We start from the raw sequence: 57,671 nt of genomic DNA on the forward strand, positions 1-57,671 counted from the left end.
ATTCCCCACTGCTGCCTCCCGTAGGAGTCTGGGCCGTGTCTCAGTCCCAGTGTGGCCGTTCGCCCTCTCAGGCCGGCTACCCATCGTCGCCTTGGTGGTCCATTACACCACCAACTAGCTAATGGGACGCGGATCCATCTGATAGTACTAAAGCTTTCCTAATCAGAACATGCGTTCCGATTAGCGTATCCGGTATTAGCAGCCGTTTCCAGCTGTTATCCCGGGCTATCAGGCAGGTTATCCACGCGTTACTCACCCGTCCGCCACTAAGTTTAAGTATCACTAGGTTTCAACTTAATCTCCGTTCGACTTGCATGTGTTAAGCACGCCGCCAGCGTTCGTCCTGAGCCAGGATCAAACTCTCCATTAAATATCTTGCAATATTTAAAGAGTTGATTAGCTCTTCTTTTACTTGTTTAGGAATTACTTGCTAGCGTTTTTATTAACGCTTGACGAGAATTCATTTGTGGTTGTCATAGTCTCGAACTTCCGTCCGACTTACGACTAAACCAAGTTTGCATTCATCATCTTCTGTTTAGTTTTCAAAGACCAGGAATTACATCTTACCATGTCACTCGCTCTGTTTCAAGTGCAAGTTTTTGGTAATTTCCTTTGATTACCTTCAATCAAGTAGTAATTTTTTGTTTAACTGCCTCAGTTTTCTGACTTCAGCGACTTTGTTATATTAACACATTGTGAAATGTTAGTCAAGGTGACTTTGTTAAAGTTTATTACTTATTGTTGTAAGTCCTTTCTTTTCGCAATTATTGTTCCGATAATATAAGGTATTATTCATATTCATTTTAATATTATCCTAATTACCAAAATTATTTTCCTAATACACCGCCAGGCAATGTTACCAATGCAGGTGGAACATCACCAATTATAATGCTTTCTACTAAGGGAACTTTGGTGGAAATATTAAATATTTCATTGTATAAGGGTATGGCAATCTGAAACTCAGAACTAAGATCCAGCCATATCAGATGCCTGGTCTGATTTATCCCAGCCCCTTCAAATCTATCTATGATATCAACCCTTACCGTTCCCACTGGAATCATTCTGACATTTAATTCCGGCCCTCTGGCTGCTATCAAATGAATTCCCAGCAGTTGGCCTAGGGGAATCCCTATACTTTCATTATCCAGGTTTCTTAAGGTTTCTTGAACTTTTAAAGTTATTTCATTAGATATTTTGTTTAGCTTAATTGTGTCAGCTTGCATTAAAACAATTTTACCCTTATCATCCTTATGTATTTGAACAATATCCTGATATTGAACCCTCTGATTAACTAGCTTTTCTTGAACTGTCTGATTCAATATTTCAGTAGCTAAATTTACAGCCTTTACTCTAGCGATGGCAAAAAGAGTAGGTTGTAGAAATTTGTCAATAACCACAAAGGATATGGCTAATCCAACTATCACAATGGCTACAATGGCAATCTTCCCGGGTAGTTGTCTTCTTTTCCTGAACAAAAAATCACCCCCACATACTATCTATATGTGGTGGTGAATAAAAAGGTGATAGCCTGTATATATTTATTATTCTTTCACAGACAACTGTGCAAAGCGTCGCTTACCAGCTCTGATAATCATACCATCCTCAGGTGAAAATCTCAAATTTGGATCAGAGACCTTTTCTCCGTTAATCTTAACTGCTCCTTCCTTAACCAACCTTCTGGCCTCACTGGTACTGGCAGCCAAACCGGCCTGGGTAAGTAGTCTGGGTATAGCAACTAGTCCTTCCTCATAAAGGTCAGAAGTGACTATAAATTGGTCAATTTCATCGGGCAGCTCACGCTTCTGGAAAACCTTTTTAAAATGTTCTTCTGATTGAATGGCCGCCTCAGCACCGTGATAAAAGGCTACAATTTCCCTACCCAATCTCATCTTAACATCCCTTGGATGCAGGGTTCCCTCTGTTAGGCCCTTTTCAATAGATTTAATTTCTTCCATGGGAACTGGTGTTACCAATTCAAAATATCTAATCATAAGTTCATCGGGAATAGACATGGTTTTTCCGTACATATCCTGGGGAGCCTCGTCTATGCCGATATAATTGCCAAGGCTCTTACTCATCTTGTTGACCCCATCAAGACCTTCCAATATTGGCATCATTAAAGCAATTTGTGGTTCTTGTCCAAATTCTTTTTGCAGGGTCCGACCCATAAGCAAATTAAATTTCTGATCAGTCCCACCCAATTCCACATCTGCTTCTAGGGCTACAGAATCATATCCCTGCATTAATGGGTAGAAAAACTCGTGAATGCTAATAGGAAGGTTTTCTTTAAACCTCTTGGTAAAGTCTTCCCTTTCCAACATTCTGGCCACGGTAGTGGTGGCAGCAAGTCTAATTACGTCTTCAAATTTTAATGGTGCTAACCAGCTACTATTAAATCTAACCTTAGTTTTCTCAGGGTCCAGTACTTTAAATATTTGTTTCTCATAGGTTTTGGCATTAGTCAAAACCTGTTCTTCAGTGAGCTGCTTTCTAGTTTCAGATTTTCCGCTGGGGTCACCAATCCTTCCAGTGTAATCACCTAGAATAATAGTAACTTGGTGACCTAATTCCTGAAATTGACGAAGCTTTTGTAAAACCACAGTATGACCAAGATGAATATCCGGTGCAGTTGGGTCAAGACCCAGTTTTATATGTAATGGTTTGTTATTGGCTATGGATTTCTTAAGCTTTAATACTAATTCTTCTTCAGGGACAATTTCAACTACTCCCCTTTTAATTATCTCCAGTTGTTTTGCAAGCTCTAACATAACTGGACTCCTTTCACATTCCTAGAATTTAGTAATATCTTACATGGTTAAAAATCTTAATAATTATACCAAAGCTTGCAGAGGGTGACAAGAAAGCAAAATAATCTACTATGAATTCCTGAACTTATGTTATAATTCTGTTATTATTGCCTTTAATTTTTTCCTAAAAGGAGGTTTTAGACTTTGGCTAAACGTAAAAGCCGAAGGCTCAGACCCGGTCGTCTGATAATTTTAATTACAGCATTATGTGTACTTCTAGGTGGTTTTATATCCGTTGGGTACGTCGCTTATGCCGTGTCGGACATGCCAGCCTGGAATCCTGACGCCTTGGAATCAATGGTTCCCACTACAATCTACGATAAGGATGGAAATTTCGTCACCCGGATAGGCACCGAAAACCGGGAGCCAATAAAGCTCGCTGAAGTTCCTGAAGAGATTAGAGATGCTTTCCTGGCTACGGAAGATGATCGCTTTTATGATCATTACGGAATTAATCTTCGCAGTTTAGGCAGGGCAATCTATAAAAATGTTCTTGCCGGAGGCATTCGTGAAGGTTTTAGTACCATCACCATGCAGCTAGTTAAATTATCTTACCTTTCTCCCGAAAGAACGCCCAAGCGTAAAATTCAAGAGATAATCTTAACCCTGCAAATGGAAAGACATTTTACCAAAGATGAAATCTTTGAGATGTATCTTAATAAGATATATTACGGACAAGGAGCCTATGGCATTCAATCGGCTGCCCAAACCTATCTCGGTAAAGATTTAAAAACTGACACAATTACCCTGGAAGAGGCAGCCTTTTTAGCAGGACTTCCCCAGGCTCCGTCATCTTACTCCAGTTATTTAGATAACGCAGAGTCTACTGACACACAGAAGGAAGCTGATGCTCAGAAAGACGAACTAAAAGAGGCCCAGGAGCAGCAATATCAAAAACAATATGAACGGGCATTAAACAGGCGTAATACAGTCCTGCTTAGAATGAAGGAAGCCGGCAAAATCTCAGAAGAACAGCGTCTGGCTGCAGCAGAAAAGCCTTTACCAAGTGTAGAGAATATGCGAGCCTCTAGCTATCCTTATCCCTTCTTTGTTGATTATGTCACAGAAAAGCTTGTACAAATGTATGGCGCCGATATGGTTTATCAAGGTGGTCTAAAGGTTTATACAACCCTTGATCCAAAAGTACAAAAAACTGCAGAGATAGCAATGGCAAATCCTAAAAACTTTCCTTCAGGGTTTAAGCCCGACAGCAACGGTTTGCCACAGCCCCAGGGTGCCGCAGTATTCATGGAGCCTGGCACAGGTTATTTAAGGGCAATTGTTGGTGGTAGAGAGCATAAGCAGCAGCGTCAATTAAATCGAGCCACTCAATACCAGGTATTGGCAGACGGGCGAAAGATTGGCCGTCAACCAGGTTCATCAATTAAGCCTATTGTTGCATATGCACCGGCCATTGAGCTTTTAGGTAAAAGTCCGGCATCTGTTGTGGATGATATTCCTACCTCATTTGGCAGCTATAGTCCCAAAAATTCCGACGGTAGCTTTAAGGGTCTGATAACCTTGAGAACCGCCCTAACACATTCGGTGAATATTGTTGCCATTAAACTTCTTAACGAAGTAGGACTTGATCAGGCAGTTAAATTTGCCAATGGCTTAGGGATAACCACCCTTGATTCCAAAAATGATGGTTTAGCCATGGCCCTGGGTGGAGTGAGCACCGGTGTTGTTCCCCTTGATATGGTAGGAGCCTACGGTACCTTTGCAAACCGTGGTATTTATGTAAAACCCCATGCCATTACAAAAGTTGAGAGATTTGATGGCACTGTCCTCGATGAATTTAAACCGGAGCAAAGCCAAGCAATGAAGGCTACAACTGCTTATCTGGTTACTGATATGTTAACCTCCGCCGTGCAATCGGGTACAGGTGCTAACGCCAACCTGGGCGCCAGACCGGTAGCAGGAAAAACCGGAACAACTGATTTAGGTAAAGACGTCTGGTTTGTAGGATATACACCGGAACTTGTAGGTGCTGTTTGGATTGGACATGATACTCCTGCCAAGATGGATCGTACCTTTGGTGGTATGTTCCCTGCTGCCATATGGCGGGAAGTAATGAGCAAGTCCCTGGCAGATGTACCGGTTCGCCCGTTCACCAAGCCAGCGGGTATTGTTAATGCTACGGTAGATAACAAATCTGGCCTATTACCTGGCACCTATACCCCTCCGGAGCATATGGTAACGGATTTATTCGCAGAAGGAACAGTTCCCACTGAGACAGATAACTTACACCAGTATATGGATATATGTGCTACTACAGGTGATCTTCCCAACGATTTCTGCACTGATAGGATTACCAAGGTGGTGGTCAAATTACCCTATACTGTTCCGTCAAATGTTGCAGACTTTGCCATAAGGGCCCCGCAAACTACCTGTACCTTGCATAATGCCTATGGAATAGATCCTGAACAAGCAGAAAAATATCAACTAAGTCCTCCGCCAGATGTTGATAATCCGTCTACTCCGACCACAAATCCGGATAATGGCAATGGCTGGTTACCACCAGGTACCACAGGTTTAAATGATGCTAGTGACGATAGAAACACCATCAGAAGATCGGCAAATAATAGAAACAGACAATAAAAAAACTTTAAATAAAAGAACCCGGGCAGTTCAGTTTGAACTGCCCGGGTTCTTTTATGACTCAACAACTGCATTACATTTTATTGTCCTTCTTTTTTCAAGCTTTTGGTCATAAAAGGCACCCGCCACACCTAGTAAAACAAGAGCCGTTCCACCTATTGTCCACACCGTGACACCCTCCTGGAGAATTAACCATCCTAGGAATACCGCCACCACCGGGTTTACATAGGCATAAGTCATCACCACACTGGTGGGCAAAAGCCGCAGAGCAAAAATATATGAGGTAAAGGCCAGGGAACCAAAGATTAATAGGTAACCCCAAGCCCACCAAGCCTCAGCAGTGGGATTGGGTAAAGGTTCCCCAGATAATAATGCAACTAGGGCAAAACCAATCCCTCCAAATAACTGCTGATAACCGGAACTTGCAACAATGCCTACTGAGACTTGATTACGCCTCTGCCACACAGATCCTATGGCCCAGCACATGGGTGCCAATAATAAGGCCGCCATACTCCAAGCATCAGTTATGGTAATGTCGGTAAGAACTGGAACCGAAAGCAATATAAGTCCGACAAAGCCAGTCAATAGGGAACCAGCTAGTAACCAAGAGGGTAATTTCCGATCTAAAATTGCCTCTATCACGGCAACCCACATGGGTGCAGTGGCTACCAATAGGGCAGCGTAGCCTGAATCGGCATGCTGCTCAGCCCACATTACCAAGCCATTACCACCAACCCAAAGAAACACCCCTGAAATAGCCAGAATGCTTAGTTCCTTACGTGATATTTTAAGACATTGCTTTAATAAAGCTGCAGCAATTAATAGAATACAGCCTGCCGCTAACAGCCTGGAGGCTCCCATCATAAATGGAGGAAACCCGGAGCCTTCACGAACCCCAATTCTAATAGCCAGGTAGGTACTACCCCAAACAATATAAACTATCAGCAGGTGAACTAGGCCAACTAATGAAAATGAGCTTACATTACCAGGGCTACCTTGCTCTCCCTTAGACATACTTAATACTTCCTTTCTTATTGGTTATACATAAGAACAATTCTAAACCTCCCATAGCCAACTTGCAATATCATCAATATTCATTTTAAAGTATACATAAATAAAACCCCCACCTTTAGGTGAGGGTTTAACCTTAGACCCTATTAAATTGCGCTTTTTCCCTTCCCATTGCCATCCGATGCAGAATATTTAAGGAAAGGATTAAAATCCCGATACAAATAATCATGGTAAACCCAACGTTTAAGAACATGCTATCTGTCACTCTGGTCATTAGGGCAGAAATAATATACCCCGTAAAGGATACAACTGCCACCAAACTGGCATAGGGCAACTGAGTGGAGACATGATCGATATGGTTGCATGCAGCCCCCGTGGAGGACAGTATGGTTGTATCAGATATGGGTGAGCAGTGATCTCCATATACCGCCCCGGCTAATACGGAGGACATCATAATTATTAGTAGCTGAGGGTCAACCACCAATGCAAGGTCTATGGCTATAGGAATCATTATGGCAAAGGTGCCCCAGGATGTGCCTGTGGAAAAAGCCATTAAGCCGGCCAGCACAAAGGCCACTGCCGGGTATAGCCAGAAGGGCATCTTGTCCCCTAATTGATTAGCAAGGAAAACTCCCGTTTCCATCTCACTGATAACCCCACCAATAGTCCAGGCAAATATCAGAATAAGATTGGCCGGCAGCATTGCCATAAAGCCCTTATAAAAAGCCCTGGGTAATTGTCCCACTGCAATAATCCTTCTGGGCAGGAAGAGCAGCAGGCATAAAGCTAAGGCACCTATTCCCCCATATAATAGGGATGTTGCAGCATCTGTATCCTTAATGGCATCAAGGACTGACATTCCTCCCTCAAAATAGCCCCCTGTATACACCATTGCCATCAGTGAGAATAGAACAAGTCCGGATATTGGCAGTACCAAGTCCCACATGCTGCCTTTTCCTGATGACTCTTGGGATACGTCATTTTCATCGAATGCTAATCCCCCCACATCTCCATCCCTAAGGGCCTTTTCCTCATGAAGCCTCATGGAACCAAAATCAAATTTGTATAGACATAAAATTACCACCATTAACAGGGTAAGCCAGGCGTAATAGTTATAAGGTATTGTCATGAGAAAGGCTGTAAAGGGCTCCATGGCAATGCCTGTGGTTTTAAACTTATCACCCATGGTTGACATTACCGTCACAACCCAACTGGAGACTGGCGCTATGATACATATGGGTGCAGCAGTAGAATCAATGATGTAAGCTAATTTAGCCCGGGAAATCTTAAATTTATCAGTGATGGGCCGCATGACAGTACCAACTGTTAAGCTATTAAAATAATCATCTATAAAGATTACAATTCCTAAGAAAAACACCGATAGCTTGGCGCCGGACCTGGATTTTACTTTAGAGGCTGCCCATTGTCCATAGGCGTATGAACCGCCTGCCATAGTTATTAAATATACTAATATTCCTAAACTAACTAAAAACAAAAGAATTGAATAATTCCAACTGTCTGTAACCTTCTCAAACATAATACCGGCGGCCTTTATAAATGTCCCCGCTATATTATATTCACTAATGATAAAGGCCCCCGATATAATTCCTACAGCAAGGGAAGGTATTACCCTCTTAGTAATCAGAGCCAGTCCAATTGCCACCAAAGGCGGTACAATAGAGAGCCATTGGTAATCCATAGGATAATCTCCTTTCAAATATTCATGCTTACAAAAAGAAAAACAACTGGTTAGCCGGTTGTTTTAAGGCATGTAGCCTCCTTTCCATAATATTAAGTTATTTATCTTTAACAATATATCATACAAACTCTCATGTCAACTAAATTGTATATTTGAATATTTGTACATGCTATAGAATAATTATTATGCATATATCCAACATTATGCATTAATATACATACTATAAATCTTTCCTATTGAAATAGTAAATAGAAAATATGACACAACACACAATGTATAAGCAAGTATATAATAACATGGCATTACTTGGTGGAACTGATACTCCAAAGGGGCCCATATTCAACGTCGCTAATGGGTTCGAATCACTCCCAGTAACAATAACTATAAGCCTCCTAAATAGCGCATCACTTGGCATAATCAAGCTGCTTACAATGCCCGTATTGATTAGTGAAGTATTTGATATGGCAGATCCAACTTGTTCAACAAAGCCACCTATCATACCTATGCCATATAGAATAACCGATATAATGCCAGCAGTTAGTGTCCTAAATAGTGTGCTAAAGACCATTGCCACACCTAGCAGCAAAATTGGTTGCAGCATAAACACAAAGGCACCCATAATAAAGTTACCAGTGTCCAATAGGGTTAGGGCACCCTTATTGTAATAGCCATTTAAGGCTAATATTATTAAATAAAGCAATAACGCATATACAGAAAGCATTATACCATAGCCAATGAACTTACCTAATATAATCTCTCTTCTTCTAATGGGTTTGGATACTATAGAATGAAGCATGCCGTTCTCTAATTCCGAAGCAATGGAGCCAACACTGGCCAACAGGGCCAGCAAAGCCAACAGGAATGAAGAAAAATACAAACCTGCACCCAAGAGTTGGTTACCTACCATCTGCTGAATAACCTGAATTGAGCCCCTCATTGTGTTCATTTTCTGCATTTCCTGGGCTGTAAAATCAAGGGCAATCCCGTAAAGAAGAACAAAAGCCACTGACATCAAAACTGTTATAAGAAATACCTTCTTTTTAAATACCTCTTGAAAGGTTAATCTTGCTATGGTTAACAAAATGACTACCTTCCTTTCGAATTATCCGATACATATTGTAAGAATATATTTTCCAGGGAATCTGTCTCAGGCACAACTTCAAACACCTTCAGTCCTACCTCAATCAGACCTTCTATTAATTCCGGTGTATTGCTTTTTTCCTTACAGGAGATATACACCTCATACATACCTGCTTCATTACTTTCATGGGTTTTAGCTATAATATTGCTTGCAATCACCTGGCATTGCCGAATATCTAACCTTTGTAGCTTGTCCTTCACTTCCTGCCCTGCGAGAATAATCTTGACACGGAAGCTTTGACTTATCTCTCGCCAATCACCCTGAAAGATTAAAGTTCCCCCCCTAATTATTCCAATCTGGTCACAAACCGTCTCCAATTCACTTAGAAGATGGCTGTTCAAAAATACAGTTTTCCCTTGGTTTTTCAGGTCTACAATAATATTGCGCACCATTTTTCTACCGATAGGATCCAAAGCAGAGGTAGGTTCATCTAAAAACAACAAATCTGGCTCGGGGAGAAGGGCACAGGCTAGGCCAATTCGCTGCTGCATACCTTTACTATAGCTTCCCACAGTTTTGTGTGAATCCCCGGATAAGCCTACCATAGCTAAAACTTCCGGTAATCTTTTTTTAATTTCAGTGGTAGTTAATTTATACAGAGACGCATGAAACCGGAGTAAATCCTCTCCGGTTAACCAATCATGATATTTAAAGTTCTCAGGTAGAAAACCAATTTTTTGCCTAATGGTGATATCTGTTAAGGGTTTGCCAAGTAACTCAGCCTCACCTGAAGTGGGATGTAATAGTCCCACCAGCATTTTAACTAAGGTACTTTTACCAGCACCGTTTGGACCCAAGAGACCGAAGATTGTTCCCCGGGGAACCGCCAGGGAGATTCCCCGGCAGCCCCCTTCCCCACTGTAGGTCTTAGTAAGTTGATCAGTTTTTATCGCAAGCATGGTATCTCTCCAAATTTATTATTTTAGATTTTCGGCAATACCAATGGCCTGTTCGCGGTCGAGCCAGCCGCTAAGCTGGTAGATGACTCCATTATCTACCCACATCATGTGGCTATGGCCATTTAAATTAGTTGAGTAGACTGCCTCAAATTCGCCTAGATGAATTGTCTCCATATTTTCCTTACCCATATCAGGAATAATCATGGTATTCTGCCAATCACTGATTCCCGCCAACTGGTTGCGTAAATCCTCTGGTAAAATTGGTAAATCAAGCAAAGCATTTCTTAAGCTTAGAGGATCTACACCGGAGGGAACTACCAGCTCAGGTGTTGAAAACTGAGTCAAGGTAAAGCCGGTATTACCATTGTCATTTAAAAAGTCAGCCCTAATACCTGCCGGTATGTCCAAACTAAAGGCCTTTCCTGCTAAACTATCTGGAATTAAGGTGGTTGCCCCTAAGCTTTGAAGTAGGGTATTGACCTGCTTAACGTCTAGTTCAAAATTTGCCTTGCCAGGCCTATGCAGTGTCACGCTGTCCTGTAGACTATATCCTGAAGGAATTACTTTTGGTTCCTTAACATTAAAGGGTAATTCTTCCTTGGCCTTGGCCAGGGCTACCTTTACTTGTTCAGGCTTAGTTGAAACCTCTACTTTGCCAAATTGCTTAAGGTCAACCTCTCCTACTTTGCTTTCTATTGCCTTGGCCATTTGCTCTAACTCTTGTGGATTAATCTTGACCATTTCAATCTTTTGCACTCTGAATATTGAAAGTAAATCTGCCACTGCCTGTTGAACAGGCGCAAAGGTAATAAGTCCAGTAATTACTATTACTGAGGCGGCTATTGTAAACCACCTGGTAATTTTATTTTTCATAAAATTTCCTCCCTTGGACTGTTTCTTTTGAATAAAACCATATTCTAAGGTCCCTATACTCTTTTCTTGGACAGTATTGTCAACTGCTTCCTGATACATAGCTAAGCTATTGTCAGACCATTTTTCAAGATCCAACAATTCTTTTAAGGTATCTTGACATTGCTGACATTTTTCTGCATGTTTATGATATTTTTCCATATCCTGCTGAGGAATTTCTTTATCTAAGAAAGCCTGCCACACTCCCCTATTTGGGCAATTCATATGTAGCACCTCCCGTTTATTTCATCAGGTATTCATATTCGCGCTTGAACCGCTCTCTAGCCCTGGATAGAATAGTTCCTACAGAGTTCTTGCCAATTTCAGCTGTGACGGCAATTTCATCATAGCTATAGCCAGAGAATTTCATTAACAAAATTATTCTATCCCTTGGTTGCAACTTTTCTAAGGCTGAGCGAACTAGTCTGACTTCCTCCCGATCCAGTACCAGTTCTTCAGCGGCAGGCATTTGACGTGGTTCACCATCAGGTTGAAAAACCCTCTCCTCCCGGCGGCGCCTACTACCCTCAGAGCGCATGTAATCATAACACAGATTATTAGTAACTACTGCTAACCAGGCAACCGGGTGTTCTACATTTTCTATGCCTGTCCGGTGTAATCGCACAAAGGCCTCTTGAACCTGATCCTCGGCAATTACCGAATCTCCTAATAGAAACGCAGCCTGGCGGACCAGTTTATAATAATTTTTTTGGTAAATTACTTTAAATTTTTCTTCCATGTTATCTCCATAACTGCCTTGTGTTTCTAAATAGTAGGTCGGCATATTAATGCTAATAGGTGTACACCCCCCTTGCCATATATGCGTAACAGCTGCTCGCTTTGGTTTTCATAATATAGACAGGGCTAGAAACAAAAAAATGACACCATATAGCTAATTATATAAAAAATATTTTATTATACTAGGGAAAGAATAATGTAAATAATGGAGGGTAAAATATGATTCCAATGGGCAGGTACAGACATTTTAAGGGTAATTACTACGAGGTCCTTTGTTTGGCCAAAAACTCCGAAACAGAGGAGCAAATGGTGGTCTACAAGTGTGAAAAGGATGGAAGTTTGTGGGTTAGACCCATGGACATGTTTGTAGAGAAGGTTCGGGTGGAAGGTTCATTAAAGCCTAGATTTCACTTTATAGGTAATTTGGACTAACATTTAATGGCGTACCAGTTTAAGCCGGTACGCCATTCTAATATTCCCAAGAAATTACTATCTCTGGGCTAATGCGTTCATCCAATAATCCTGAATAATACTTTGTCCATAGGTTAGTCCGGGCACTGCCCAACGGGCATTGAGTCCTTGCCAGGTATTGGCGGAGCCTCGGGAAACCAGTGTATATCTAGGGTCAACTAAAACCTTACCATTAGGAAGCGGATCTTTATTAGCATAGGCGTAGAGGTGTTGTATATGGGCCTCAACACCCACTTCGGGAGTAGCAAAAATAGCTCCGTGAACACCGGGCCCAAAGCTCACCAGGGTCGGGTCTGACCCGTTATGAGACTCAGCTCCGGTGCAGGGACTGCCTGTGGCCCACAACCCGCAATAGTTATTTTGATAGGGCTGAACATCTCCTGTAAACTGCCAAAAATGAGTTTCCTTTGCAGCCTGACAGAATGCCAGATCCCCCCTGATACCATATTCGTTACCTATTCTAATATATAAATCTGCTAAATCTGGTATGGGTATAAAGTCCCGGTTAAGCTGCTCCATTTTTACGCGAAGACGTGGTGTTTCCGCAGCAATCCAGGCACGGAGTTGGTCTGCAGTAGCAATGGAAGGACCGGTTATGGTCAAATCGGCTGTATTTATTGTACTGCCCCCTGGAAGTTTTATTTGGTGTTGGTATTTAGCTAATTGGTTATAAAAGGATTGGAATTGTTCAATTTGAGCGGTGCTAAAGTCAGACTCATTCATATTGAGCAGTTCCTGGGAGTTAATAACCCGGCTATCCACTAGCCTAATATTGGTTCTATAGGCTGCCAAATCAATCAAGAGTTTACTAGGTGCCGGTGTAGGTGCAGGTACCTGTACCACTGGTTCACTAATTATTTCCTCTTCTTTAATGGGTTCTGGTGTTTCTATTAGCCATCCTTGTTTTTTAATATCCACCATTTTAGTATCCTTATCCCAATTAACCTGACAGCCCAGAGCCTCACCAACCGCCCTAAGGGGCACCACTGTTCTTCCCATTGAAGAGACAAAGGGGACTCCATAATCTGGGTGGACATTTAATACCTGCCCGTCCACAACTATTTCTACCTCTTTGAAGCTGCTGCCAACTCGCTCGGGTATGTCTGTAATATTACCATGCAGCGTTTGTATAAGGACTCTTTTGGTATCATTATTCCATTCTATAGAGGCACCAAGGTTTTCGCTGATAACCCGGAGGGGGACATAGGTCCTGCCATTTAATAACATGGCCTGTTGATCCTCTGGTGGGATTATTACTGCTTGATCATTAACTACAATGCCGATATTGTTGGCTACTGCCTGGGAAGGCAGTAGCAGCAGAGCAGAAATACCTGCCATTAATATTACTCTATTACAAAATTTAGTAAAATTAATCTCTCTCACCCTTTCGTTATTCCATATAGCTAAATCACTCAAGCTCATCCATATCCTGGGGTTTAGGAGCAGGCCTCCCTAAGTAATAGCCCTGGGCAAAATCTACATTTAGTTCCTGCAATTTGCTTAATATTTCTTTATTCTCCACAAACTCTGCAACTGTTTTCTTGCCCAAGGTGCGAGCCACAGTATGAATAGCCTGCACCAGGGCAACATTGGTTGGCTCACTATGCATATTGCTAATAAATGATCCATCTATTTTAATGAAATCAGCAGGAATCATACGCAAATAGGTAAAGGACGAAAACCCGATACCAAAATCATCCAGGGCAAATCTGCATCCCAACCTCTTCAGCCTTAAAATCCAATACTCTGCCCGTTTCAAATCCCTTACCGCGGCAGTCTCAGTTATCTCAAAGCCCATTCTAGAAGGTTCAATTCCCCTGGTATTTATAGCTTCCTCAATATATTCCAGAAGCTCCTCATCCCCTAAACTCACCCCTGATATATTAATGAAGAGGTTTAAAGCTGGCTCATCGACTAGCTTTTGAAGGGAGTGTTGAACCACCCACCTGTCGATCTGGGGCATTAAACCAAAACGCTCGGCCACAGGAATAAACTTGCCGGGCGAAACTAAATCACCCTTATCATCCTTCAACCTTAGTAATGCCTCGTAATGAAGTATCTTTTTTTCCTCGACACTTACCACAGGTTGATAGTACAATTCAAAGCGGTTTTCCTTTAGCGCTGCTTTAATAATACTGACTAATTGATTAGTACGTGAAAGATGAATAGACGCATCTTCCCCTGGAGGTACAAACTCCACTCTGTTCCTTCCCCCGTCCTTGGCCCTATAAAGGGCTGTATCGGCCAGAGATAGTACCTTTTGTGAATTTAGCGTACCATCAATAACTACAACACCAATACTGAGACTAAGGTTTACACAATGCCTGTGCATCACCAGACATACTTCACTCTCATCAACAGAAATACGAAGTTTTTCTGCTACATGAAGGGCTTCCTGGAGACTGGAGTCCTCAAGTAGAACGGCGAACTCATCGCCACCCAGCCGAGCTAACATATCAGAAGCTCGCAGATTATTCTTAAGAAGCCTGACAATACTTACAAGTAATTCATCTCCGGCATCATGCCCTAAAGTATCATTTACAAGTTTAAAGTTATCTAAGTCTATAAATAGCAGAGCTCCCTTTTGACCTCTTCTTGCCTTAGCCAATACTCTCTTTAAGGTTTCCTCAAGCATATACCTGTTAGGGATATTGGTCAGTGAATCATGGGTGGCAAGATATTGAAGACGCTTTTCCACCCGCTTGTTATCAGTTATATCCCTAATGGACTCTATGGCACCTACCACCTCACCATGGGTATTAAAAAGGGGCGATGCAGTAAGCCAATAGTATACACCTAGTTCCTCCCCCCCGGTAGGTATAAAGGTTTCTGCAAAAAGCGTTTTATCTTTCCTCTTAACATAATTGTACTTTCTCCTTGCTTCTTGATCATTTAAAAATATTAAATCTATTAGGACAGGCCTTTGCTCACCGTAAAAAGGTACAGAGTATGCATAGTCACCTTTTCCAATAATATCTGTTTTAGCAACTCCTGTCATTTCTTCAATAGCCTTATTCCAGGCAATTACTTTCTTGTCCTTGTTGATAACAAAGGTGGCATCGGGCAAAAATTCAATTATATTAAGCAACTGTTGGTGGGCTGAACGCAAATTTTCTTCAGCCAGATACCTTTCAGTTACATCTTCGCCAATCCTGGCGATACCCAAAACGTTCCCCTTCATATCACGAATCAATCTTTTGTGCCATTGAATTAGACGTCTGTTACCACTTTTTGTTTCAATTTCGTAGGTAGCTATTTCTTCTCCCGTACCTTCAACCATTTGCTTGAAAACTTGTGCCGCCTCTTCCCTCTTATCCTTCGGCACAAAAATGCTTATCCAGTCCTCATTTATGACTTCTTCCAATTCCCATCCCGAAAGCTTAAGCAAATAATCATTACAAAAGGTTATTCTACCTTTATCATCCAAAATAACAGCCAACATATTTATATGTTTTAATAAGTCAACAAATCTTCCTTCAGATTTAGCAAGGAGCTGATTAGCCTTGCGTAAATCGCTATACTGTTGACTTAACTCACTTCGCATTTTCTCAAAGGAATTCGCTAAAAAACCAATTTCATCCCGGGTCTTAACTGTTATCTTTGTATCCAGGTCACCCCTGGCCAAACGATTTGCCGCTGCAACAAGTTCTTTAACCGGCCTGTCCAATGATTTGGTAAATAGCCAGATAATACTCACAATCATTAGCATGACTAGAACAAAGCTGGATATTATTCCCCACCAAGAACTCTCTACAAACTCATTTATTGAAGTTTTGCTGAAACCTACATACCATATACCAATTATATTCCCATGTACATCAGTTACAGGCTGGTAAGCTCCTTGATATTTAACTCCGAGCACGTCGGCTTCTCCAAAATATTCAACCCCATCCTCAAGTACAATCCTGGAAACCTCATCAGAAACATTAGTACCAACAATACGTTGACCATTCCTTGTTATATTTGTAGCCACCCTGGTTGCCCCTTGATAGATTGTACAAGCACCACCTGTAATGGCACCAATTTCATCTATAATACCATAATTACCATTCATAACTGTATTGCCCTTATAGATTTGGCCATTTACAATTGCCCAATCTCCCGGAAATTTACAGTCCAGGTATACGCCCCCTAAACGCATCTCACTTTTTGCTTTCTCTCGGGCCGCTACCTTAGCCTCTTCATGCATATATCTGGTTGTAACAAGCACAGTTGTTATTAAACCAATTACTACCACCATAATTATTAGGGAAATCTTGAAGCGAATGGAGTGAACTGCTGCTGGCACTTTAGGTTTTCCCATTCCTGTAACCCCCGTAAATACGACAGATTACAGATTATATTCCATTATAAACCATATAATTCCTCCAGAAAAATGGATAAATTTACATAAAACAATGTTGTTCTTTGTAAAACTCTCCATGAGAACTAAATGGTATTACATAGGGTAATTCTACCCGGGCCAATTCCTCAAAGGATGCAGCATCCAGAAGTAGAAGAAAGGATTTTTCCCTTTCCGTATTAAGTACCAGGGAGATAATTACTCCCTCATCCTCTGTCACAGCATCAGGTACAGCAATAAAAACCGGCTCCGAAGGGTAGCAGGAATTTTCAACCCATCCCATTGAGTCCTTAGCTTTGATATTTAACTTTACCAATTTATTTAAAAATCCACCGGACCTAAAGGAATTTAGACCATAAATATAACTATAGTCCCTGGCATTGCATTTACTATAATTGATCCGTGGAAACTCGGCAAAATCCCAGAAGGGTGTGGAATATTTAACTTTACCACTTGTCAAGCTAATTCTATAGCGTCGTATTTCAGGAGTAGGCGAAATGGTATCATCTTTTCTTATTTTCGATAAATACATTGTCTCTATAATTGTTGGATCACCATAGGCAAGTAGATCCAGAATAATATCACCCTTTTCCTCAAAGGCATTTATATGGTGGAAAGCAAAGAAGGCCTCTGTAGCAAATCTACCCAGAATATTTCCGTTATGCCGATTAACCACCAAAAATTTAGTGCCCTTCCAGGGCTTCCAAAAGAGGTTTTTGATCAAAGGCTCCCCTTTTATAAAGAGTTTACCTTTATTTATCAGCAGCGGATACTCTGCCAGTATCACATAATTTTGAGTTATGGAAAAGCTGTGCATATAGGATGGTTCCTTAATTTGTATAGAACTTATAATTTCCCTTTTATCTGAACCATTTTTTATCCGGTAGATATGGTAATAACTACCAAGGGATAAAAAGCTGGTAATATAATTTATATATTCGTCCTTCTCGAAGTCATAATGGGGATGAGCGGTTGTTATGTGACCTAGGATATTGTCCTTATATTTATAAGGACCGATGGTTTCCAGGGAGGATGGATCAAACTCTAGCCTTTGTGGTGTCTCGGTCATGGCAATAAAATGATTCCCCGTTTTCATTATGTTAACACTGGTATTGTCGGTAAATTGATGTGCAATATTAAGGGCTACTCTGTGAGACCAAGCCGTTCCTGGCCTGGTAGCAAATTCCTGGTACACTATTCGCCCCTTCTCCTTAGATTGCAGATATGTTTTTCCCTTAATAAATTTGTTGCTGAAATAAACACTGCCGCTTCGGAAATTAAACCCGTAGAGCATAGCTAAACCATCAAACCAATGGCGGTAACCTTCATTTTCCACCTCAAATTTTGCTGCACCTACCCTTATCAGTGTTCCTGATAACCAATCCGGAATAGAACCAGCTACCTTTAGCTTTAATTGATGGCTTTCCTGATTCAAACTGGTGAAACCAAGACCAATATTTATTTTTTTCATTTCCTTCCCCCCTTCTTTCTTATTTTCACCCAAAAAATCAAAATCAATAAAGGGTTCAAAAAAAGAACCGCATGATATAAACGGTTCTTTTTTAATGCTGTTCTATTTACTTGTATTTCATTTGGCATGCTGTTTCGTCTTCATTAGGCTGACACACATAAATTACTCCGGAAGCATCAGCTGCTACCATTTTGCCAGGGAACCGCTGCTTCACCTGATTGATGGCCTGGTCCATGTTATCGGCCTGGATTTCATTACAGGCCTGTTCTGGACCCCTTACAATAAAACGATCCATTTTCAAATCACCTCCGTTAGTATTATTAACGGAAATTTTTAGGAATATAACAAAACCTATTACCGCACACAGGGCCAAAATCGAGCTGCCAAAGTATAAGGTTTTTGGCCCATATAAATCCATAACCAGGCCGCCTGCCAAAGCACCTGTAATTCCTGCAATTCCCCCGCCAAAGGTGGCTAATAGTCCCTGTCCACTGGCACGTAATCCTGGCGGGACAATTTTACCAATATAAGATACACCCGCCATATAAAATAGTCCAAAGGAAAGGCCGTGTAGGAGCTGGATAATGATTATTAGATCAGGATTGTTTATAATAGCAAATAGAAACCACCTCACGGCATAAACCAGTGCCCCCAGGGCGAGGATCATCTCTTCCTTTCCCCGGGCTAGGAAAAAACCAAACAAGGCGAAGACTGGCACCTCACTTAAGGGGGCCACTGTCCAGGCCTGTCCTACCGTAGCTTCACTACCCCCTAGGAATTCAATCAGCAGGCTCATAAAGTTGTCATTAGCCCTATTTGTGGAATTAATGATGGCAATGAAAATAAATATTCCGATGATTTGCCTATTGGTAAGGAGTTTTTTTAATTGTCCGGGGTTAAAGGCCCGGCCTGACGGGGGGGTGTCCAGGACTGGGATTGACAGCAACAGGGATATTATCAAAAGTCCCTGGTAGATCAGCCCTACCCTATCAATACCTATGACCGCTAGCAGCGCTCCCACAGATAGAGCAGTAACTGCAAAGCCAACTGATCCCCAGAGTCGATAACTGCCAAAGCTTTCTCCCGTTTCCTTAATCCGTGCAAGTATAAGACAATCAATTAAGGGAAAGGTGGGGAGAAAGAAGGCATAAAAAACAAATGCCGTAGGAACTAATAAGTAAAAGGAATGTAAATTAAATAACAGCAGACTAAGGACTAGGGTTGCTGTCATTTGAATCATAATTATCTTTTTTACTGTCTGTAGTCGGTCACTAAGAAGTCCCCAGGGGGATTGTACTAATATCGAGACAAAGGGTCCCAGGGCTAAAAGTATACCGATTTGACCTGCTGAAAGTCCCCTATTATTTAAAAGTAATGGGAGAAAAGGAATAAGCACACCAACGGTGGAAAAGTAAAAAAAGATTAGTACCCTTATTTTCCATTTCAAAAGCTACTACCCCCGGACTTAACATGGGCCTAAATTAACCAACATTTAATTATGTATTATAAAGGAGTAAATCACATGCAGCACTGGCTATTAAAAACTGAACCAGCTAGTTATAGCTATACAAAGCTAGAGATGTTGGGCAGAGATACCTGGGAGGGCGTTAGAAACTTTGCTGCCCTCAAGCATCTTCGCCAAATGAAACCGGGAGATCTTGCCTTTATCTATCATACAGGAAAAGAAAAGGCGGTTGTGGGGGTAGCAGAAATAGTGTCTGATCCTTATCCAGATCCTGGAGAACAAGATGCCCGTTTAATTATTGTAGACGTGATCCCACGCTATCCTATAAATAGGCCTGTGACCCTTAGAGAGATAAAGGAAAATCCTCTGTTCCAAGAATGGCTGCTGGTACACAGGCCGCGCCTTTCTGTAATGCCGGTTTCAGAAGACCATTGGAAATTGATTCATAAACTAGGTGAAACATCCTTGCTTTAGTAATTTCCCACAAAGAGTTTACATTAATCTTAACCTAGGAACTTCTAAGGGAAGGAAGGAGTTAACTCTGTTTGACTAGAAATTTGGCCTCCTGGAAGATTTCTGATAGATGCTTTAAGGGAGTGTTGGCTACTTGGCCAAACTCCCTTAAAGCATAAAGGTGAGTTGCATTGGGAAACTCCTTTTTTAACTGTCTGCGGAGTTTTTCCCCTGATTCGTCTGCATCAGTAAGAATATAAACATCCGCATCTTGAAGCTTATCTATGAGTTCATTTAACCTTTGATAACCAAGGGTGCCATAGGTCACCACTATGTCTACCTGTTCGGCCAGTACTTGCCGAAGTCGTTCTCCGTCGGTTTTTCCTTCGACAATAATTACCTTACCCATAAAGGCCTCCTTAAATAGCTATTTGAGACTTACCACAGTTGCCCCCGAGCCACCCTCTCCCATTTCCCCCAGGCGAAAGCCCTTGATCCTGGGATTGTTCTTTAATTCCCGGTGAACAGCTGCCCGCAGGGCCCCGGTCCCTTTGCCATGAATCAGGATTACACTGCTTAAGCCCGCTAGGAAAGCATCATCCAGATATTTTTCAATTTCTAACAGTGCTTCATCCCCGGTCATTCCCCTTAAGTCAAGGCTGGTACCAATACTTGCTGCTTTATCCTTATATACCTGACCCACCTGGGCTTGACCAATGGCGATCTTTTCCTCAGTGGTTCTGAGCTCCTTCAGGGGTACGGACATTTTCATGATACCCACCTGAACCTGTACATTATTTCCTGATGCACTGATAACGTACGCCTTTTGGTTATACTTAGGTAAAAAGACCTGTTCTCCCGGCTTAACGCTTTTGGGAATTTCGCCACCCAACTTTTTCTCTGGCTGGCTGGCAGCTACCTTATTTGTTACTCTTTGCAGTTTACTCCGGGCCTCCTGGATGGCCTCCTCTTTGCCCCTGGCACTTTCCTCCGCCAGCTTGGTCCGAAGCTCTTTAATGGCCTCCTCGGCCTCCAGTCTGGCTTTTCTCACCAAACTGCCTGCCTCCTGGTGGGCTTTTTCTAAAATTGCTTCCTTTTTGGCCTGGAGCTGCTCCTCAAGTTTACTATATCTTTCCTTTAGTTTCTCGCTGTCCCGCCTCATGCTTTCCGCCTCTTGCCGATCCTTTTCAGCGGACTGTTGGGTTTTTTCCAACTTGTTTATTAAATCCGCCACCTGTACTTGCTCAGTGGTTAAGAACTGTCTGGCCTTAGCTACAATTTCTGCTTGCAGTCCCAGTCTAAGGGATATTTCAAAGGCATTACTACGCCCTGGCCTTCCTATTAAAAGGCGATAGGTGGGGCGTAATGTTTCTATGTCAAATTCCACGCTGGCATTTTCCACGCCAGGAGTGGTATAGGCGTAATTCTTCAATTCACTATAGTGGGTGGTGGCTAGTGTGCATACTCCCCTGCGGTGCAGTTCTTCCAATATGGCCCTGGCTAGGGCTGCCCCCTCGGTGGGGTCTGTACCTGCCCCCAGCTCATCCAATAAAACCAGGGCGTCATTTCTGGCATTGGCAAGTATCCCAACTATATTGGTCATATGGGAGGAAAAGGTGCTCAGGGATTGCTCTATACTCTGCTCATCCCCGATATCCGCAAAAACCTGGGTAAAAATACCCATCTGGGAACCCGCTTCAGCGGGAATATGTAATCCGGCCTGGGTCATCAGTGTAAAAAGCCCCACTGTCTTAAGTGTAACAGTCTTACCCCCTGTATTTGGTCCGGTAATTACCAGCGTGTTAAAATCCTTACCCAGGGATATGGTGGCCGGCACCGCATCTCCAGGCAGCAAAGGATGACGCCCCTTCTTTATGTCCAATTTAGCACCACTGACAATAGTTGGTGCCCAGGCATTTATTTTATTGCTATATCTGGCCTTAGCCATGACAAAATCCAATTGGCCAAGGGACTCCAGGGTTATCTTTAATTCTTCGGCCACCTGGCTGACTCCCCCCGAGAGTTCTGCCAGGATCTTTATTATCTCTTGTTTTTCAGCAGCAGACAGTCTGCGCACCTCGTTGTTAGCTTCCACAACTGCCGTGGGTTCCACAAACAGGGTGGCCCCGCTGGCTGATTGGTCATGGATAATTCCAGGAATTTGACCACGGTGCTCCTGCTTAACGGGTACTACAAAACGATCATTGCGGATGGTGATAATGGGCTCCTGCAGGTATTTTTGGTTTTCCGAAGACCGGACGATACTTTCCATTCTCTCCCTTACCCGGTTCTGGGCCCTGTTCATACTCCTTCGAATTTGTAAGAGTTCCGGTGAGGCATCGTCGGCAATTTCTCCACCAGGTAAAATAGCCTTTAAGATATTTCTTTCTAACTGGGCCTGGTTTGTTAGTCCTTCTGATGTTTCGGAGAGCAGTGGATATCTGTCTGACCTCTCCTCAAAAAACTTTTTTATTTGACGGGATGCAGACAGGGTTTCTCCCACGGCAAGAAGTTCTTCCGCTGAAAGAACCGCAAAGCGGGAAGCCCTTTTAACCGCTCCCCTTATGTCGTGCCAGCCGCCAAGCTCGGCCAAAGGCTCGAGCCGCAGCATTTCCCTTCCTTCACTGGTTTCTGCCTGCCACCTTTTGACTATTTCAGCATCGGTTATGGGAATAAGGGCCATGACCTTTTCCTTCCCCAGCTCTGAGTAGGCTAGTTCCCCTAGCCTAGCCAATACTTTATCAAATTCCAATCGTCTAATGGTTCGTTCCATATATCTTGATATCTCCTTAAACAACTCCTCGGAAAAAATGACCCTTAGTCAAGCCAGAGTTACTAAGCTCTTCCAGGTCCTCCTTAGCCTCACGGTCCTTATAATCATCCTTATGGCCATACTTGAACCTGGCTAGGGCTTGACGGTAATGGTTTACTGCTTTAGCTACATAACCGTGGTCCTCTTTCTTGGCTTCTATTCTTAACACCCCGCTAACCTGGGCCAGGGTGAAAACATCTTCTATCATACACAGGTCCTTGGCATTGAATAAATGCATATGACAATTCTGGTCAACCTCAAGGGGAAATACCAGCCCCATTCTGTCTTTTAAACCACACTTTTGCTTGTGGCAGGGACCTCCGCACTTTTTACCTGGAGCTAAACCTCCCAGGATGCTGCCAACGGGACAATATTTACTGGTCATCATTGGCACCGCTCCTTGCACCAACACCTCCAGGGGCAGGGGACTGGTCCGGGCAAGCTCTTGAACCTGCTTCATGGTCAGTTCCGGAGACAAGGTGGCTCTGGAAACCCCTAGCGCCTTCAGGTAGTGAAGGGTAGCCGAGTTAAAGACGTTAAGGGAAAAGTCTGCTACCACAGGCTTATCAGTAAAATCCCTAAGGATTTTTAATAGCCCCAAATTTCCAACCAGAACCCCGGCCAAGGGAAAATCTCTGACTTGATTAAGCAAACCTATGAATTTACTTAACTGCTGGTCATTCATAATCCTTGAAGAGCTTAATACCAGGGAAGCTCCGTTCTTTTGGCAGAACTCCGCACCGGCCTTGATATCCTGCTCAGTAATTAGCCCCTTGGAGCGGTAGCTTTCCCCGCCAAAATACACCATATCAGCGCCATAACTTACCGCCGCTTCTAAAGAAGTAAGGTCGGTGACATTAACAGACAGAAGAGGTTCGGAGTAATTGCTAGCCCTATCCATTTCAAGTTCTTTGAGGGCACCCCTAATTCTACGCTCCGCCAGGTGCTGAGCAACACCAGGTTTTTTCCGGCCCCGGAGTCTCTTTTGTTCCAGTTCAGCCAGAACCTTGCGCCTGAGCTCGTTTATCTCTCTCATGGGAACCATAACCTTACCTTCCAGGTCAGCCTTAAGCCCCCCTAGACTAAAGGGAGTATTACCAAGCCTATCTAGCTGTTCCCTTAAAAACTCCTCGGTTATGGGACGCTTCTGGGCCTCTTGCCCCACTTCCTCAGAATAGCCCTCTACAGTTAGGCCTGTGTCATCAGCCACCTTCATATATAGAGGTTCACCAACCCTAGCCCTAATATGGAAGTGTAAAGGTAATTTTTTGGTTTCCCTGGCTGAGCTATAGGTTTCTCTAGCCAGTTCCATTAAACTGGCATCATTGGTCTTAAAAACCCTGTCCCCAGGCTTAATTTTACCAGGTATGGCCAACCCAACCAGGGAACCGGCCGGGGCAAAGTCAATTTGCTTGCCCTTTAGTAATATACTATTAACTTCAATGCCGCTGCGGCCACCCTCGGTAACCCACACCTCAATGCCATCCCCTATCCTCAGGGGTTCTTCCAGCATTACTTCCACCAGCTTGGTTTGCCTGTTATAACCTTTGACCCGACCCAACCTGATACCCCGATTATTGGGCCTTTTAAAGCTCATCAATTCCTTACCTGGATTACCTAAAAAGTAACCTGGGCTAAAATCCCGATTAAATATTTGTGCCAAATCCCTGGCTTCATCTTCCTGGACTTTGAAGGACTGTCCTTCTGCTAGTGCTCGGTCAATTAGATTTCTGTAGGTCCTAATTACTGTGGCCACATATTCCGGCCTTTTCATACGACCTTCAATTTTAAAGGAATTAATGCCCGCGGCAACTAATTTATTGATATGTGCACTGGTATTGATATCCCTGGGACTCAAAAGATATTCACCTATATCTGCAGGCACCAGGGTCTTACCCCTTTGATCCACTAGCTGGTACTGTAAACGGCAGGGCTGGGCGCATTTACCCCTATTGCCACTGCGGCCGCCAATCATGCTGGACATCAGGCACTGACCGGAATAGCAAATGCAGAGAGCCCCATGAACAAAGGCCTCCAAATCTGCGCCTGTTTCTCCCTTGATGATGGCAATCTCCTCAAGCTCCATTTCCCTGGCCAGTACTATCCGGTCAAAGCCTGTCTCCTGCATAAGCTGAACACCGGGCAAATTATGTACCGTCATTTGGGTGCTGGAATGAATGGATAATTCCGGAATTACTTCCCTGGCCAACTTAGCCAAACCCAGGTCTTGAAGTATAGCTGCGTCTACTCCAATATTATGGAGGAAATGGAGAAAGCCCATGGCCTCCTCCAATTCGTGATTTGCCAGTAATATATTTACGGTAACATAAATCTTTACCCCACGGATGTGTGCATATTCCACCGCCCTGGCCAACTCCTCCTGATCAAAATTGCTGGCCGATTGCCTGGCATTAAACATTTTTCCGCCAAGGTATACTGCATCTGCTCCGTTTTGCACTGCAGCCACCAGGGCCTCCCAACTTCCTGCCGGGGCGAGCAGTTCAGGTTGATGATTCATGGGGTTTCCTCCTAAAAATATGTTATCTTTCCACCCTTATTAGTCCCGAACAAGGAACTATCTCGATACCATGTTTTACTAAATGGTCAACAATCAGGTTCATACCCAGGGAATCACTGGCCAGATGTCCGGCAATAATGACATTGATGTGGTTTTTCTCTGCTTCTTTGCGATGCTTCTCACCGATATGCATGACGATGAGGGTTCCTACACCAGCTGCAGAAAGCTTGGCATAGGCATCTTCCGAACCGCTGGTTCCCCCGGTCATATCAACAAAGATTTTACCGGCCCGGCGTTCCTTTGAACCTACCACGATGGTCGGCCCAGCACCGATCTTTACAGCCCCAGCATACTCAGGAATGGTCTTCAAAGCCTTAACTATATCATTCAAGGTCTCGCAATTCTTCTCATCAATATATTTTTGCAAATACTCTGCTACCATATTATCTGCAGGGGTATGGCAGCACATAAGGGGTATATCCATGAGTCTGGCGGCATCTACGGCTCTGTTGTGATTCATGGGCATCAGGCCCCTGCGGACTTCGCCAATCCTAGAGGCCATGATACTTTCCGCCACGTTAATAGGTACCCCCAACTGGGCCATGAGGTCTTCCTGCATGTGCATTACATCATATAAATTGGCTATGGCCTTTCCCTCCGGATGGTGGGCCATAATCAGGTCTATTTTTTGTCCCTTCTCACCTAAGCGGTCTGCCAGTACAACTTCTCCCACTTCCATATCAATACCCACTAGAATTCTTTTCACCTGGTGTTCAGGCTCTCCATATAATACCCTGGTATCAGAATATGGGTTAAACAGCTTGTCTTGATCCATTTCATTCTTTTCTTCTTCCTTTAGGTCCTCATACTTCTTCTTTTCCTTTTCCAACTGCTTTAGGACGGCATCCTTGCCTCTGGGATCATGTTCAATGCCTAGGCCAACTATTAATTGATATATTTCTTGTAGTTTCATATATTAACGCTCCTTCTTATTATTATATTACTTCTTTGAGATAAATTTATTTCCTTTAATGTAATATCTTAGGGGCAAGTCTGCACCCTCTTTTATTCCTATTCTTGTTGTGGTGATAATTTCCTGTGGTTCTTCAAAGGACTGTGCCACCCAAAGGCCACCCTTTGTTAAATCTGCCCGATTGTGCTCCTTGGTAATATTAAAGGCCTGTACCAGCTTAGCCGGACCAGAACACAGCTCGTGCACCCTTTCCCGTCCCCGCCTTTGTCTCATTAAATCCAGGCCCACCAAGGGCTCCACTGCCCTGATCAAAACTGCCTCCCCAATACCTTCTCCCTCAGTAACCACATTAAAGCAGTAATGCATGCCATAGGTAAAATATACATAGGCCCTGCCAGGGGGGCCAAACATCACACTATTGCGGGGTGTCATTCCTCTGGCTGCATGACAGGCGGGATCACCCTGGAGGTAGGCCTCTGTTTCGACAATTCTACCCACAGTCATACCTTCATCATGGGCATGAACCAATAATTTGCCTAAAATCTCCCGGGCCACCAGGGTTGTTGGGCGGTCATAAAAGCTTATCGGCAATTGCTGCATATTTTAGCTAAGCACCTCACGCAAATCATTTATCTCAAGGGTATTGATTACATCCCCGGGGGCTAACCAGGCCCTCCGGGCAACAGAAAGGCCATAGACCATTTCATCCAGGCGCCTGACATCATGGGCATCGGTATTGATTGCTAGTTTTGCTCCTGCTTCCTTGGCCATGCGCGTATGTTCCTCATTTAAGTCCAGGCGATCTGGAGATGCGTTGATTTCTAATACCGTATCGGTTTTAGCAGCCATTTCAATGAGGGCCTCAACATCAAGCTCGTAGGATTCCCGCCGTCCAAGTACACGTCCTGTCATATGGGCTATAATATCAACATTTGGGTTTTCCATAGCCCTAGTAAAACGTTTAGTCAAATCCTGTTTACTTTGTCTAAAGCCTGTATGTACAGAGGCAATAACTACATCGGTTTGTTCTAAAAGTTCATCAGGAAAATCCATGGAACCATCGGGAAGAATATCCATTTCTACCCCGGTCAGAAGGGTAAAGTCCTTTAGACTTGTGTTCATTTGCCGGATCAGTTGATGTTGCTCCAGCACCCGCTCCAGTTCTAAACCATTAGCAACTTTTAGGGATCTTGAGTGGTCTGTAATGGCAGCATAGGAATACCCTTTTTCCAGGCATTTATTAACCACATCCTTAATTTCCATGGCAGAGTCACTCCAGGTTGTATGGATGTGCAAATCTCCCTTAATGTCTTCTCCACTGATAATCTTTGGCAAGCCTTGACCAGTTGCCGCCTCAATTTCACCACGGTTTTCCCTAAGCTCCGGTGGTATATACTCCATGCCCAGGGACCGATAGATGTCTGCCTCACTGGTCAAATCAACTACCTTTCCCTCTTGTGTCTCTATTCCCCTGTGGTTTAGCTTTAATCCTTTATACTTGGCGATTTCCTGAAGTATCAAGTAATGGGTTTTCGACCCTGTAGCCCTGTGCCAGGCCGGGATAAATTCTGCCGGTGTTACCACAGACAGATCAACTGCTATGCCCCACCAGGTCATTACCTCAATGCGATTATCCCCTTTATTTATTACCTCTTTAACCCTGGGATGGCTAGCCAAAGCGGCTAGAAGTATCTCTGGATTCTCAGCCCCTGCAATGATATCCAGATCACCCACAGTTTCCTTCCACCTGCGGGTGCTGCCGGCTGTCTCTACAGCCTTAACCCCAGGCAGCAGGCTAATAAAGCTGGTCAATTCCTCGGCCATTTCCCTGGCCACCGAAAGGCGGGTTCTTCCCTGGCGATTGCGTACCATTTCGATGCCATTTAAAATATCCCATTCTAATTTGGCACTAAATCCCTTTAGCTTACGAACCCTTCGGTCCTTTACAGCATCTTCCAAATCCTGCAGGTTTGTAACACCCAGCTCCTGCATTAGTGCCCTGGCTCTTTTGGGACCAATACTTGGCAGCTGCTTTATTTCCAGTACTCCTGGAGGTATCTCCCGAAGCAGTTCCTGATGTTTCTTAAGGGTTCCAGTTTCTAAAATCTCTTTAATCTTTGACTCAATGGCACGACCTATACCAGGTATTTTGGAAAGCTGCCCCCGACGACTTAATTCCTCCAGAGGCTGTTCAAGATGAGCCAGGGTTCTGGCCGCTTGTCGATAAGCCCTAGTTTTAAAGAAATCATCTTCCTTTAATTCAATCAGGTCTGCCAGTTCATTAAATATCCAGGCAACCTCGATGTTTTGCATAAACATCGCTCCATTCTGTTGTACTACTAGGTTTTCCCGAAAAATAAAACTCATGAATATTTCATGAGTTATTCCGCGGAACAGTTTGTTTTTTCCGGTTCTATCATTTGGAGCAAGTTATTATACTCCTGCTGAAGTTTAATTAATTCATCTACCAGATTTATTGCTGATAAAACAGCTACTTTATTCAGGGATAACTTATTATTTCTTTGTCTTATTTCATTCATTCTTTTATTGACCTGATGAGCTACCATCAGCATGTATTCCGGGGACTCATGACCCTTTAAGGTGTAGTGCTCACCAAGTATTTCGACTTCCACCCTGTTAGCTTGGCTGGACATAACAGGCCCCCCTTCTATTAAGGAGATTATTCGCTATAATAAGCCAAATTCCTTCATAGGAAATCCATTAACTCCAATTCTTTCATAATATTGGTTAACATTTACTAAGGATATTTTTATTTCCATAGATACCAAAAAGTAACCGGGGATATAATAAACAGGTGACCTCTCTACATTACCAAGGTGGTGTTGGATTTTGTCTTTTCCTCCGGTCCTGCTATTGATATCAATTTCTATAGGTGCCATAGGACAACTGCTATTAAAAATTGGGGCATCCCAATTATATCCCCTATCATTGACCTTGCCAAATCTTACAGGCACTCTAATGAGGGCCTTCACCAATCCCTGGGTTCTGGGAGGTACTTTTATGTACGCAACCAGCCTGGTTACCTGGCTTAAAGTTCTAAGTACCATGGAGCTAAGTCTGGCCTATCCTATGGTCAGCCTGGGTTATGTGTTGGTTATGGTGCTTTCCTTTCTATTCCTTGGGGAAACCTTTACTATTCATAAGCTCCTGGGTGTAGCGGCGGTAATTACCGGTGTTATGCTGATAGGTTATAAATAATAAGGGATTAATATTGAAAAGACCGGAAACAAATTAAATTGCTCCCGGTCTTTGCTTTTATTTCCTTAGTTCAGCCCCGACCTGGGCTTCCAGTGATTTGGCGATGCGCTTCATCTTATCGGCGGTCTCCTCATCTGTTAGGGTACGGTCATCGGCCTGGAATTTCATACTGAAGGCCACGCTCTTATATCCCTCGGGCACCTGTGCCCCTTGGTATACGTCAAAAATATCGGTTCCCCTCAGCAGGTTTCCACCAGCACGTTTAATTATAGCTAACATTTCAGAAGCTTCCACTTGCTGCTTAACTAATACCGCCAGATCCCTTTCAACCAAGGGAAATTTTGGTAGCCCTTGATATTGCTTAACGGGACGGTTAGCCCGGAACAGTACGTTTAAGTCTATCTTGAGGGCTACAGCCCTGCCGGATAACTCATAATTATCAATGACATTGGGGTGTAGCTCTCCTACAACACCCATTAGCTCACCATTAACTTCAATTTTAGCACATCTACCCGGGTGGAAGCTGGGATCCTGGTGCCGTTTAAACTCCACTCCCTCCAGGGCAAGGGAATCTATAAGTTGCTCTGCCACACCTTTTATAAAATAGAAGTCCATGGGGCTGGCAGGTTGGTTCCAGGTTTTAGGGGTATTACCGATGGCCACCGCGGCCAAAACAGGTACTTCCTCGGGTAATTGCTGTCCTGAAACAGGATAGAATACCCGGCCAATTTCAAATACAGCTCCGTTTTGAAGACGGCGATTGAGGTTTCTCTGCAGTACCTCCAGTAAGCCAGGCACCATCACGGTACGCATGATAGATTGTTCCTCACTAAGGGGATTTTGCAGTTTTACAACCTGACGCAGGGAGCTATCAGGTGGAAGGTTCATCAAATCAAAGATTCTCGGATGAACAAAGCTATAGGTGACCACCTCGAAAAAGCCGCAGGATATCATTAACTTTCTAGCATCCCAGGTAATTTGCTGCTCCTGTGTACGGCGTCCCTGGGTGGATGCTCCGGAAGGCAGGGTCTCAGGAACCCGGTGGAAACCATAAAGTCTGGCAACTTCCTCTACCAAGTCTATTTCCCTGGTTATATCAGGGCGGAAGGTTGGAACGGTTACCAGGAGGTTATCCCCCTGCTCCTGAACCCTGAACTGCAAGCTCAACATAATCCTATATATTTCATCCTTTGGCACGCTAACCCCAAGGATCCAGTCAACCCGCTCAGGGCGCAGCAGGATGGTCTTTTCTGTAATTGGAGCTGGAAAATTATCTATGGCTCCGGCAGCTATGGTTCCACCGGCCAAATTATGCATAAGCTCAACTGCCCGATCCGCTGCCCTTAGACAACCATTAATGTCAATGCCCTTTTCAAATCTGGCGGATGACTCGGAGCGCAGGCCCAGGGATTTGGAGGTCCTTCTGATGCAGATGGGATTAAAGTAGGCCGACTCAATTAACAGATTGACTGTGTCATCTGTTACCTCACTGTACAGTCCACCCATCACACCGGCCACTGCCACCGGTCCTGCTTCATCGGTAATGGCCAGCATTTCTGCTCCCAGGGTTCGCTCTACATCGTCCAGGGAGACAATTTTCTCCCCTTCCTCAGCCCGCCGCACAATAATATGATGGTTCTTTAATTTATCGTAATCAAAGGCATGAAGGGGCTGGCCCAGTTCCATCATGACGTAGTTGGTTACGTCAACCACATTGCTGATAGGTCTGATACCAACAGCCCTGAGCCTGTTTTGCAGCCACATGGGGGATGGTCCTATCTTAACTCCCTTGATGACTCTAGCCACATAACGGCGGCAAAGTTCCGGAGCCTCAATATCAATTTTAGCCAGTGACTCTACATTTTCATCACCAACTACAATTTTAGGTGCCGGCATCTTTAATTCTTGATTTAATATTGCCGCCACATCCCGGGCAACCCCTGTAACACTCAGGGCATCACCACGGTTGGGAGTTAGGTCCAGCTCCAGAATAAAATCATTAAGGCCTAAGAGTTCTTTGGCATCCACACCTATGGGAGTATCCTCCGCGAGAATTAAAATGCCATGGGCCATTTCTGGAGACATAAGTTTTGCCTCCATGCCCAGTTCCTGACCGGAGCACAGCATTCCCTGGGATTCAATGCCCCTCAGCTTGGAACGTTTGATCTGTAAGCCCTTGGCCAACTTAGCACCTTCCAGGGCAACCGGAATGATATCCCCCTCTTTGATATTGGTGGCACCTGTTACAATTTGCAGGGATTTCTCCTGTCCTACATCCACACTGCAAACCGATAGTTTATCTGCATTGGGGTGACCCTCAATTTTGGTAATGCGGCCGGTCACAATATTCTCAAGTTCAGCACCAGGTTCATCAACGGCATCTACGGCAATTCCTGATAGGGTTAGCCTATCTGCCAGCTCCTGTGCCGGTATATCAATATTCACATATTCTTTTAGCCAGTTATAGGAAACACGCATGGTTTTATGTTAACCTCCCGATCCTTATCAAAATTGGGCTAGGAAACGCAAGTCATTATCAAATAGCAGCCTGAGATCATCTATGCCAAACTTAAGCATGGCGATACGCTCCACCCCCATACCAAAGGCAAAGCCGGTAACCTCTTCGGGATTATAGCCTGACATTTCCAACACCCTGGGGTGAACCATCCCTGAACCTAGAATCTCCAGCCAGCCGCTGCCCTTGCAAACCCTACAGCCGCTTCCCTTACACATAACACAGGAGATGTCCACCTCAGCGCTGGGTTCAGTAAAGGGGAAGTAGCTGGGACGAAGCCGTGTCTTTGTTTCCGGGCCGAACATTTGCTGGGCAAAGGTAGCCAGTATACCCTTTAGATCTGCGAAGGTTATCCGCTTATCTATTACTAGTCCCTCCACCTGATGAAACATGGGAGAGTGAGTTGCATCATCATCCCGGCGATAAACTCTACCCGGGCATATTATTTTGACCGGCACCTGGGGAACAGTCTTTTCCATGGTTCTTACTTGAACAGAAGAAGTATGAGTTCTCAATAACACCTCGGGGTTAATAAAAAAGGTGTCCTGCATATCCCGGGCCGGGTGATCCTTTGGTAAATTTAGGGCCTCAAAGTTATAGTAGTCCAGTTCCACCTCTGGTCCTTCAGCAATATTAAAGCCAAGTCCCAGGAAGATATTCTCCATTTCCTCCATAACCTGTGTTAAGGGATGCATTTTGCCCAAATTAAATCTGGCCCCGGGCAAGGTCACATCCAGGTTTTCTGCAGCCAGCTGGCGGGCCTTTTGAGCCTCCTTTACCTGACTGTTTCTAGCTTCCAGGGCAGCCTCAATTTCCTCCCTTACCTCATTGGCTATCTGGCCAACCCTGGGCCTTTCTTCTGCCGACAATGCTCCCATTCCGCGTAAAACCTGAGTTACTTCGCCCTTTTTACCTAAATATTTAACCCTAACAGCATTTAGCTCATCGGTTGTGGAGGATTCCCTTAAGGCCTCCACAGCCTCTGCTGCCAATTGTCTTAACCTCTGCTCCATTTTAATCCTCCCAAAGTGATATTCATTAAGTACAAAAAAATAAAACCGTCCCTATAAAGGGACGGAAAAATATCCGCGGTACCACCCAAATTGTTCTTACGTTAACCAAAGAACCGCTTAGCAGGATAATAGTATGTCTTATCCATCTTCTTGATAACGGCAGAAGAACCGGCGAAACCTACTTGTATGTACCCACACTTTCAGACCGCAGTTCAGGGGTGAACTTCCGAAGACATTCTTTAAGAGGGCTTACAGTCAGGACCCCCTCTCCCTGGAAAGAATAATTCTGCGTACTTATCCCCATCATTACTATGTGCTTTGAAATTTTCATTCTAATGAAGAACTAATTTTCTGTAGATCATATAGGCGTTGACTGACCCTGTTGCCTCGAACAGCCTCCAAAAAAATTCGGCGGTTAACAGCATGTAACCACAACCTTTCATGCTTTTTTGGGGACCTTTCGACATGATTATAACATATGCCTATATGCAAAACAAGGAAGTTTACTGAATTTTGTATCTCTGACGGACCGCCTCATAAAGCATGATAGAAGCCGCCATAGCTACATTTAGGGACTCTGCCCGGCCAGGCATGGGGATATTTACCTTCTTGTGGGAAACAGCCAAAACCTCATCCCTGGGACCCATGCCCTCGTTACCAACCACTATGCCAATTGGTATAGAAAGGTCTTCCTCAAAAATAGGTCCCCCTTTAACGGGGTCACCGATCAGCAGTTTAAGGCCAGTGGAAATTAGGTATTCCAGGGAGTCTTCAATATCACCGGCTGTAACAACGGGCATATGAAATAGGGAGCCCATGGTGGAGCGAATTACTTTTTGATTATATAAATCCACAGTACCCTTCAAAAGGATTACTCCGGTGGCACCCGCTGCATCTGCTGATCTTACAATGGTTCCCAGGTTACCCGGGTCCTGTATGCCGTCCACCACCACCACCAGGGCAGGAAGTCCAGGGGGAAGTACATCTGCCAGGGCATAATCCGGTTGCCAAAGCACTGCTAGGATACCTTGGGGCGTCTCGGTGCCAGCCATTTCAACCATTATCTGTTCCGAAACGGGATAAAGGTTAGCCCCTTTTGTCTCAGCCCTTTCTATTATCCTAGCAACCCTCTCAGACTCCGCAGCCTCCAAAGTATAAAATAGAGCCTCCATGGTCCAATTGCTTAAAGCGGCCTCCTCAACCAGGCGAATTCCCTCGGCCACCAACTTCCTTTCCTTCCTCCGAAAGTTTCCCTGGGCTAATTTTCGAACATACTTAACCTTTGTATTCTGAGAGGCAGTAATCATCGCCTTTCCCCCTCCTGGTAACCTAACATACACATCCCCGCCTTCCGGGGCTTTGTTATTTATGGAAAAAGGCATGGTGAGTACCATGCCTTAGTTGTTACCAATATATAAACTATTTGTTATGCCAGGTTGGATTTGGCAACCTGTACCAGTTGGCTGAAGGCCTTGGCATCGTTTACAGCCAGGTCAGCCAGCATTTTACGGTTAACTTCAACACCGGCCTTTTTCAGACCGTTGATGAACTTGCTGTAGGACATTCCGTTAATGCGGGTTGCGGCATTAATTCTGGCGATCCAAAGCTTACGGAAGTCGCGCTTTTTCTGGCGACGGTCTCTGTAGGCATAAGCCAGAGCCTTCATTACGGCCTGGTTAGCTACCCTAAAGAGCTTGCTCCGGGAACCTCTATAACCTTTGGCCAGTTTCAATACTTTTCTGTGTCTATTGCGGGAAACCACACTGCTTTTAGCCCGTGGCATGATGATTACCTCCTTTTACATCTGAACATATTCCAATTCTTAGTAGGGCAGCAGACGACGTAAACGTCCAAAATCTGCATCGCTGATAATCAGGGATTTACGCAGGTTACGCTTACGTTTGGCAGTCTTTTTACCTAGAATATGACTGTGAAAAGCATGCCAGCCACGAATTTTACCGGTGGCAGTTTTCTTAAATCTTTTAGCAGCCCCACGGTGGGTTTTGATTTTTGGCATTTAGGGCAACTCCTTTCTAATCCTGCTTCTCATTTTTAGGTGCTAAGATCATTATCATATTTTTGCCTTCAAGTTTAGGATGCCTTTCAATTGTGCAGATATCTTTCATATCTTCAGCAAGTCGAACCAGCAGTCTTTGCCCCAGTTCGGTATGGACAATCTCACGGCCCCTGAACATGATGGTCGCCTTAACTTTATCGCCATCCTTTAAGAAACGCTCTGCGTTTTTGGCCTTGACATCATAGTCATGATCCTCAATGCGGGGACGCAGCTTAACTTCCTTAACCTGAATAATACGCTGCTTCTTCTTGGCCTCTTTTTCCCTTTTACTTTGCTCATATTTGAATTTTCCAAAATCCATAATACGGCAAACCGGGGGCTTGGCCTGGGGAGCAACTTCCACCAGGTCTAACTGCTTTTCCTCAGCAATGCGCAGGGCTTCTTTGGCAGACATAATACCAAGCTGGTTATTATCCGCATCTACAACCCGTACCTCGCGAGCTCGGATCTCCTCATTGATACGTTGATCTTTCGAAATACCTGTTCACCTCCATAGTTATTTGTTTGGGAATAAAATAATAAAAGCGGGTTATTCACCCGCTTAAAGACGCAATAAACAATATTAAACATATTGTATCTAACATCTAACCCCACCAACCTAGGTTGTAAGGTGAGAAGCGGATGCTTCTTCTTCGTGTTAATATCTAATTTGTCGAACACTTTTGTTATTTTAACATAATGGTTTTCTATAGTCAAGGAAATATCCTTTATTCCCCTAAAAAATGGTCTTGTTCTTTATATCATCGGTAACCTGCCGGATAAACTCATCTACCTTAACTGCTCCAACGTCTCCCTTACCCCTCTGTCGTAGGGCAACTGCACCGTTTTCCATCTCACGGTCGCCAATTACCAACATATAGGGAATCTTTTGGGTCTGGGCTTCCCGAATTTTATAATTAATTTTCTCATTGCGGGCATCCAGTTCAGCCCTTACATTTAATCTGTCTAGCCTTTCCACCACTTCCCTGGCATAGCTGTGGTGTTTATCGGTAATGGGCAGTACCTTCACCTGAACAGGGGCTAACCATACCGGAAAAGCTCCGGCAAAGTGTTCCACCAAAATGCCAATAAAACGCTCTATACTGCCAAATACCACCCGATGAATCATCACCGGACGATGTTTCTGACCATCTTCACCTACATAGTTCAGATCAAATTTTTCTGGCATTTGGAAATCTAGTTGGATGGTTCCGCACTGCCAGGTACGCCCCAAGCTGTCAGTCAGGTGGAAGTCAATTTTAGGTCCGTAAAAGGCACCGTCCCCTTCATTAACCTTGTAGTTCATCTCTTTAGCTTCCAGAGCCTCACGCAAGGATTCTGTGGCCATCTCCCACATCTCATCGGACCCCATGGATTTCTCCGGTCTGGTGGATAGCTCCACATGATACTTCAGGCCAAAGGTTTGATAGAAAAACTCAAAGAGGTCGATAACACCGATAATCTCAGACTTAATTTGACTGGGCAGCATAAAAATATGGGCATCATCCTGGGTGAAGCAGCGTACTCTCATTAGTCCGTGTAGCGCTCCGGATAACTCGTGGCGGTGCACTAAACCAAGTTCACCCCACCTTAAGGGTAGATCTCGATAGCTGTGCATCCTGGTTTTATACACCAGAATACTACCTGGGCAGTTCATGGGCTTTACGGCGAAATCACCCTCATCAATCTTGGTAAAGTACATATTCTCCTTATAATGATCCCAGTGTCCAGACTGCTCCCAAAGTCCACGATTCAAGATAATGGGAGTGCGTATTTCCTGATAGCCCCTTTTTTTGTGCTCCTGGCGCCAAAAATATTCCAACTCATTGCGTAGAATCATACCCTTCGGATGGAAGAAGGGGAAGCCAGGACCTTCATCCTGAATACTGAACAGGTCTAACTCCTGACCCAGTTTACGATGATCCCGCCGCTTGGCCTCCTCAATTCGGAAAAGGTGTTCATCCAACAGCGCCTTTTTAGGGAAGGAGGTGCCATAAATACGCTGCAGCATTTTATTCTTTTCACTGCCCCGCCAGTAGGCACCGGCTATGCTCATTAATTTAAAGCTTTTAATACGTCCGGTGGAAGGCACATGGGGACCCGCACATAAATCATTAAACTCACCTTGCTGATAACAGGATATTACCGAGTCCTCTGGTAGGTCGTTGATCAGCTCAACCTTATAAAGCTCGCCCTCTTTATTAAATTGTTCCAAGGCTTCAGCCCGGGAGACTTCCACCCTTTCAAAGGGTAAATCGGCCTTGATAATCCTTTGCATCTCAGCTTCTATTTGTTCCAGCTCTGCTGGGGTAAATGGACGGGGCACATCAAAATCATAATAAAATCCATCTTGGATAGCCGGACCAATGGCAAGTTTAGCTTCCGGAAAGAGCTTTTGCACGGCCTGGGCCATAATGTGGGCCGAGCTGTGACGATAGACGGCTCTTCCCTCCTCATCATTAAAGGTAAGGAGTTCTAGGGCGGCATCTTCCTGGAGCGGGAACTTTACATCCACAATTTTCCCATTAACCTTACCGGCCAATACTTCTTTAGCCAGTCCATGGCTGATGGATTTAGCAACTTCGATTATGGTGGTACCGTCGGGGTATTCCCTTACCGATCCATCCTTTAGAGTTATCTTAATCATGCTATATTCTCCCTTCTAAATAAGGATAAAAAATATAAAACCCGCCCCTGATATAATCAGGGACGGGAAATATCCGCGGTTCCACCCTGGTTGGAAAATTAGCTTTCCCCACCTTAAAGGCTTTTAACGGTGCCGAACCGGCTTGCATACTTAGTTTCAGCAAAGCTGCTCCAAGGTGGTCTTCAGGCAACTCTCTCCGGGAAACGCTCACAGCCCTGACATTCCCTCTCTGGTCGGTCAAATTGACTTACTTTCCTTATCATTGCAATTATTTAGTTACGGCTATTATAGTTTTACAAACAATAATTGTCAAGTTGTCATATAAACCAGGCCAACTTGAATAAGGCCTATGATAAAACCAAGAATTCCACCAATGATCTCAATGTGCTTCAGTTCCCTTGAGGCCACAGTTAAAATTATTTTCTCTAAATGGGCCACCTCATAGGCATTTAAGCGCTCCTCAACGATTTCAGAAAGCCTTACCTTTTGAATAACGCTACTGCCCGCTTGATCAATAATCTGGTTAATCACCTGGGGCATTTGTTTTTGCAGCATATCTCCCATCATTTCAAGAATAACTGCCCTGACAGTTGTAGGCACCCAAGCGGGAATCTTGTCCACTATCATTTTATGAATTGATTCGCTGGCCGATTTAATAATCCCATCCAAGACTTCTGGTGATTTCATTTGGCCCATAAGGTCTTCTACCTTTAAAAGCTCCCGCTCTACAACCTCACCGATACTCTTGGCCAACTCAGCCCTTCTTTTGGGCACCACACCCTGAATGACCCAGGGTAATCCTGGTATTTTCACAGGCTGGTATGGTTTAAATATAGCCTTTACTGCGATTAGATTTGTTACCCAGCCAATAAATGCCCCAATTACCGGAATTAAAAGAATAACCCACCATTCCAACTTCTAAACCCCCATTTGTCAATTAACGACATTACTATACCAGAATGTCCCCGCAGGTGCAATATAAATACCGCCCTAGGGCGGTATTTATAGGCTATTGTTGTTGATTTTTGCATAATGTACAACCGCTGCATTCAGAAACTCTGCCCGCAAAAACGCTTTTAATTGTTTCCATGGTGGTCTCCGGTTGGTCCTGCAGGTTGGTATGAAATACAATTTTATTGGGGGCAATTGTGATTAGGGCACTAATCAGGAGATCCTCATAATTTATTTCATTATCCATTATGTCTAAAATATAACCTTCAAGGAATTCGCTACTAATTGGCTGGTGCTCCTCATCAAATAGCTTGTAAGCTCCCTTGCGATTGATTAATACATTTACCATTTCTACCTTTGGCTCCTGGATTTCCACAAAATACTTGAGAAGTTGGATGAATTCTTGATATTCACGCTCCATTAGGAATTCATCCACCGCCTGATCAACGGCTTCCCTAATATCATTGATATATTCCTTTAACCTGAAGCGGATAAAACCATCTATAACTATGCTGTCATTTTGTCCTAAGTACTCCACCAACTTTTTTATAATGGCATGCTTCCTATCTCGCCGATCCATTTGACCGGGCATAACAACTTCACCATTGGTATATCTTAAGGAATATTGAAGTATTGTTTTCTTTTCATCCTCATTAAAGTAATAGTAATTTTCTCGAATGATTTCTTTAACCAATGCTTTTTCCCATTGATTGAGAATAACATCGGATATTATATCTGCAACAAAGTGTCTGAACAATATTATATCATCGGTTTGTTGTTCTCCCCGATGTGGCCCAATAAAGTCGCAGGATAAGAACGTTATGTTGCCGGCAGGATTTTCTTTAAGACGAACGTTGAAGTTATCATCATCAACAAACCTCTCCCTGCCAAGACGTGCCTTTAAAAGCTCAATATGCTGGGTGGCACCTATTGAAAGACACTGGTTCATCTCCTCATATCACCCCTTCCCATAGTAATAGTATATGAGAGCAATTTTTTTTGTATACTGGCGCAAATAGCAGTGATAATTATAAAATATGGCTTTCTACTTGCAGTATGAACAGAAAGCGTTGTTACTATCCCATGTAAAAATTATAGAGCAAACCTTACAATGGAGTAATTGAGGTTATTTTCATATGAGGAAATTTATGACATTTATTTTTGTATTATATACGCCACCAATGCCAGTAAGATGATTATAATAGTTGCCAGCAATACCCAGTTTATTCCTGCCGTCTTTAATGGCTCTGGCTTTGGAGATTCTAGGGCTAGGGCTTCCCAGGACTGTGCCTCTATACTTTTTGCCACCGGAGGGTATTCATTTGTGGTACAACTCTTAGGAACAAAAGGCACCACATTGCTCCTAGTTTTTTTACCCCTTTTAGGTCGGTTATCCACAATATCGGGACTATTCGGACGATCCACATAGGTATATTTTGGTAAAGCATTTGATGAAGTATCTTTTAAGGGCTGCTGGAAGGGCAGAGAAACTTGATCCGTAATACAACTTAATGGGATGAACCACTGGTTACTTACTGAAGGTTTCTTTCGCACTATTGTTTTATGGGTGGTAATTTGCGGAGCAAACCCTGGCCAACCTGGATAGGGATTGCAAAACTGCTGGGATTTTCCACCTACTTTTAATTTTATATAACTGAGTGAGATATTTTCAGTAATACAGCTCAGTGGCACAAACTCCTTTGAGTGATTTATTTTTTTCTTTTTCTTAATCGTACCAAAGGCTGGATAGTAGCCAATACAGGGGGTAGTCTCCTTGATTCTATGACCTTTATAACCAAGGGAAACCTCTGCACTACTACAATCCTTTGGTGCAAAAGCAATACAGCCAAATCCTGTCTTCTTCTTTTTATTCTTGATCTTTTTTTGAACAGTATTTGCGCTCTCATTTTCAAAGGGTAAAGCTAAGCTAAACCTAATTACTGGAGTTGTAGTTTGCACTAAGCATTCCTTGGGAACAAAGGGTGCAAGGCTGTTTGAGTTTCTCCTCTTCCTTTTCTTTAAAAATCTCACCACCTCTTTTACTTCTGTTCCCTTAAAAACCTTTACCATCGAAGCCCGTTCTTGAATACAAGTCTGATCTACAAAAGCATCGGCAAAACCCCTACTTTTCCTTCTTACTCTTATGTCAAAATCAGGCACAGCCACTTTTTCCGTTGAAGCAGCATACAGAACTAAAGCTGTACGGCTATTACCGGAGGATGAATTGGCCTTGCTTACCTTTGCATTTCTTCTTCTTTTTCTAGCCAAAAAAGTCCACCCCTTTCTTTTGGCCTGAGTCCACCTTAAGACAGTATATTAATAAAACTCCCCAAAGATATTTATTTTTGTAATTTTCAGACTAGCAAAATTGCCTCATTTTTTTACATTTTCAACACAAATTGTTCAGATATTCATAAAATGGTAAAAAAGGGTAGGTGCTTATTGTGTTTAAGGAAATTCAAGAGCTTAGGGAATTATGTGAGGTTGAAATCAAAAATTTAAGGCGAGAAATACTAATGCTAAGGGGTAATATTTTTCTTAGGTGGGATGCTAAAGGCTATATTCAGAAGGCAGAGGCAAAGGTTGAAATGCTCCATGAGTTGCTTGTAAAGTTAGAAACACTGGCCGAACAAATAACCCCGGTGGTTACTGACATTAAAAATATCGTTGGCTTACAAATTAAAGAAAAATAAATAAAAAGACGTGCCCGGTTCGAACCGGCACGACCTTTACATCAAAAGTTTTTATAATACTTGAGTAATATAGATTAAGGCGGCAATACCTAAAAATCCCAACCCAATTAAAAGCTTGACATCCACCCGGTAGTCCCTCCTAAAAATAATTTCAGTACTTATTATAACATAAATTTTATTTGTTAATATTGCTGGTTTATAAAGGATTTCAAATAGCCTTAGCGAATCTTGATTTTAAAAGGAGGGGGTATTTTCAAATGGATTTTGGAAGTATTGGGGCCTTTCTGGCGGTAGCCATTTTGATTATAATTATTCTTAGAATGATCGGCAAAGGCGGCTGAGGCTGCCGCTAATTTGTACCGGCGGTACAATCTCATCATAGGAAGGGCCGTTAACCAGTGGTTAACGGCCCTTCCTATGCTTAAAAAATTTAGTTTAAGTTAATTACAACATTTTCGTCCGCATAATCTATAGTTCCACCCAGGGCTTCTGTAATATATCTGGCAGGCAGCATTGTACGCCCATCAAGGATTACTGGTGAAACATCCATCATGCTCTCTTGTCCGTTAACTTTTATTACTTTATTATCGATTTCTAGCTCAATATTAATATGTCCCTTATTTATTATTACCTGGTTGTTATTAAAGTCCAGTTCATCATTTGTGACACCTAAGGAGTTTGCTAGATACCTAACAGGTACAAAAACCCTTCCATCACTTATATATGGTGCAACATCCATCTGCACATTTACCCCATTCTTAATGAAAACGTTAGAGTTTACTGTGAAAACTGTGTTAATTTTGTTTGTCCCATCTACAACATCGGCAATATGCCACTTAATACCTTCCGAACCAGGAAATAGGGCATCTGTCTGGTTGATTGCTGTCCCAGCAAGCTCAATATTTACAGGGCCAGTTGGCACAACCCTATTAACTGTAACCTTAATATCACTTAGCTTAATGGTGCTGGCCTTTGAGCTGGAACTTTTAATTTCAACCCTTAAATAGCCTTTTTGATTGGCATCAAGTCCCGTAGATACTGCCCCAATCTGTATATCTCCCTTGATAACTTCTAAAGTTGGGGTTTCAGAAAAAACAATACCGCTGGGCAGGGTTGCAGTTATGTAGGTGCCGGTCTTAAATGTATCGGCAAATGGCTCGGAGACCTGGATGTCTTCTAACGGCTGGTCTTGTACCCCTAACAGCAGGGTGGTTGTTGCAGCTAAACCTACTGATGGAAAAATCAGCATTAATGATAAAAGCAATAGTAGTATCTTGTGTGAGATCCTTTTCAAACTTTTCTCCTCCTTTTTTATTTAGCTAACTAAATATAAACATGAAAGAATCTGTAAATCAACTGCCAATAAGTTGAAAAAGCCATAAAGTAAACAAAAGCCTCCGGGGTTAATCAACCCTGAAGACTTCGACCTGGTGGGCGAGAGAAGAATTGAACTTCCGACCTTCTGCGTGTCAAGCAGACGTTCTCCCACTGAACTACCCGCCCATTTGCATTATCATTATGCAGGAAGTGTTAAAAAAAGTCAAGTGTTGAGATAATTACCCAGGTTCATAAAACAATCCTGGGTAAACATATTTTATTCACAAAAAAGAGCAGGTTTAACACTCTGCTCCTTAATTATTTATTTAATACCCCTTTGTTTTTAACCTTTGGTCCCAGGGCAATTACTTCAGGTACAGGTTCAGCAACGGTTTTGGAAATTAGTCGACGTTCAATTTCTATGTCGTTTTCCATTATTATTTCAAAGATTTTTTGTTCATGTCCGTCAATTCCCGGATTGCGAACAACCACTTGTCCAGGGGCTAACAAGGGATCTTGAATATATTGGCGGGGTGCTTTATTTATAGAACGCTGGGTCTCTGTTTTTACTAGGCGCGCAGAAACCCCCTCCCGATGGCCAAGAATACTGACAAGTAATTTATCCTGTTGAACTTGACTAACAATTAAAATTGGATAAGAAGAATTATTCATAAATTTAAAGTCAATAATATCTCCGGCAATGGTGGCATCCTTACCTACCGGAACATAGGGGACCGGTCTTGTATGGGGTACCCTTTCAGTGACCTTTAGGCCAGATAATAGTACTGCATTATAAAGGGTGGTAGCTACCTGGCACACCCCTCCACCATAATCGGGTACCAACCTGTTGTCAGCAATAACCATGGCCTGCCGATAACCTGATTCTGGACTCCTAGGCCCGAGGGCATTATTCATGGAAAACAATTCACCTGGTTTTATCAGTAAGTTATTAATTAAATCACTGGCTAGCTTAACATTGTGGGTGCGTTCACCATCAGCCAGGCTGAATTGGGTAACAAAAATTGCCAGGCGTGAATTTATACCCTTGTACTGCTCAACTGTGATAGTTGGATCAATAACCTCAAATTGCAGATTCACTTTATGCTGTCCAAAGGACAAATCCTCAAGTTGCTTTATGGTCTGATGAACATCTAATTTGCTTCCTTTTACATCTTGAAATAGAGTAACCTTATCGCCTGTTATGGCATACTGTGCATCCCTTGGTCTCTGATTAAATTGATTAGCTAATTCATTAAGGATGTCACTAAAGGCTTCTTTATCAAAATGAATTATGGCTGGCAGTTTATGCCCAGTATTCATTGTACCGAACAGCAACCTAATATCCTGCCAAGTTGAAGCTCGCTGGCTATAGTTTATGGCCTCTTTAGCTATTCCCTCATAATCAACCCTAAAATCTATGCTTGAAAATTGTATCTCGGTGGTTTTTCCCTCTTGTCCTACCAGGACAAGAGAGTTGTTAAGTGAAGGCCAGGGCAACCCTTGTTCTAATGTAGTTAATGCCTGCTGGTAATTAAGCCCCCCTATATCAACACCCTCCACCGAAATACCAGGCAAGATTGAATCTCTATAAAATAATTTTAATACAGCAGTGGACAGACCGATGCTAACAAATAATTGAATCCCCAGGGCAAAGGTTACAAATGTTGTTAGTCTTACTTTATTCACTAGTGCTAAGGGTTAATTCCACAAATTTATCTGCAGCCTCAGCCTTGTCCACCAGTTCTCGGGTAACTACGTCACCCTTTTTAGCAATCATTTCTCCGTTAGCAGCTAATATATCAGTAGTTACAATACGTCCGATTAGATATTGCTTTTGCTGTTTCTCAAAATATTCCAGGGGATCTGTCTCTGATTCAGATTTAACTGCTTTGGCAGAAGAATTGCTCTCCAGTTGGCTAATGTCTTGTAGTAGGTTGGATTCAAAATTATCTTCAATTACTAACATATCCTTGCCAAATGTAATAACCTGGTCCACAGGTATTAAGCCCTTCTTATCCCCTGCTACCCAACTACATGCAGCAATCTTGCCGGTTTGCTCATCAATGATGATCTCATCAATAGAACCGCTGATTCTTCCTTTCCTGGTCATAACCCTTGTTCCCACTACAGTTACTGATTTTTGCAATAGATCCATTGCCTTTGATACAGAGGTTATTGTTGCTACATTGGCCTTGACCTCCGTTGTTACAGCATCCTCTCCAATGGCTGCAACATCTTTAAAGGAAATTGCCTGCCGCTCAAGATACCATTGTTCAGGCTCAATCACTAAGTACTCTACTGTTCCACTGTCAGGATTAATTAATAAATTTTGCACCTTTCCCAAAAAGGCTACTTCAATAATACTTAGAACAGGTAAACCTATTACTTGGCTTCTTTGTTTCATTATAATGTCTCCTTCTTATAATAAATATTATTTAAGAGATTCTTTAAAGGCCTCACTAAGAATCTCTTTAGGAACCCTTTCATAGGGGATTTGGCCCAGTTGATACTTATTAAGCAGACCTGAAAGGCATGAAATAAATTTCATCTTTTGTCGAAGATTATCCGAACCACTATGATTTTTTAGTTCGGGTTGCTCAATAAAGGTATTTATTATACCCGAGGCCATGGAGTATAGGCCAAGCTGTTGGTATACCGAACTTAGTTCGCTTATCACTAGATAAAGCAGCTCGGAAGTCGGTTTTAAGGCTATGGACTTTTTATAGCAGCGTATAGCGGAAGGAAAATCTTTTCCCTTTCTAAAAAGTAAACCTTGTGCCAGTAATGTTTGGGCAGATTCATTAACTGGAGATTTGTCTTCCGAAACAGTCTCAGAAATTTCTTCATTGCTGAGCTCACATTCTTCTACTGTTGAATCTAGATTGATCTCTTCGTCTGTTCTTTCGTCTAATTTTTGTTCAGCATCTATTATTTCTGTTGCTACCTCTTCTTGAATAGTTAGTTCTAGAGCTATTGTTTCATCTACTACTATTGATTCCCTCGTAGCTAATTCTTCATCGAATGATTCTTTAGTTAGTGCTACTTCATTTATTTGTTCTTCTACTATCAACTCTTCCTTCGTCAAATCCTCTGTAATTGATTCTGGCTTCACTTCCTCAGTGACATACCCCTGGAGATTATCTATTAAGCTACTCTGTTCGGTGGTATTTGAATTGTTTTCTATAGCTTCAACAGTTAGCACTTCTCCGTCTGTTTCAGGTTTGTTAGCAGTATTTAATTTTTCCTTTAATAATTCATTGGTTATCCAAAAACCGAATAAAAAAAGGGCCGATAAAAATAATAGAACTATTTGCCAAATCAAAAGTCTGGGCTGGAAAAGGGGAAATAAAAAACCTAGGGTAAACGTAAAAGTGGACGTAATTACTGCAATTTTGGTAGGTACAATAATCTTAATTGCAAAAAAAAGAACAATTGCTACTAATATTAAGGTAAACCAGTAAACCCACATTAAAATCCTCCGGTAAAAAATATTTTTAGAAATAGCCCACAAACTAACAATATATTCATATTTTCGATATATTTCGTAATATTATCTTCGGAGAAAACTTGCATTTCTTAAGAGCATTTACCTAACTGGTGGAGCAAGACTTTTAAATTAAAATAACCACTCCATGTTCAAGCATTGGAGTGGTTATCTGTTTTAGGATTTATCAAATAGCCTTTTAAACCAGGATAATCTATCTACATCTTGATTGGCCACTAAATCCACAGCTCCTAATTCCTTATCATCTAAATAGAATTTCATCTTTCCAAGCTTGTCCCCTCGTTTAACCGGCGCCTCCGGTGCAGGGGTAAGAACAACCTTTCTTTGTATCTTCTCAACTTCTATCCTGGGTACATATACTTCCAATCTTTCTAAGGCCACCAGGCTTACCCTCTTCTCTAATCCCTCTCTTACCTCTAATTCGGTTACCAACTCATCCTTTTCAGCCAGGACAACGGGCCTGACCTCTTTAAAGCCGTAGTCCAGCAGCCTAGTGGCATCATTCCACCTATTGTTACTGTTTAATATAACAACTGCCAATTGTCTGCCCTCCCTGGCTGCGGAGGCAACCAGACAGTTGCCGGCTCTGGGAGTTGTCCCGGTTTTTACTCCGTTGATGCCCTGGTAATCTGACCTCAGCAGGCGATTGGTACTATGGATTGTTCTCTGCTTAAGGGGTTTTTCTTCCCCATTTTCTGTAACAGATTTACTTTCTTCATCAGGCAGCCAGGTAATAACCGCTTCCTCGGTGCTTACTATTTTAGCGAAGGTTTCATTCTGCAAGGCATAGCTTGTCAGAATGGCCAAATCATTTGCTGTGGTGTAATGATTTGGATGGTGAAAACCATTTGTGTTGGCAAAGTTTGTGTTCTTCATTCCTAATGATTTTGCTTTGTCATTCATCATCTTGACAAACAAATCATGTTCTCCGGCAATATGCTCCCCGATGGCCACGGTAGAGTCATTGGCGGAATACATAAGGGCCGCCTTTAAAAGGTCTTCCAGATATAGCTTATCACCACTCTTTAGCCCAATATCCTGCCCCATGGACACCGCTGCCGCCCTTTTTCTAACTGTTACTACATCCTTTAGGTCGCCCTTCTCAATTGCCAATATGGCAGTCATTATCTTTGTTAGGCTGGCTGGCTCTCTCCTTTTGTCCCCTTCCTTTTGAAAATAAATTTGACCTGATCCTACATCAATAAGGCTAGCTGCTGATGCCTTAATCTTTGGTGGCTGACCCTCTGACGTTTGAGGAGCTGCTACCGCCATATCTAGGCTTGAGCAAAAAAACATAATACAAAACAAAAATACAGATAGCATTAGTTTTTTCAAAACTTTTCCCTCCCTCGAAAACTATTTTCTCTCTACAAGGGAGATCAAATAACAGGAAACAATTAGTTATTTTGGATGATATCAAAAATATTGGTTATATATTCCAAAGTCCCTAATATATTTAAATTGAAATATTAGGAGGTGTTCCAATTGAAAGTATATGTATTTGATTATCGCAAACAAAAAAAGCGCCTATTAATGGCCAGCCTTATCCTATTATGTGCAGCTCTTTTTTCAGTAATGTTTTATCAGCAGCAGAACTTAGCCACAACCGCTAAGAAGTATGCCATATATAAGGTTAAAACAGATCAAAAGGTTGCGGCCCTGACCTTTGATATTAGCTGGGGAACTGAGGTCCCTGGACCTGTACTGGATATTTTAAAGCAAAACAATATCAAGGCCACTTTCTTCATCTCTGGGCCCTGGGCTAAAAAACACCCTGAGTTCCCTAAACGGATCGTTGCTGAGGGTCATGAGATTGCCAGTCATGGTGAGGAGCATGTAAATTTAAGCCAGTATTCTAAGGAAGATGTTCGTAAAAATATTATGACTGCCCACGAAAAGATTAAAGAAGTAACTGGCGTTGAGCCAAATCTTATTCGCACTCCCAATGGTGATTGGAACGACATGGTTCTAACCACCGCCGAGGAATTGAATTACAAGGTTATTCAGTGGAGCACTGATTCCCTAGACTGGAAAAAACCCGGCGTTGAAGCTATCACAGACCGTGTGCTGAAGAAAATTCACCCAGGGGCCATCATACTTATGCATGCCAGTGATACATGCCTGCAAACCCCTGATGCTTTACCAAGGGTACTGGAAGGGCTTCAAAAACAAGGATATCAATTAGTCACTGTATCTGAGCTCTTAAAGCTGGGACCAGCAACTATAGACTAAAATACAAATAAGAAGTATACTGTTTGGGGCACCTGGTGCTCCATTTTATTTTAATTGGGCATGCCTGAAATGAATATCCCCTCAAATAAATAAGCAAACTTGTTTAGTAAAGAAATTAATTACCAGGGAGGTTGCCTAATGGATCAGCAGCATTTTATTAAAAATATTGACTTTGCAAAGGTACTGGAATTAGCTTCCTTAGTGGATTATCAGGATGGTCGGGTTGTCAGCCGCACCCTGGCTCAGGGTAAACCTTTAAGCTTAACCCTCTTTGCCTTTGACAAAAATGAAGAAATAAGTTCTCACTCAGCCCCAGGGGATGCCATGGTTTATATCCTTGATGGTGAAGCTGAGGTTACCATCGGCAATGAAAAGTTTCAACTTAAAGCAGGAGAAACCATCGTAATGCCTGCTAATATACCCCATGGTCTAGTTGCCAATGAAAGATTTAAAATGCTTTTAATTGTAGTTTTTAGTCTAAAATAATTACTTAATAAAAATAATTGGATAAGCCCTAACTTTTCAAAGCTACCTAATTTTGGTATATTAGATCTGTACCAGAATTTTTAAAAGCTGGGAGTTTTTTTATGGCAAAAAAGTGGACCTTTGTATTTTCTGCATTCTTGCTTGCTACTATCATTATAATTTTCATCAATCTCAGGCCTTATCTGCCACAATTCACCAGTCCCGAGCATTTAGCCGATTATATTCGTTCCTTCGGTACTATGACTATAGTGGTAAGCCTTTTATTGATGGTCCTTCAGACCCTGTGTACCCCCCTGCCCCTTTTCCTTTTGGCTGGTGCAAACGGCTTTATTTTTGGATTAGGCTATGGGGTTTTAATTACCATGGCAGGTTCACTCCTTGGCGCTTCCCTGGCCTTTTATTTAGCCCGGGGCTTTGGGAGAGGTCTGGTTTCTAGGTGTCTGAAGGAAAAATATATGGCTAAAGTTGATCTGATGAGTTGTCATGAAGGACCGTGGATGGTTTTTATGGCCAGACTGATACCAATTATCCCTTCCAGCATAATCAGCTATGTGGCGGGGCTTAGCAGAATGAATTATCGGGGTTTTTTTGTGGCCACTGCCATAGGCAAATTACCTGAAATCATAATTTACACCGCCCTTGGACACAGCTTTAGCCAGGCGGAGGGATTAGCCACCAGGGTTACTATACTAATCATTCTATTAACCCTATTACTCTGGCCTGTGATATCTAGAAGAATAAAAAGTACTACCGGCAATTCTCCCCTTACACCTAAGGCTACTTGTGTCATCCCGCCAAATAGAATTCCCCCGAGGAAATAACCCGGGGGAGTTTTTTTATCTATACTTCAATTTTTTACAAAGCCAATAAATCAAAACTGCAGCCAGTGCAACCCCAATCAATATATCCATCTTATGAAACCAAGGCTTAATGGCCTGCCAATTTTGGCCAAGGGCATAACCCGTATAGACTAAGAGTATGCTCCAGGGTAGTGATCCCAGGAAGGTATAGATCACAAAACGCTTAAAATTCATCCTGGCGATTCCCGCGGGTAATGAAATAAAGGTTCTAATTACTGGCATTAATCTGGTAAAAAATACTGTGGCCTCCCCATATTTCTCAAACCAGCGGTCCGCCACCAGAAGTTTGCGGGGTGTAATTCCCACATAGGGTCCATAACGTTCGATAAAGGGCCTTCCGCCCCTTAAGCCTAGATAGTAGGAACCTATGGAGCCAATAGTCCCCCCCACCGTTCCTGCCATAACTGTTCCCCAAAAATCTAGCCGCCCAGTATAAACAAGGTATCCCCCGAAGGGGAGGATCACTTCACTTGGCAAAGGAATATTGGCACTTTCTATGGCCATCCCTATGGCCACACCCCAATAGCCCAGGGCCGAAATAATTACCGTTACCTGGTGTAAAAAAGCCTCTAAAAACTCCAGCTTCTTTCCCCCTTCCCACATGACTTCTTAAAATTTTATTCTCACCAGGTAAAAAAATATAACCGGAGATTATTACTCCGGTTACTTCTTCTTGATTAGAATCACGGTTTCATCTTGTATAAATACCTCAATGCCTAGATTTCTTAAATCTATGGGGGATATGAAGATAGTATTGTTTTTCGCCAGCAGTTCATGTTCCAGTGACTGAATGACACCGTTAATGGTGCTGTCCTTATTGCCTTTCGGTATCAGCCATTGTTGATTTTTCCCAGTTACCCTGACACCATTTAGCCCATTATCCCACCCTACTTGATAACCAAGGGCCTCCAGGGCAATTCTAAGGGGTACATAAATGTTTCCCTGTTCTTTTATGGCTCCCTGTAAACTTAAATCCTCTTCATTAAATACCATTTTGTTCTCACCTGCGTAAAACTTAACCACTATATCCTTTGGCTGAACAACGGTCTTAGCAATGGGAAGTTGAAGTTCGGGAGTAGTTACAAAATAATCTGGTGTTAATCCAATACCGTCAATACTACGTCCCATAGGAGTTAGATAATAGGCAGTGGTCATCTTAAGGGCCCCTCCGTTTTGCAGGGGAATAATATCCTGTACCGTTCCCTTTCCATAGGAATTGGTTCCCACCAATGTTGCTATGCCGTAATCCTGAAACGCTCCTGCCATCAGTTCAGCAGCACTTGCCGACTGATCATTTATTAAGATCACCACAGGTATTTCTTCTATTACCGGCTCAAACTCGGTTTTATATAGGTCTTGAATTTTATCCCTGTCTTCTGTTATAAATACCGTTACATCCCTGCCTAAAATATAGGAGGCTGCCTCCATGGCGGCGTCAACATAGCCTCCACCGTTGAAGCGCAAATCTATAATCAAAGCTCGAAGATCCTTTTCTGCTAACTGAATCAATGCATTGCCGAATTCCTCGCCTGTTTCCATGCCAAAGCTATCAATAGCAATATAGCCGACTCCATTACCTAAATCCCTTTGGTAGATAGTTGGCAAATTAATTACGGCCCTGGTTAATGATAGTTGAAAATCCGGCTCAGCTTCTCTCCTTACGGTGATATTTAACTGCGTTCCCTTTTTGCCCTTAAGTTCATTAATAACCTCCATAAGGGGTAAGTCTAAAACACTTTTCCCGTCAACTGCAATGATACTGTCTCCCGCTAACATGCCTGCATGTTTGGCTGGTGTGCCTTCAAGAACACGAACTACGGTGGGCAACTGGTTGATTAATTCTAGCTCCACACCAACACCTTCAAAATCGCCATTTAACTCCTCGCTAAATATATCCAGCTCGCCTGGCGGAAAGTAGACTGTGTATGGGTCCCCTACCTGTTCAATTATCCCTTTAATACTGCCATCAACTAACACATCAACACCCGTTTCTTTTAAGTGAAAGTGTGTTATATACCCCAATACCTCACCGATGGTGGTGGCACCATCTATGCTTCTATTGTCTTGGGCGTATACCGGGCCTACCCAAGTCATAGTAACAATGGATAAAACAATTAACAGCCTTATAAACAAAATATCACCCCATAAAATGCTAATATGTCCACTACTTCGCCGACTCCAACTCAAAGTCCTCCTATTTTTTGGAACAAAGGTAAAATTGCTAACTCTAGAAGGTATTTTGCGAAAGGCTGGTGAAGATACTAAAGATGTCATATTAAGGAAGGTGCTTGATTTGTCCCTTGAAACCATGATCATTATTGACGGAAACAGCCTTATCCATAGAGCCTTTCATGCCCTACCTCTGCTGTCTAACAGCAAAGGTATAATTACCAATGCAGCCTACGGCTTTACTAATATGCTGCTTAAAGTTCTCAAGGATGAGCAGCCAGGCTTAGTGGCAGTGGCCTTTGACAAGGGTAAAATAACCTTTCGCAACAGTATGTATGAACAGTATAAAGGCACCCGCAAGGCCACGCCAGATGAACTTCGGCCACAATTCCTAATTGTCAAGGATATTTTAAGGGCCATGCGTATCCCTTATTTCGAGTGCGAAGGTTATGAAGCTGATGATTTAATAGGCACTATTACAACCCAGGCTGAAGCCATGGGTCTCAATGTACTCATTTTGACCGGAGACCGGGATGCCTTACAACTGGTATCTAGCAAAACTAAGGTCATGCTGACTCGCAAGGGTATTACAGAAGTTGAATTATTTGATGAAGGAAAGGTCTGGGATAAATTTGGTGTTACTCCTGCCCAAATCATAGAGTTAAAGGCACTACAGGGTGACCAGTCCGATAATATTCCCGGCGTTCCTAAAGTAGGAGAAAAAACTGCTCTGGCCCTGATAAAAAGCCATGGCAGCGTTGAAGAAATAGTAAATAATCTTGACCAGGTTATCCCGAAATACCAAAAGCTCATACGGGGCAACGAAGAAATGGCCTTGCTTTCAAAAAAGCTGGCTACCATCGTTAGGGATGTACCCATGGAATTAGACCTCTCCCTATGTTCTTGGCGGGGTCCTGATAATCAAAAATTATTAGAGCTTTTTCAAGAGTTGGAATTTAAAACCCTAATTCGCCAGCTCACCTCCAGTGTCAGTCAGGTAAAGCAAAAAAGTAAAGAAAAACAAAAAAACGAGATAGATTTGCCCCCTTTAGAAACCTATCAGGTGGGCTATAAAACCATTGCAGGCCAAGAAACTTTGGATGATCTGCTGGTAGCTGCAAGTCATGCTAGAGAAATCGGTATCTACCTAGAAGGTGATCGAAGAGAAGGCATAAAATGTGCCTATCTAGCTATACCTGACAAGGATATCTACCTGCTATTTCCTGAAAAGGTCGATGAATCTCAAGGGATACCACAATTATCAGTTCTAAAGGCCCTTTGTGAAAATAAAGATATCAAAAAGTTTTTCCATGATGCTAAGGCTGCTATTTGGCTATTGCATAAGCATAATATATGTTTAAACAACCTGGCCTTTGATACCATGTTGGCCTCATACCTAATTAATCCCACTGCTTCGGATTATGAGCTTTACGATATAGCATTAGATCAGCTTGGTATTGTCCTGCCCACTAAAGGCGAGGCTGCCAGTGCTGCCAGGGCCGACGCCATACTTCGTCTATCGGAGGTACTATTAAATAAATTAGCCCAAAGGGAAGAAGACCGCCTTTATCATGAAGTAGAACTTCCCCTAGTGACGGTTTTAGCTGAGATGGAGTTAGCCGGTGTAACAGTAGATAAGCAAGGCCTGAAGGATATGTCCCAAGAGTTGCACAGTGTTATTGAGTTATTAACAAAAAATATCCACCGTATGGCTGACCAGGAGTTTAATATAAATTCCCCCAAACAACTAGGCCAGATCCTGTTTGAAAAGTTAAAGCTCCCGGTATTGAAAAAGACCAAAACAGGTTATTCTACTGATGCTGAGGTGCTGGAAAAACTTGCCGAAGAGCATGAAATTGTCGAACAAATATTAGAATACCGGCAAGTGGCAAAACTAAAGTCCACCTATGCCGATGGTCTGGCTGCCCTGGTGGACCCAGAAACCAGCAGGCTTCATTCCACCTTCCACCAAACGGTAACTGCAACTGGCCGGTTGTCCAGTGCCGAGCCAAATTTACAAAACATACCTATTCGCTTGGAGTCAGGAAGGCGGATAAGAAAGGTTTTTGTACCCCGACAAAGGGGTAATATAATGGTAACAGCTGATTATTCTCAAATCGAGCTGAGGGTTTTAGCCCATATGTCTAAGGACCCCAGCTTTGTGGATGCTTTCAAAAACGGTCAGGACATTCACACCAGAACAGCCTCGGAGGTTTTTGGCCTTCCCATGGATCAGGTAACCCCTGAGCTACGTAATCGGGCTAAGGCAGTAAACTTTGGTATTGTATATGGTATTAGTGATTTTGGCCTATCCCGGGATCTAAAGGTAACCCGCAAGGAGGCCAAGAGCTACATAGACAGTTATTTTGCCCGCTGCCCCGGAGTTCGCCAGTATATCGACCGGACCATCCAGGAGGCTAAGGAAAAGGGCTATGTAACAACCTTGCTCAACCGCAGACGATATATTCCTGAACTATTCAGTCCTAATTTTAATATTCGCGGTTTTGGTGAACGGGCCGCCATGAACACCCCTATCCAAGGAAGTGCTGCCGATATCATTAAATTGGCTATGGTCAAGGTAAGGGATGAGCTGGCCCGGAGAAATATGGCGTCAAAAATGGTTCTTCAGGTGCACGATGAGTTGATATTTGATGTGCCAGAATCAGAACTACCTGAGCTGGTAGAGCTTGTTAAAAATCATATGGAAAACGCATTATCATTAGATGTTCCTTTAGTTGTTGATATTAAAGCCGGGCCCAATTGGTATGAAACTAAGCTGATTTAGCCTGTCGCTTCCCTACGGAGGTGCTAATTATGCCTGAGCTGCCGGAAGTAGAGACGGTGGTTCGCTCACTAGAACAACACCTGGCTGGCCTTGAAATTACAGCGGTGGACCTTCATATGCCTAAGGTTATACGACACCCAAGGCCAGAAATTTTTACCGAAGAAATAGTTGGCAAGCAATTTCTCAAAAAGTTGGGGCGTCGGGGTAAATACATCCTATTAAACTTAACCGATGGTTTAACCCTGGTGGTACATCTGCGTATGACAGGCAGATTGGTTTATTGTGTAGCCGAAACCCCCTTGGAAAAACACACCCATGTGGTTTTTCATCTAAATAACGGACAGCATCTCCGCTTCACTGATATAAGACAGTTTGGTCGTATGAGCTTATTACCTACAAATCAGGTCTCAGAGATGTCCGGTATAAAAGACTTAGGACCGGAACCGCTGGATACTAGTTTTACCAGGGAGTTCTTGAAAAAGGAGTTTCGCCGTCGGAGGACAAGGGTTAAGCCCCTGCTATTAGATCAGAGCTTTATTGCCGGTCTGGGTAATATTTATGCCGACGAAGCCCTCTTCCGGGCTAAGGTACATCCGGAGAGACTGGCTGCAGAGCTTTCTCCCCGGGAAGTTGCGGCCTTACACAAGTCCATTGTGGAGGTAATTGCTGGAGGAATTAAACACAGGGGTACTACCTTTCGGGATTATGTGGACGGTGAAGGTCGTTCGGGCAGTTTTCAACACCATCTTAAGGTGTATAACAGGGAGGGACTTCCCTGCTCAAATTGTGGCAAGTCCATTGAAAGAATAAAAGTTGGGGGCAGAAGTTCCTATTATTGTCCCTACTGTCAAAAAAAATAATTAGCACCTGAGTGCATTTCCCCTCATAGACTGTAGATGTAAGAATAAGTCGACTGGGGGGAAAGACATGGAGTTTCTTACCTTGGTAGCCTTCGCCTTGGCATTGAACATGGACGCCCTGGGTACGGGAGTAGCTTACGGGTTTCGCAAAATCCGTATTCCCTTTACTTCCTTATTAATTATCAGTGGCATGTCAGTTTTAACCATTGTGTTTTCAATGTCGGCAGGTAAAATGGTATCACAATTGATATCACCGGAGTTTGCCCATCGTCTTGGTGGCATAATTCTCCTGTTGGTAGGTATTTGGATATTGATTCAATCACTGCAAGATGCCAAAAGGGATAACCAAAAAGAAGTAAAACCTACACTCATGCAAATAAGAATCAAATCCTTAGGATTAGTCATTCAAGTATTGAGGGAACCCTCCAAGGCCGACTTAGATAATTCCGGTGTTATCTCTGCCAGGGAAGCCATACTCTTAGGCATGGCCTTGGCCATGGATGCCTTCGGTGCCGGTTTTGCTGTATCAATGTTTGGCTTTAGCATAGCCCTTACGGCAGCAGTAGTTGGCTTAGGTCATATTTTATTGACCTATCTTGGCCTATTACTGGGTAAATATTTCTCCTGCAGCACCTTTGGCAAGCAATTGTCAATGCTGCCAGGCTGTATATTGATAGCTATGGGTATTTTTAAAATACATTAAAGTTCTTTTCTTAGGAGCGAACCCCATGATCATTGGTCTAACAGGTAATATTGCCAGCGGCAAAAGCACCATAGCAAAGCTTTTAGAAGAACTTGGCGCCCAAGTAATAGATACTGACCAATTGGCCCGACAAGTTGTTGAACCAGATACCCCGGCCCTAAAGGAGATTGTAAACTTCTTTGGACCGGGTATTTTACATGGGGGAGGTAGTTTAGATCGTACCAAATTGGCCGAATTAATTTACAAAGACCCTACAGCTAAAAAAAGGTTAGAGCAAATAGTCCACCCAGCCATAGAAAAAGAATTAATTTCTCAAATAAAGCTCTTTAAGGACTGCTCTCCTAAGGGTATACTGGTACTGCAGATACCTCTGTTAATTGAGGTGGGTTGGCAAAATAAGGTTGACCAGGTTTGGCTTGTTAAGGTAGATCTGCAAACACAAATCCATAGACTAATAAACAGGGACAAGCTTTCACCGGAACAGGCAATGGCTAGAATTAACAGCCAAATGCCCCAAAGCCAAAAAGCCAAGCATGCCCATATTGTAATTGACAACAGTGATTCCATAGAAGAAACTCGCCAGCAAGTTTTAAAAGCTTGGCATAAAGAAATTGAAAAATCTATACATTAATACTAATAAATGGAATAATAATATATTAGTTAACAGCTTGTTGGAGTGATAGTATTGGCCTTCCGTTCTAAAAAAAGCCGGGGATTAAAAAGAAAAGTCATTTTCTTACTTTTACTTGCCCTTTTATTTGTATCCCATAAAGATATCGGTCGTTGGCTATATCCCTTTGAGCATCAGGAAGTCATTTATTATTATGCAGAGGTAAATCACTTGGACCCTCTCCTGGTGGCATCCATTATTAAAACCGAGAGCAACTTTAATCCTAACGCAGTTTCCCCCAAGGGTGCCCGGGGTCTAATGCAGATAATGCCTAATACAGGTGAATGGATTTATCAGCAAATAAGTGGTGGATCTTTAAATCAGGACAAGCTATTTGATGCTGAAACCAACATCGCCCTAGGTACCTGGTACTTAGCGGACTTAAGTGCTGAGTTTAAGGGAGACCTAGTTTTAGTCATTGCCTCCTATAACGCCGGTCGGGGAAATGTAAAGAACTGGCTAACCACCCAGCATTGGACCGGTGAGCATAAAACTATAGACCAGATTCCCTTTATGGAAACAAGGCAGTATATTCGCAAGGTGCTCTGGAATCAGAAGGTATACAATTATCTATATCAGGGGCAGTAGTCTTATAGTTCATGCCCTTTGAGCATGTGTTCAAACAATTAGGGTCCTGCACTATTGGCAGGACCCTGTTGTAATACCTTAGAATTCCCTTT

The 57,671-nt window shown here is 42.9% G+C and carries 51 protein-coding genes, 1 tRNA gene, 1 rRNA gene and 3 other annotated features (1 of these 56 running past the window's edge); of the genes, 13 read left to right on the forward strand and 40 right to left on the reverse strand.

The annotated features are described in order from the left end of the window. The 3 genes from P6N53_RS05415 to tyrS all read right to left on the reverse strand — a co-directional run. Positions 1-370, reverse strand: a 16S ribosomal RNA gene (locus P6N53_RS05415); the annotation flags it as partial. Between the two features lie 457 nt (positions 371-827). Beyond that, positions 828-1,475, reverse strand: coding sequence for a sporulation protein YunB (yunB, locus tag P6N53_RS05420; protein WP_304541740.1), 648 nt, complete (start codon positions 1,473-1,475; stop codon positions 828-830). A 66-nt stretch (positions 1,476-1,541) separates the two neighbouring features. Then, positions 1,542-2,768, reverse strand: coding sequence for a tyrosine--tRNA ligase (tyrS, locus tag P6N53_RS05425; RefSeq protein WP_304541741.1), 1,227 nt, complete (start codon positions 2,766-2,768; stop codon positions 1,542-1,544). Positions 2,769-2,951: 183 nt separating this feature from the next. Between tyrS and P6N53_RS05430 the strand changes: the two genes are divergently transcribed. Then, the gene (locus tag P6N53_RS05430) at positions 2,952-5,408 is read left to right on the forward strand and encodes a transglycosylase domain-containing protein (RefSeq protein WP_304541742.1); all 2,457 of its coding nucleotides are present in this window, start codon (positions 2,952-2,954) and stop codon (positions 5,406-5,408) included. 54 nt (positions 5,409-5,462) lie between these two features. Here P6N53_RS05430 and P6N53_RS05435 read toward each other — a convergent pair whose 3' ends face one another. The 6 genes from P6N53_RS05435 to P6N53_RS05460 form a co-directional block, all read right to left on the reverse strand. Continuing rightward, positions 5,463-6,422, reverse strand: coding sequence for an EamA family transporter (locus tag P6N53_RS05435; protein WP_304541744.1), 960 nt, complete (start codon positions 6,420-6,422; stop codon positions 5,463-5,465). A gap of 133 nt (positions 6,423-6,555) precedes the next feature. Next, on the reverse strand, positions 6,556-8,118 hold the full coding sequence (locus tag P6N53_RS05440; RefSeq protein WP_304541746.1) for a Na+/H+ antiporter NhaC family protein: 1,563 nt from the start codon (positions 8,116-8,118) through the stop codon (positions 6,556-6,558). Between the two features lie 220 nt (positions 8,119-8,338). Next, the gene (locus P6N53_RS05445; protein ID WP_304541747.1) at positions 8,339-9,199 is read right to left on the reverse strand and encodes an ABC transporter permease; all 861 of its coding nucleotides are present in this window, start codon (positions 9,197-9,199) and stop codon (positions 8,339-8,341) included. A gap of 5 nt (positions 9,200-9,204) precedes the next feature. Continuing rightward, positions 9,205-10,158 (reverse strand): ABC transporter ATP-binding protein, encoded by a 954-nt coding sequence (locus P6N53_RS05450; RefSeq protein WP_304541748.1) that lies wholly within the window; start codon positions 10,156-10,158, stop codon positions 9,205-9,207. An 18-nt stretch (positions 10,159-10,176) separates the two neighbouring features. Continuing rightward, positions 10,177-11,292, reverse strand: a complete 1,116-nt coding sequence (locus P6N53_RS05455; protein WP_304541749.1) for a DUF4367 domain-containing protein — start codon at positions 11,290-11,292, stop codon at positions 10,177-10,179. A gap of 16 nt (positions 11,293-11,308) precedes the next feature. Beyond that, positions 11,309-11,806, reverse strand: coding sequence for a sigma-70 family RNA polymerase sigma factor (locus P6N53_RS05460; RefSeq protein ID WP_304541750.1), 498 nt, complete (start codon positions 11,804-11,806; stop codon positions 11,309-11,311). A 218-nt stretch (positions 11,807-12,024) separates the two neighbouring features. On the opposite strand from P6N53_RS05460, the gene P6N53_RS05465 reads away from it, so the two are divergent. Then, positions 12,025-12,237, forward strand: coding sequence for a DUF1653 domain-containing protein (locus P6N53_RS05465; protein WP_304541751.1), 213 nt, complete (start codon positions 12,025-12,027; stop codon positions 12,235-12,237). A gap of 57 nt (positions 12,238-12,294) precedes the next feature. Here the strand turns inward: P6N53_RS05465 and P6N53_RS05470 are convergent, their stop codons facing one another. From P6N53_RS05470 to P6N53_RS05485, 4 genes are all read right to left on the reverse strand, one after another. Beyond that, positions 12,295-13,614 (reverse strand): stalk domain-containing protein, encoded by a 1,320-nt coding sequence (locus P6N53_RS05470; RefSeq protein WP_304541753.1) that lies wholly within the window; start codon positions 13,612-13,614, stop codon positions 12,295-12,297. 70 nt (positions 13,615-13,684) lie between these two features. Beyond that, a complete protein-coding gene (locus P6N53_RS05475; RefSeq protein ID WP_304541754.1) occupies positions 13,685-16,579 on the reverse strand; it encodes an EAL domain-containing protein in 2,895 nt (964 codons plus the stop codon). Positions 16,580-16,661: 82 nt separating this feature from the next. Next, a complete protein-coding gene (locus P6N53_RS05480) occupies positions 16,662-18,089 on the reverse strand; it encodes a carotenoid oxygenase family protein (RefSeq protein WP_304541755.1) in 1,428 nt (475 codons plus the stop codon). A 106-nt stretch (positions 18,090-18,195) separates the two neighbouring features. After that, the gene (locus P6N53_RS05485; protein WP_304541757.1) at positions 18,196-19,536 is read right to left on the reverse strand and encodes an MFS transporter; all 1,341 of its coding nucleotides are present in this window, start codon (positions 19,534-19,536) and stop codon (positions 18,196-18,198) included. A 75-nt stretch (positions 19,537-19,611) separates the two neighbouring features. On the opposite strand from P6N53_RS05485, the gene P6N53_RS05490 reads away from it, so the two are divergent. Next, entirely contained in the window at positions 19,612-20,028 is a 417-nt protein-coding gene (locus P6N53_RS05490; protein ID WP_304541758.1) for an EVE domain-containing protein, read from the forward strand. Positions 20,029-20,089: 61 nt separating this feature from the next. Here P6N53_RS05490 and P6N53_RS05495 read toward each other — a convergent pair whose 3' ends face one another. From P6N53_RS05495 to P6N53_RS05530, 8 genes are all read right to left on the reverse strand, one after another. Next, a complete protein-coding gene (locus P6N53_RS05495; RefSeq protein ID WP_304541760.1) occupies positions 20,090-20,416 on the reverse strand; it encodes a toprim domain-containing protein in 327 nt (108 codons plus the stop codon). A gap of 18 nt (positions 20,417-20,434) precedes the next feature. Further along, entirely contained in the window at positions 20,435-22,780 is a 2,346-nt protein-coding gene (locus P6N53_RS05500; protein WP_304541761.1) for an endonuclease MutS2, read from the reverse strand. 16 nt (positions 22,781-22,796) lie between these two features. After that, on the reverse strand, positions 22,797-25,337 hold the full coding sequence (locus P6N53_RS05505; RefSeq protein ID WP_304541763.1) for a U32 family peptidase: 2,541 nt from the start codon (positions 25,335-25,337) through the stop codon (positions 22,797-22,799). 22 nt (positions 25,338-25,359) lie between these two features. Next, positions 25,360-26,310 (reverse strand): Nif3-like dinuclear metal center hexameric protein, encoded by a 951-nt coding sequence (locus tag P6N53_RS05510; protein ID WP_304541764.1) that lies wholly within the window; start codon positions 26,308-26,310, stop codon positions 25,360-25,362. A gap of 27 nt (positions 26,311-26,337) precedes the next feature. Then, positions 26,338-26,910, reverse strand: a complete 573-nt coding sequence (locus tag P6N53_RS05515; RefSeq protein ID WP_304541765.1) for a DNA-3-methyladenine glycosylase — start codon at positions 26,908-26,910, stop codon at positions 26,338-26,340. Positions 26,911-26,913: 3 nt separating this feature from the next. Further along, entirely contained in the window at positions 26,914-28,623 is a 1,710-nt protein-coding gene (polX, locus tag P6N53_RS05520) for a DNA polymerase/3'-5' exonuclease PolX (protein ID WP_304541766.1), read from the reverse strand. Between the two features lie 68 nt (positions 28,624-28,691). Next, on the reverse strand, positions 28,692-28,964 hold the full coding sequence (locus tag P6N53_RS05525; protein WP_304541767.1) for a cell division protein ZapA: 273 nt from the start codon (positions 28,962-28,964) through the stop codon (positions 28,692-28,694). A gap of 33 nt (positions 28,965-28,997) precedes the next feature. Further along, positions 28,998-29,285 (reverse strand): hypothetical protein, encoded by a 288-nt coding sequence (locus P6N53_RS05530; RefSeq protein WP_304541768.1) that lies wholly within the window; start codon positions 29,283-29,285, stop codon positions 28,998-29,000. A gap of 46 nt (positions 29,286-29,331) precedes the next feature. Between P6N53_RS05530 and P6N53_RS05535 the strand changes: the two genes are divergently transcribed. Beyond that, the gene (locus tag P6N53_RS05535; RefSeq protein ID WP_304541769.1) at positions 29,332-29,529 is read left to right on the forward strand and encodes an EamA family transporter; all 198 of its coding nucleotides are present in this window, start codon (positions 29,332-29,334) and stop codon (positions 29,527-29,529) included. Between the two features lie 57 nt (positions 29,530-29,586). On the opposite strand, the gene pheT is transcribed toward P6N53_RS05535, so the two are convergent. The 10 genes from pheT to P6N53_RS05585 form a co-directional block, all read right to left on the reverse strand. Further along, complete coding sequence (pheT, locus tag P6N53_RS05540; protein ID WP_304541770.1) at positions 29,587-32,007, reverse strand: phenylalanine--tRNA ligase subunit beta; 2,421 nt, start codon at positions 32,005-32,007, stop codon at positions 29,587-29,589. A gap of 27 nt (positions 32,008-32,034) precedes the next feature. Then, positions 32,035-33,057, reverse strand: coding sequence for a phenylalanine--tRNA ligase subunit alpha (gene pheS / locus P6N53_RS05545; protein ID WP_304541771.1), 1,023 nt, complete (start codon positions 33,055-33,057; stop codon positions 32,035-32,037). A 54-nt stretch (positions 33,058-33,111) separates the two neighbouring features. Further along, positions 33,112-33,373: a binding site (T-box leader), on the reverse strand. A gap of 187 nt (positions 33,374-33,560) precedes the next feature. Next, positions 33,561-34,364: a TrmH family RNA methyltransferase gene (locus P6N53_RS05550; RefSeq protein WP_304541773.1), complete on the reverse strand. Its 804-nt coding sequence runs from the start codon at positions 34,362-34,364 to the stop codon at positions 33,561-33,563. Between the two features lie 119 nt (positions 34,365-34,483). Continuing rightward, a complete protein-coding gene (gene rplT, locus P6N53_RS05555) occupies positions 34,484-34,840 on the reverse strand; it encodes a 50S ribosomal protein L20 (RefSeq protein ID WP_304541774.1) in 357 nt (118 codons plus the stop codon). 39 nt (positions 34,841-34,879) lie between these two features. Continuing rightward, positions 34,880-35,074: a 50S ribosomal protein L35 gene (rpmI, locus tag P6N53_RS05560; RefSeq protein ID WP_304541775.1), complete on the reverse strand. Its 195-nt coding sequence runs from the start codon at positions 35,072-35,074 to the stop codon at positions 34,880-34,882. A 16-nt stretch (positions 35,075-35,090) separates the two neighbouring features. Further along, complete coding sequence (infC, locus tag P6N53_RS05565; protein ID WP_304541913.1) at positions 35,091-35,612, reverse strand: translation initiation factor IF-3; 522 nt, start codon at positions 35,610-35,612, stop codon at positions 35,091-35,093. Positions 35,613-35,644: 32 nt separating this feature from the next. Further along, positions 35,645-35,773 (reverse strand) — a sequence feature (ribosomal protein L20 leader region). 76 nt (positions 35,774-35,849) lie between these two features. Continuing rightward, positions 35,850-37,760: a threonine--tRNA ligase gene (gene thrS, locus P6N53_RS05570; RefSeq protein WP_304541777.1), complete on the reverse strand. Its 1,911-nt coding sequence runs from the start codon at positions 37,758-37,760 to the stop codon at positions 35,850-35,852. A gap of 55 nt (positions 37,761-37,815) precedes the next feature. Next, positions 37,816-38,032, reverse strand: a binding site (T-box leader). A 37-nt stretch (positions 38,033-38,069) separates the two neighbouring features. Further along, complete coding sequence (locus P6N53_RS05575) at positions 38,070-38,675, reverse strand: DUF445 domain-containing protein (protein WP_304541778.1); 606 nt, start codon at positions 38,673-38,675, stop codon at positions 38,070-38,072. 94 nt (positions 38,676-38,769) lie between these two features. After that, a complete protein-coding gene (gene ytxC, locus P6N53_RS05580; protein WP_304541780.1) occupies positions 38,770-39,660 on the reverse strand; it encodes a putative sporulation protein YtxC in 891 nt (296 codons plus the stop codon). Between the two features lie 206 nt (positions 39,661-39,866). Next, positions 39,867-40,979 (reverse strand): hypothetical protein, encoded by a 1,113-nt coding sequence (locus tag P6N53_RS05585; RefSeq protein ID WP_304541781.1) that lies wholly within the window; start codon positions 40,977-40,979, stop codon positions 39,867-39,869. A gap of 176 nt (positions 40,980-41,155) precedes the next feature. On the opposite strand from P6N53_RS05585, the gene P6N53_RS05590 reads away from it, so the two are divergent. Then, positions 41,156-41,404 carry a hypothetical protein gene (locus tag P6N53_RS05590; RefSeq protein WP_304541782.1) on the forward strand — a complete coding sequence of 83 codons (249 nt, stop codon included), beginning with the start codon at positions 41,156-41,158 and terminating at the stop codon, positions 41,402-41,404. A 430-nt stretch (positions 41,405-41,834) separates the two neighbouring features. Here the strand turns inward: P6N53_RS05590 and P6N53_RS05595 are convergent, their stop codons facing one another. The 6 genes from P6N53_RS05595 to P6N53_RS05620 form a co-directional block, all read right to left on the reverse strand. After that, positions 41,835-42,698 (reverse strand): copper amine oxidase N-terminal domain-containing protein, encoded by an 864-nt coding sequence (locus tag P6N53_RS05595; protein WP_304541783.1) that lies wholly within the window; start codon positions 42,696-42,698, stop codon positions 41,835-41,837. Positions 42,699-42,832: 134 nt separating this feature from the next. Next, a tRNA-Val gene (locus P6N53_RS05600) sits at positions 42,833-42,907 on the reverse strand. A gap of 132 nt (positions 42,908-43,039) precedes the next feature. Continuing rightward, positions 43,040-44,407: a VanW family protein gene (locus P6N53_RS05605; protein ID WP_304541784.1), complete on the reverse strand. Its 1,368-nt coding sequence runs from the start codon at positions 44,405-44,407 to the stop codon at positions 43,040-43,042. Beyond that, the gene (locus tag P6N53_RS05610) at positions 44,400-45,125 is read right to left on the reverse strand and encodes a PRC-barrel domain-containing protein (RefSeq protein WP_304541785.1); all 726 of its coding nucleotides are present in this window, start codon (positions 45,123-45,125) and stop codon (positions 44,400-44,402) included. The genes P6N53_RS05605 and P6N53_RS05610 overlap by 8 nt, the downstream gene beginning before the upstream one ends. 27 nt (positions 45,126-45,152) lie before the next feature. Beyond that, positions 45,153-46,190 carry a tetratricopeptide repeat protein gene (locus P6N53_RS05615; protein ID WP_304541786.1) on the reverse strand — a complete coding sequence of 346 codons (1,038 nt, stop codon included), beginning with the start codon at positions 46,188-46,190 and terminating at the stop codon, positions 45,153-45,155. 192 nt (positions 46,191-46,382) lie between these two features. Beyond that, positions 46,383-47,561 carry a D-alanyl-D-alanine carboxypeptidase family protein gene (locus tag P6N53_RS05620; protein ID WP_308447259.1) on the reverse strand — a complete coding sequence of 393 codons (1,179 nt, stop codon included), beginning with the start codon at positions 47,559-47,561 and terminating at the stop codon, positions 46,383-46,385. Between the two features lie 150 nt (positions 47,562-47,711). Between P6N53_RS05620 and pdaB the strand changes: the two genes are divergently transcribed. The 3 genes from pdaB (at position 47,712) to P6N53_RS05635 (ending at position 49,765) form a co-directional block, all read left to right on the forward strand. Continuing rightward, on the forward strand, positions 47,712-48,458 hold the full coding sequence (gene pdaB, locus P6N53_RS05625; RefSeq protein ID WP_304541788.1) for a polysaccharide deacetylase family sporulation protein PdaB: 747 nt from the start codon (positions 47,712-47,714) through the stop codon (positions 48,456-48,458). Between the two features lie 138 nt (positions 48,459-48,596). Next, positions 48,597-48,944: a cupin domain-containing protein gene (locus P6N53_RS05630; protein ID WP_304541789.1), complete on the forward strand. Its 348-nt coding sequence runs from the start codon at positions 48,597-48,599 to the stop codon at positions 48,942-48,944. Between the two features lie 101 nt (positions 48,945-49,045). Beyond that, positions 49,046-49,765: a TVP38/TMEM64 family protein gene (locus P6N53_RS05635; protein WP_304541791.1), complete on the forward strand. Its 720-nt coding sequence runs from the start codon at positions 49,046-49,048 to the stop codon at positions 49,763-49,765. 15 nt (positions 49,766-49,780) lie between these two features. Here P6N53_RS05635 and P6N53_RS05640 read toward each other — a convergent pair whose 3' ends face one another. Together P6N53_RS05640 and P6N53_RS05645 are read right to left on the reverse strand one after the other, a co-directional pair. After that, positions 49,781-50,407 carry a DedA family protein gene (locus P6N53_RS05640; RefSeq protein ID WP_304541793.1) on the reverse strand — a complete coding sequence of 209 codons (627 nt, stop codon included), beginning with the start codon at positions 50,405-50,407 and terminating at the stop codon, positions 49,781-49,783. A 60-nt stretch (positions 50,408-50,467) separates the two neighbouring features. Continuing rightward, positions 50,468-51,937, reverse strand: a complete 1,470-nt coding sequence (locus P6N53_RS05645) for a S41 family peptidase (RefSeq protein ID WP_304541794.1) — start codon at positions 51,935-51,937, stop codon at positions 50,468-50,470. A 160-nt stretch (positions 51,938-52,097) separates the two neighbouring features. Here P6N53_RS05645 and polA point away from each other — a divergent pair, with 160 nt between their 5' ends. The 5 genes from polA to P6N53_RS05670 all read left to right on the forward strand — a co-directional run bounded on the left by polA (position 52,098) and on the right by P6N53_RS05670 (position 57,579). After that, on the forward strand, positions 52,098-54,758 hold the full coding sequence (polA, locus tag P6N53_RS05650; RefSeq protein ID WP_304541915.1) for a DNA polymerase I: 2,661 nt from the start codon (positions 52,098-52,100) through the stop codon (positions 54,756-54,758). A gap of 29 nt (positions 54,759-54,787) precedes the next feature. Beyond that, entirely contained in the window at positions 54,788-55,618 is an 831-nt protein-coding gene (gene mutM, locus P6N53_RS05655) for a bifunctional DNA-formamidopyrimidine glycosylase/DNA-(apurinic or apyrimidinic site) lyase (RefSeq protein WP_304541795.1), read from the forward strand. A gap of 67 nt (positions 55,619-55,685) precedes the next feature. Beyond that, complete coding sequence (gene ytaF / locus P6N53_RS05660; protein ID WP_373322990.1) at positions 55,686-56,321, forward strand: sporulation membrane protein YtaF; 636 nt, start codon at positions 55,686-55,688, stop codon at positions 56,319-56,321. A 25-nt stretch (positions 56,322-56,346) separates the two neighbouring features. After that, positions 56,347-56,952 carry a dephospho-CoA kinase gene (coaE, locus tag P6N53_RS05665; protein WP_304541796.1) on the forward strand — a complete coding sequence of 202 codons (606 nt, stop codon included), beginning with the start codon at positions 56,347-56,349 and terminating at the stop codon, positions 56,950-56,952. A 54-nt stretch (positions 56,953-57,006) separates the two neighbouring features. Continuing rightward, a complete protein-coding gene (locus P6N53_RS05670) occupies positions 57,007-57,579 on the forward strand; it encodes a lytic transglycosylase domain-containing protein (protein ID WP_304541797.1) in 573 nt (190 codons plus the stop codon). A gap of 78 nt (positions 57,580-57,657) precedes the next feature. Here P6N53_RS05670 and P6N53_RS05675 read toward each other — a convergent pair whose 3' ends face one another. Further along, a protein-coding gene (locus tag P6N53_RS05675) for a TetR/AcrR family transcriptional regulator (RefSeq protein WP_304541799.1) crosses the window boundary here: on the reverse strand, positions 57,658-57,671 show its final stretch. 559 nt of this gene lie beyond the right edge of the window; 14 of the gene's 573 nt are visible here — the last part of the coding sequence; the start codon falls outside the window, past its right edge — the gene reads right to left on this strand; the stop codon is at positions 57,658-57,660.

It is taken from the genome of Desulforamulus aquiferis, assembly GCF_030577015.1.
GTDB lineage: Bacteria > Bacillota > Desulfotomaculia > Desulfotomaculales > Desulfotomaculaceae > Desulfotomaculum > Desulfotomaculum aquiferis.

Excerpts from the sequence above, each read along its gene's own strand:
- P6N53_RS05460 (WP_304541750.1), bottom strand. The coding sequence starts at position 11,806 with ATGGAAGAAAAATTTAAAGTAATTTACCAAAAAAATTATTATAAACTG.
- P6N53_RS05640 (WP_304541793.1), bottom strand. The coding sequence starts at position 50,407 with ATGTGGGAAGGGGGAAAGAAGCTGGAGTTTTTAGAGGCTTTTTTACAC.
- P6N53_RS05435 (WP_304541744.1), bottom strand. The coding sequence starts at position 6,422 with ATGTCTAAGGGAGAGCAAGGTAGCCCTGGTAATGTAAGCTCATTTTCA.
- thrS (WP_304541777.1), bottom strand. The coding sequence starts at position 37,760 with ATGATTAAGATAACTCTAAAGGATGGATCGGTAAGGGAATACCCCGAC.
- P6N53_RS05475 (WP_304541754.1), bottom strand. The coding sequence starts at position 16,579 with ATGGGAAAACCTAAAGTGCCAGCAGCAGTTCACTCCATTCGCTTCAAG.
- P6N53_RS05440 (WP_304541746.1), bottom strand. The coding sequence starts at position 8,118 with ATGGATTACCAATGGCTCTCTATTGTACCGCCTTTGGTGGCAATTGGA.
- pheS (WP_304541771.1), bottom strand. The coding sequence starts at position 33,057 with ATGGAGCAGAGGTTAAGACAATTGGCAGCAGAGGCTGTGGAGGCCTTA.
- P6N53_RS05550 (WP_304541773.1), bottom strand. The coding sequence starts at position 34,364 with ATGATTACTGCCTCTCAGAATACAAAGGTTAAGTATGTTCGAAAATTA.
- P6N53_RS05535 (WP_304541769.1), top strand. The coding sequence starts at position 29,332 with ATGTACGCAACCAGCCTGGTTACCTGGCTTAAAGTTCTAAGTACCATG.
- P6N53_RS05455 (WP_304541749.1), bottom strand. The coding sequence starts at position 11,292 with ATGAATTGCCCAAATAGGGGAGTGTGGCAGGCTTTCTTAGATAAAGAA.
- ytaF (WP_373322990.1), top strand. The coding sequence starts at position 55,686 with ATGGAGTTTCTTACCTTGGTAGCCTTCGCCTTGGCATTGAACATGGAC.
- P6N53_RS05495 (WP_304541760.1), bottom strand. The coding sequence starts at position 20,416 with ATGGGTAAGGTAATTATTGTCGAAGGAAAAACCGACGGAGAACGACTT.
- P6N53_RS05500 (WP_304541761.1), bottom strand. The coding sequence starts at position 22,780 with ATGGAACGAACCATTAGACGATTGGAATTTGATAAAGTATTGGCTAGG.
- P6N53_RS05525 (WP_304541767.1), bottom strand. The coding sequence starts at position 28,964 with ATGTCCAGCCAAGCTAACAGGGTGGAAGTCGAAATACTTGGTGAGCAC.
- P6N53_RS05515 (WP_304541765.1), bottom strand. The coding sequence starts at position 26,910 with ATGCAGCAATTGCCGATAAGCTTTTATGACCGCCCAACAACCCTGGTG.
- coaE (WP_304541796.1), top strand. The coding sequence starts at position 56,347 with ATGATCATTGGTCTAACAGGTAATATTGCCAGCGGCAAAAGCACCATA.
- P6N53_RS05465 (WP_304541751.1), top strand. The coding sequence starts at position 12,025 with ATGATTCCAATGGGCAGGTACAGACATTTTAAGGGTAATTACTACGAG.
- rplT (WP_304541774.1), bottom strand. The coding sequence starts at position 34,840 with ATGCCACGGGCTAAAAGCAGTGTGGTTTCCCGCAATAGACACAGAAAA.
- P6N53_RS05470 (WP_304541753.1), bottom strand. The coding sequence starts at position 13,614 with ATGGCAGGTATTTCTGCTCTGCTGCTACTGCCTTCCCAGGCAGTAGCC.
- P6N53_RS05490 (WP_304541758.1), top strand. The coding sequence starts at position 19,612 with ATGCAGCACTGGCTATTAAAAACTGAACCAGCTAGTTATAGCTATACA.
- P6N53_RS05615 (WP_304541786.1), bottom strand. The coding sequence starts at position 46,190 with ATGTGGGTTTACTGGTTTACCTTAATATTAGTAGCAATTGTTCTTTTT.
- polX (WP_304541766.1), bottom strand. The coding sequence starts at position 28,623 with ATGCAAAACATCGAGGTTGCCTGGATATTTAATGAACTGGCAGACCTG.
- P6N53_RS05630 (WP_304541789.1), top strand. The coding sequence starts at position 48,597 with ATGGATCAGCAGCATTTTATTAAAAATATTGACTTTGCAAAGGTACTG.
- P6N53_RS05480 (WP_304541755.1), bottom strand. The coding sequence starts at position 18,089 with ATGAAAAAAATAAATATTGGTCTTGGTTTCACCAGTTTGAATCAGGAA.
- tyrS (WP_304541741.1), bottom strand. The coding sequence starts at position 2,768 with ATGTTAGAGCTTGCAAAACAACTGGAGATAATTAAAAGGGGAGTAGTT.
- P6N53_RS05450 (WP_304541748.1), bottom strand. The coding sequence starts at position 10,158 with ATGCTTGCGATAAAAACTGATCAACTTACTAAGACCTACAGTGGGGAA.
- rpmI (WP_304541775.1), bottom strand. The coding sequence starts at position 35,074 with ATGCCAAAAATCAAAACCCACCGTGGGGCTGCTAAAAGATTTAAGAAA.
- P6N53_RS05505 (WP_304541763.1), bottom strand. The coding sequence starts at position 25,337 with ATGAATCATCAACCTGAACTGCTCGCCCCGGCAGGAAGTTGGGAGGCC.
- ytxC (WP_304541780.1), bottom strand. The coding sequence starts at position 39,660 with ATGAACCAGTGTCTTTCAATAGGTGCCACCCAGCATATTGAGCTTTTA.
- P6N53_RS05635 (WP_304541791.1), top strand. The coding sequence starts at position 49,046 with ATGGCAAAAAAGTGGACCTTTGTATTTTCTGCATTCTTGCTTGCTACT.
- mutM (WP_304541795.1), top strand. The coding sequence starts at position 54,788 with ATGCCTGAGCTGCCGGAAGTAGAGACGGTGGTTCGCTCACTAGAACAA.
- P6N53_RS05610 (WP_304541785.1), bottom strand. The coding sequence starts at position 45,125 with ATGAAACAAAGAAGCCAAGTAATAGGTTTACCTGTTCTAAGTATTATT.
- pheT (WP_304541770.1), bottom strand. The coding sequence starts at position 32,007 with ATGCGTGTTTCCTATAACTGGCTAAAAGAATATGTGAATATTGATATA.
- P6N53_RS05510 (WP_304541764.1), bottom strand. The coding sequence starts at position 26,310 with ATGAAACTACAAGAAATATATCAATTAATAGTTGGCCTAGGCATTGAA.